The 45,641-nt window shown below is 49.6% G+C and carries 44 protein-coding genes; 13 read left to right on the top strand and 31 right to left on the bottom strand.

Features of this window, described 5'->3' with window-relative positions; all coding sequences use genetic code 11:
- Positions 1-243 precede the first annotated feature (243 nt).
- The 6 genes from KCG48_RS12490 (at position 244) to glmS (ending at position 6,717) form a co-directional block, all read left to right on the top strand.
- Entirely contained in the window at positions 244-939 is a 696-nt protein-coding gene (locus KCG48_RS12490; RefSeq protein ID WP_211802540.1) for a response regulator transcription factor, read from the top strand.
- Positions 940-1,006: 67 nt separating this feature from the next.
- A complete protein-coding gene (locus KCG48_RS12485) occupies positions 1,007-2,548 on the top strand; it encodes a sensor histidine kinase (RefSeq protein WP_211802539.1) in 1,542 nt (513 codons plus the stop codon).
- Positions 2,549-2,659: 111 nt separating this feature from the next.
- A complete protein-coding gene (locus KCG48_RS12480; protein WP_211802538.1) occupies positions 2,660-3,745 on the top strand; it encodes a hypothetical protein in 1,086 nt (361 codons plus the stop codon).
- Between the two features lie 39 nt (positions 3,746-3,784).
- The gene (locus KCG48_RS12475) at positions 3,785-4,057 is read left to right on the top strand and encodes an acylphosphatase (RefSeq protein ID WP_211802537.1); all 273 of its coding nucleotides are present in this window, start codon (positions 3,785-3,787) and stop codon (positions 4,055-4,057) included.
- A 233-nt stretch (positions 4,058-4,290) separates the two neighbouring features.
- The gene (locus KCG48_RS12470) at positions 4,291-4,533 is read left to right on the top strand and encodes a CDGSH iron-sulfur domain-containing protein (protein WP_211802536.1); all 243 of its coding nucleotides are present in this window, start codon (positions 4,291-4,293) and stop codon (positions 4,531-4,533) included.
- Positions 4,534-4,890: 357 nt separating this feature from the next.
- Positions 4,891-6,717 carry a glutamine--fructose-6-phosphate transaminase (isomerizing) gene (gene glmS / locus KCG48_RS12465; protein ID WP_211802535.1) on the top strand — a complete coding sequence of 609 codons (1,827 nt, stop codon included), beginning with the start codon at positions 4,891-4,893 and terminating at the stop codon, positions 6,715-6,717.
- A gap of 88 nt (positions 6,718-6,805) precedes the next feature.
- On the opposite strand, the gene KCG48_RS12460 is transcribed toward glmS, so the two are convergent.
- From KCG48_RS12460 to KCG48_RS12410, 11 genes are all read right to left on the bottom strand, one after another.
- Positions 6,806-8,233 carry an MATE family efflux transporter gene (locus tag KCG48_RS12460; protein ID WP_211802534.1) on the bottom strand — a complete coding sequence of 476 codons (1,428 nt, stop codon included), beginning with the start codon at positions 8,231-8,233 and terminating at the stop codon, positions 6,806-6,808.
- Positions 8,234-8,486: 253 nt separating this feature from the next.
- Positions 8,487-9,014 carry a DUF3867 family protein gene (locus KCG48_RS12455; protein WP_331000397.1) on the bottom strand — a complete coding sequence of 176 codons (528 nt, stop codon included), beginning with the start codon at positions 9,012-9,014 and terminating at the stop codon, positions 8,487-8,489.
- Between the two features lie 12 nt (positions 9,015-9,026).
- Entirely contained in the window at positions 9,027-10,490 is a 1,464-nt protein-coding gene (locus tag KCG48_RS12450) for an NAD(P)/FAD-dependent oxidoreductase (protein WP_211802532.1), read from the bottom strand.
- A gap of 143 nt (positions 10,491-10,633) precedes the next feature.
- Positions 10,634-10,984, bottom strand: a complete 351-nt coding sequence (locus KCG48_RS12445; RefSeq protein WP_211802531.1) for a DUF1667 domain-containing protein — start codon at positions 10,982-10,984, stop codon at positions 10,634-10,636.
- Complete coding sequence (locus tag KCG48_RS12440; RefSeq protein WP_211802530.1) at positions 10,985-12,253, bottom strand: NAD(P)/FAD-dependent oxidoreductase; 1,269 nt, start codon at positions 12,251-12,253, stop codon at positions 10,985-10,987.
- 11 nt (positions 12,254-12,264) lie between these two features.
- A complete protein-coding gene (locus KCG48_RS12435) occupies positions 12,265-13,704 on the bottom strand; it encodes an NAD(P)/FAD-dependent oxidoreductase (protein ID WP_211802529.1) in 1,440 nt (479 codons plus the stop codon).
- 142 nt (positions 13,705-13,846) lie between these two features.
- Positions 13,847-14,413 carry a glycerol-3-phosphate responsive antiterminator gene (locus KCG48_RS12430; RefSeq protein WP_211802528.1) on the bottom strand — a complete coding sequence of 189 codons (567 nt, stop codon included), beginning with the start codon at positions 14,411-14,413 and terminating at the stop codon, positions 13,847-13,849.
- A 222-nt stretch (positions 14,414-14,635) separates the two neighbouring features.
- Positions 14,636-15,481: a mechanosensitive ion channel family protein gene (locus KCG48_RS12425; RefSeq protein WP_211802527.1), complete on the bottom strand. Its 846-nt coding sequence runs from the start codon at positions 15,479-15,481 to the stop codon at positions 14,636-14,638.
- A 49-nt stretch (positions 15,482-15,530) separates the two neighbouring features.
- Entirely contained in the window at positions 15,531-16,658 is a 1,128-nt protein-coding gene (locus tag KCG48_RS12420) for a hypothetical protein (RefSeq protein ID WP_211802526.1), read from the bottom strand.
- 180 nt (positions 16,659-16,838) lie between these two features.
- Positions 16,839-17,171: a cytochrome b5 domain-containing protein gene (locus tag KCG48_RS12415; protein ID WP_211802525.1), complete on the bottom strand. Its 333-nt coding sequence runs from the start codon at positions 17,169-17,171 to the stop codon at positions 16,839-16,841.
- Positions 17,172-17,288: 117 nt separating this feature from the next.
- Positions 17,289-18,248, bottom strand: coding sequence for a Gfo/Idh/MocA family protein (locus KCG48_RS12410; RefSeq protein WP_211802524.1), 960 nt, complete (start codon positions 18,246-18,248; stop codon positions 17,289-17,291).
- An 88-nt stretch (positions 18,249-18,336) separates the two neighbouring features.
- Here KCG48_RS12410 and KCG48_RS12405 point away from each other — a divergent pair, with 88 nt between their 5' ends.
- Both KCG48_RS12405 and KCG48_RS12400 read left to right on the top strand, forming a co-directional pair.
- The gene (locus KCG48_RS12405) at positions 18,337-18,951 is read left to right on the top strand and encodes a nitroreductase family protein (RefSeq protein ID WP_211802523.1); all 615 of its coding nucleotides are present in this window, start codon (positions 18,337-18,339) and stop codon (positions 18,949-18,951) included.
- 218 nt (positions 18,952-19,169) lie between these two features.
- A complete protein-coding gene (locus KCG48_RS12400) occupies positions 19,170-19,331 on the top strand; it encodes a hypothetical protein (protein ID WP_211802522.1) in 162 nt (53 codons plus the stop codon).
- Positions 19,332-19,397: 66 nt separating this feature from the next.
- Here the strand turns inward: KCG48_RS12400 and proC are convergent, their stop codons facing one another.
- Both proC and smpB read right to left on the bottom strand, forming a co-directional pair.
- Positions 19,398-20,204, bottom strand: a complete 807-nt coding sequence (gene proC / locus KCG48_RS12395; protein ID WP_211802521.1) for a pyrroline-5-carboxylate reductase — start codon at positions 20,202-20,204, stop codon at positions 19,398-19,400.
- A 15-nt stretch (positions 20,205-20,219) separates the two neighbouring features.
- Complete coding sequence (gene smpB / locus KCG48_RS12390) at positions 20,220-20,690, bottom strand: SsrA-binding protein SmpB (RefSeq protein ID WP_211802520.1); 471 nt, start codon at positions 20,688-20,690, stop codon at positions 20,220-20,222.
- A 162-nt stretch (positions 20,691-20,852) separates the two neighbouring features.
- On the opposite strand from smpB, the gene KCG48_RS12385 reads away from it, so the two are divergent.
- Complete coding sequence (locus KCG48_RS12385; protein ID WP_211802519.1) at positions 20,853-21,743, top strand: DegV family protein; 891 nt, start codon at positions 20,853-20,855, stop codon at positions 21,741-21,743.
- A gap of 357 nt (positions 21,744-22,100) precedes the next feature.
- Here KCG48_RS12385 and KCG48_RS12380 read toward each other — a convergent pair whose 3' ends face one another.
- The 6 genes from KCG48_RS12380 to KCG48_RS12355 all read right to left on the bottom strand — a co-directional run bounded on the left by KCG48_RS12380 (position 22,101) and on the right by KCG48_RS12355 (position 29,828).
- Positions 22,101-22,343, bottom strand: a complete 243-nt coding sequence (locus tag KCG48_RS12380; RefSeq protein WP_211802518.1) for a hypothetical protein — start codon at positions 22,341-22,343, stop codon at positions 22,101-22,103.
- Between the two features lies 1 nt (position 22,344).
- Positions 22,345-23,367: an ABC transporter ATP-binding protein gene (locus KCG48_RS12375; RefSeq protein WP_211802517.1), complete on the bottom strand. Its 1,023-nt coding sequence runs from the start codon at positions 23,365-23,367 to the stop codon at positions 22,345-22,347.
- Positions 23,360-24,373, bottom strand: a complete 1,014-nt coding sequence (locus KCG48_RS12370) for an ABC transporter ATP-binding protein (protein ID WP_408004730.1) — start codon at positions 24,371-24,373, stop codon at positions 23,360-23,362. Before KCG48_RS12370 ends, KCG48_RS12375 begins: the two co-directional genes overlap by 8 nt.
- A 190-nt stretch (positions 24,374-24,563) precedes the next feature.
- Positions 24,564-26,351, bottom strand: coding sequence for an ABC transporter permease (locus KCG48_RS12365; RefSeq protein WP_211802515.1), 1,788 nt, complete (start codon positions 26,349-26,351; stop codon positions 24,564-24,566).
- A gap of 18 nt (positions 26,352-26,369) precedes the next feature.
- On the bottom strand, positions 26,370-27,356 hold the full coding sequence (locus KCG48_RS12360) for an ABC transporter permease (protein ID WP_211802514.1): 987 nt from the start codon (positions 27,354-27,356) through the stop codon (positions 26,370-26,372).
- Positions 27,357-27,494: 138 nt separating this feature from the next.
- The gene (locus tag KCG48_RS12355; protein WP_211802513.1) at positions 27,495-29,828 is read right to left on the bottom strand and encodes an ABC transporter substrate-binding protein; all 2,334 of its coding nucleotides are present in this window, start codon (positions 29,826-29,828) and stop codon (positions 27,495-27,497) included.
- Positions 29,829-30,632: 804 nt separating this feature from the next.
- Between KCG48_RS12355 and KCG48_RS12350 the strand changes: the two genes are divergently transcribed.
- Together KCG48_RS12350 and KCG48_RS12345 are read left to right on the top strand one after the other, a co-directional pair.
- Positions 30,633-32,117, top strand: coding sequence for a DUF1846 domain-containing protein (locus tag KCG48_RS12350; RefSeq protein WP_211802512.1), 1,485 nt, complete (start codon positions 30,633-30,635; stop codon positions 32,115-32,117).
- Between the two features lie 219 nt (positions 32,118-32,336).
- On the top strand, positions 32,337-34,076 hold the full coding sequence (locus tag KCG48_RS12345) for a methyl-accepting chemotaxis protein (RefSeq protein ID WP_211802511.1): 1,740 nt from the start codon (positions 32,337-32,339) through the stop codon (positions 34,074-34,076).
- A gap of 107 nt (positions 34,077-34,183) precedes the next feature.
- Here the strand turns inward: KCG48_RS12345 and KCG48_RS12340 are convergent, their stop codons facing one another.
- The 12 genes from KCG48_RS12340 to KCG48_RS12285 form a co-directional block, all read right to left on the bottom strand.
- Positions 34,184-34,582: a VOC family protein gene (locus KCG48_RS12340; RefSeq protein WP_211802510.1), complete on the bottom strand. Its 399-nt coding sequence runs from the start codon at positions 34,580-34,582 to the stop codon at positions 34,184-34,186.
- 282 nt (positions 34,583-34,864) lie between these two features.
- Positions 34,865-35,527, bottom strand: coding sequence for a P-II family nitrogen regulator (locus tag KCG48_RS12335; RefSeq protein ID WP_211802509.1), 663 nt, complete (start codon positions 35,525-35,527; stop codon positions 34,865-34,867).
- A complete protein-coding gene (locus tag KCG48_RS12330; RefSeq protein WP_211802508.1) occupies positions 35,517-37,010 on the bottom strand; it encodes a DUF1538 domain-containing protein in 1,494 nt (497 codons plus the stop codon). Before KCG48_RS12330 ends, KCG48_RS12335 begins: the two co-directional genes overlap by 11 nt.
- Positions 37,011-37,047: 37 nt before the next feature.
- A complete protein-coding gene (locus KCG48_RS12325) occupies positions 37,048-37,296 on the bottom strand; it encodes a single-stranded DNA-binding protein (protein ID WP_211802507.1) in 249 nt (82 codons plus the stop codon).
- A gap of 169 nt (positions 37,297-37,465) precedes the next feature.
- A complete protein-coding gene (locus KCG48_RS12320) occupies positions 37,466-37,948 on the bottom strand; it encodes a MarR family winged helix-turn-helix transcriptional regulator (protein ID WP_211802506.1) in 483 nt (160 codons plus the stop codon).
- A complete protein-coding gene (locus KCG48_RS12315) occupies positions 37,945-38,811 on the bottom strand; it encodes a DsbA family protein (RefSeq protein WP_211802505.1) in 867 nt (288 codons plus the stop codon). Before KCG48_RS12315 ends, KCG48_RS12320 begins: the two co-directional genes overlap by 4 nt.
- A gap of 18 nt (positions 38,812-38,829) precedes the next feature.
- Positions 38,830-39,387 carry a class I SAM-dependent methyltransferase gene (locus tag KCG48_RS12310; protein WP_211802504.1) on the bottom strand — a complete coding sequence of 186 codons (558 nt, stop codon included), beginning with the start codon at positions 39,385-39,387 and terminating at the stop codon, positions 38,830-38,832.
- Positions 39,388-39,668: 281 nt separating this feature from the next.
- Positions 39,669-39,914 (bottom strand): hypothetical protein, encoded by a 246-nt coding sequence (locus tag KCG48_RS12305; protein ID WP_211802503.1) that lies wholly within the window; start codon positions 39,912-39,914, stop codon positions 39,669-39,671.
- Positions 39,915-40,231: 317 nt separating this feature from the next.
- Positions 40,232-41,206 (bottom strand): sensor domain-containing diguanylate cyclase, encoded by a 975-nt coding sequence (locus KCG48_RS12300; protein ID WP_211802502.1) that lies wholly within the window; start codon positions 41,204-41,206, stop codon positions 40,232-40,234.
- A 278-nt stretch (positions 41,207-41,484) separates the two neighbouring features.
- Positions 41,485-42,744 (bottom strand): amidohydrolase family protein, encoded by a 1,260-nt coding sequence (locus KCG48_RS12295; protein ID WP_211802501.1) that lies wholly within the window; start codon positions 42,742-42,744, stop codon positions 41,485-41,487.
- A gap of 16 nt (positions 42,745-42,760) precedes the next feature.
- Positions 42,761-43,702 carry a DMT family transporter gene (locus KCG48_RS12290; RefSeq protein WP_211802500.1) on the bottom strand — a complete coding sequence of 314 codons (942 nt, stop codon included), beginning with the start codon at positions 43,700-43,702 and terminating at the stop codon, positions 42,761-42,763.
- A 491-nt stretch (positions 43,703-44,193) separates the two neighbouring features.
- Positions 44,194-44,403, bottom strand: a complete 210-nt coding sequence (locus KCG48_RS12285) for a hypothetical protein (protein ID WP_211802499.1) — start codon at positions 44,401-44,403, stop codon at positions 44,194-44,196.
- A 286-nt stretch (positions 44,404-44,689) separates the two neighbouring features.
- Between KCG48_RS12285 and KCG48_RS12280 the strand changes: the two genes are divergently transcribed.
- A complete protein-coding gene (locus tag KCG48_RS12280; RefSeq protein ID WP_211802498.1) occupies positions 44,690-45,193 on the top strand; it encodes a DUF6431 domain-containing protein in 504 nt (167 codons plus the stop codon).
- Positions 45,194-45,228: 35 nt separating this feature from the next.
- On the top strand, positions 45,229-45,641 hold a 413-nt coding region (locus KCG48_RS12275), incomplete at its 3' end, for a helix-turn-helix domain-containing protein (protein ID WP_211802497.1).

Raw genomic sequence — 45,641 nt, 5'->3', positions numbered from 1 at the left:
ACTGAACCTGAGCATAAAATTCCCCATGTCCCCTCTTTGTCCTCCCTTTCCGCAAAGGTCCCGGGATATAGTATAATGGAAGAGCGGATGAAAACTTTTGCCCCACCGGGGGATTCACCAACATTTAAGATTATTTCACCGCCATTTTAAAGTGTCTCATCTAGAATAAAGATAAAGTCACTCCGTTTCCTTAAAGGAACGGGATAAAACATTGAACCGTGCAAGCGCAGAGGGAGGAACACTATGGAAAAACAGACGATACTCATCGTGGATGATGAAAAAGAAATCCGGGATCTCATCGAAATCTATCTCACCAACGAGGGTTATGGAACCATTAAGGCCACCAACGGAGTGGAAGCCCTGGAAGTGGTGGAGAAACACCATGTGGATCTCATCATCCTGGATATTATGATGCCGAAAAAAGACGGGATTCAAGCCTGCATGGAGCTTCGAAAAACGAAAAACATGCCGATCATCATGCTGTCCGCCAAAACCCAGGACATGGACAAAATCCTGGGGCTCACCATGGGGGCGGACGATTATCTGACCAAACCCTTTAACCCCCTGGAGCTCATTGCCCGGGTGAAATCCCAGCTTCGCCGCTACTATACCTTGAACTCAGAGAAACCTCGCAACGAGAACATTCTGAATCTCGATGACATCACCATCAATGTGAACACCCGGGAAGTGAAAAAGGGCAATGACCTGATTAAGCTCACCAAGACCGAGTTTGACATGCTGGAGTACATGACTCGGAACATCGGCATTGTCCTCTCCGTGGAACGCATCTACGAGAATGTGTGGAAGGAAGAGTTCCTGGAGTCCGAAAACACCGTCATGGTCCATATTCGGAAACTGCGGGAAAAAATCGAGGATGATCCCCGAAATCCCAGATATATTAAAACCGTATGGGGAGTAGGATACAAAGTTGAAAAATAGGAAGAAACCCGTCCCAGGCCCGGCCCCTGCGCCGGAAAACAATCGAATAGACCGCTTTTTCAGAGCCTTGGACGACTTCATCCGTTCAAAAATCAGCAGCAATATCCAGCTGGAACTGATCTTTGCCGTGGCTTTTTGTCTTGTGCTGGCCCTAGTGGCCTACAACATTACCTTCAACTTGACTCGAAAGGTTACGGAGCACAAGTTCATCTCCTATGAGCAGGGAATCTATGACATTTCTTCTTCCGCCAATGACATTGCGGAGCGGATGCTCAATGACCTTCGCTACAAGGAAGAGTCGGAAATCACCGAAGAGATGCGCCTTAATGTGCGTTACCCTTCGGAGAACAATCCGGAGATGAAGCAGTTTGACCTGACCACGGCCATGAATAACCTCATTGAGGATTTCTCCCGGACCACCACCTTAAAGGTCATCGTCACGGACCTGGAAGGCAATATCCGGTACAAGACCGCCAATGTCAATGAGCGGGCCATCGATGTCTTCGACGTCATCAAGTCCGTCTATGACGTGGATTACTATAACTCCGGAAACACCAGCAATGAAGCGGTGACGGAGCGCACCTTCGTCTATCCCATGAATTTTCTGAAGGAGGACATCTATCTGATTATCCGGGATACTCCCGTGGCAGATATCCAGACCTCCTCCACTTACAGTTACAACAGTTCCCTGTCCATTTTTGTGGGTTTTCTCTTTTTTGTCATCGGCTTCATGGTCATTACCCGGAATAAAATGGACTACATCCAGGAGCTGTCCAATACCGTGCGGATCATATCCACCGGTAATCTCAAGTATACCGCCCCGGTGAAAGGAAATGATGAACTCACCGAGCTGGCCAAAAGCATCAACATCATGGCCCGGGATATTGATGAACGCATTGAAGAGGAGCGAAATCTGGAGCGGACGAAGCAGGAGCTCATCACCAATGTCTCCCACGACCTTCGCACCCCCTTAACCTCCATCATCGGTTATCTGGGACTGGCGAAAAGCAGCGGGATCACCGAAGCCCAGCGCAGCGACTATCTCCAGATCGCCTATGCCAAGGCAGAAAGCCTGAAGGACCTCATCAGCGAACTCTTCGAATATACAAAGCTCCAAAGCTCCGACAACAAACCATCCCTCACCACGGTGAATCTCCGGGATCTTTTGGATCAGCTGGTGGAGGAAATGATTCCCATGGCCGAAGAACAGAATCTCACCATCGAAAAGTCCTTCACCAATAAAGACACCCTCCTCTCCGTAGATGTCCCCCAGATTGTCCGTCTCTTTGAAAATCTTATCTCCAATGCCATCAAGTACTCCCACACAAAAACCCCCATTCTGGTCCGGGTGTTCAGTGCTGACCAACAAGGGTATCTCACGGTGACGGTGGAAAACAGCATTGACAGCATCAGCGATGAGGACATTGCCAAAATGTTCGAGCGGTTTTATCGCCTGGAAAAATCCCGTTCCAGCGAAACCGGCGGCAGCGGCTTAGGACTGGCCATCGCGGAAAGTATCGTCAACAATCATCACGGCAAGATCCAAGCCACGAAGAAAGACGAGCATACCCTGGTCATTTCGGTGAAACTTCCGGCGCTCATCATTTAGGAGCAAAAGTAGAGCCTGAAATTCTTGGGGATTTACTTGATTCATACTATAATAGAGAATAAGAAACGGACCTTCCCTCTTCACAAATCGTCGCACACGGAGGCACTTTTTATGGATGTTGTGAGAAAGATCTTCAATCGGAAATATCTTTTCCTGTATTGCTTTGGCCTTCTTCTGGCCGTTTATCTCTACTTTAGAAACAAGTACGGGTATGCCGAAATCACCTATTCCCTGCTCTATATTGGCATCGGATTCCTCATTGCGCTGTTTTACGTATTCAAGGATTATCTGTACAATCCCCTGAGTGCCAGCTACAAGCGCGTCATCATGGAAGATGCCCTGTTTAACCACAAGGGAATGATTTTGGAAGATTTTGAGTCGTATCCCCTTTATAAGGAATTTGTGACCTTCCATCTGAAGCGTACCGCAGAAGATCCCTACAGCGACACCGTCTCCGCCATCGAGGCCGTCCGCTATATCAATCATAAAATGATCGACGCCCTGTATATCCCCTTAGCGTCCAAGGATACGGTGGAAAAACACCATGTGATGCCCCTGAAAGAAGCTGTGGGAAAATTCATCCGCTATGCTGGTGATCAGCCCATCATCATCTATAATCAGCCGTTTACCCATACCTATCTCAACGTGAAGCTGGACAAGGAAGTCCATATCTCCTTCATCGATGCCATGAAGATGAGCAAGGACCTCTATGGCCTCACAGGAAAATCCGTGAAGGATCTGAGAAAATTTTTAGGCTTCTACAATCTGGGCGATGACGAAGTGGCGGATGCCAAAGTCATCGGCGCCATCTATCTGGACTATATTTACACCGTCTCTAAATACCGCAAAAAAGAATCCCATCGGCACAAACTGCAGGAGATGCTGCCGGAAAAACTTCGAAGCACCCCCTCTATGGATCCCCTCCTCGCGAAGGCCGCTGATGAAGCTTCTCTCACCGCCACGCTAAAAATGGAGCCACTCAAGGAGAATCCAGGAGATTCACCGGACCATCCCCAGGAAGCGGCTAACCTGCCAGCGGAGGCCCCAAAGGTGGAGCCCAAAAGCCGCCGCTCGAAACCCTCGGATCTCCCCAGTGTGGAAAATGGAGAAAAACCGGTCACCGATCTTAGCAAAATCGTCCTGGATGCCTGGCATAAGCTCCGAAAATCCTTGAAACACTGGTTTGACACCCATTAGTCCCAATTTACCCGTTTCCCCAGGAAAGGAAGGATTGCCATGAAACGCTATTTTATCCTCTTCTCCGGTAGGGTCCAAGGCGTGGGATTCCGTTATTTTTGTTACACCACAGCCTCCACCCTCGGTCTCACGGGCTCGGTCCGAAACCTTTCCAACGGCTGTGTGGAAGTGCTGGTGCAGGGTGAAGAAGATAAGCTCACGTCCCTGCTTCAAGTTCTCCTTCGAGGAAACGGTTATCTTCGCATTGACGACTATTCCCTGAAGGAAATCCCCCTGGTAACGGAAGAACGTAAATTCACTATCCTTGGCTAAAAAGCAGGAATCCCCTGCTTTTTTCTTTTGCCTCAACCTACAGAATTCCCCCAGGGGAGAAATCCATTGCCATGAAGATGAGAAATGAGGAAAATCCTCCGTGATTTTTTATTCTTTTTCCAATTATTCTGTTAAATCTCGTTCATAAAGGACTTTCACACTGGCGACGCGCTGGGCTCAACCCTATAATAGAGTCACGGGGAAAACCCAGAATAACAAAAAGGGGGGTTAATATGGAAAAACCAACCATCGCTGGAAAAGCGCCGATTTATGTGGATCTAAAAGCTGGAGAGACCTACTACTGGTGTGCCTGTGGAAGAAGCGGCAATCAGCCTTTCTGTGACGGCTCCCATGAGGGAACCTCCTTCCTGCCCTTGGCTTTCACCGCCGAAAAGGATGAGAAAGCTGCCCTTTGCACCTGCAAGCATACAAAGAATCCGCCCTATTGCGACGGATCCCATCTTTCCTTGGAGTAATTCCGAGTCAGAGTTCACTGAAAAGCCCGAAGGCCTGTCTTCGGGCTTTTGCTTTTCATCGTCAAATTGTCCCCCTATAAGGTGAAATTCATCAATCTCGAAATATATCTAGGATTTTAACAAAATAGCCGTTATAATAGATGGGTAAGGCTTAAAGGAATAATGAAAATTTCATTTGATGAAATAGCGCCAGAACCTGAGCCATCAGGTTGACGAGGACGAAGTTATCGAAAATTCGGCGGATGCTTCGCGGTATACACTACCGACAACGACAGGAGAAAACCAATGAGTAATTGTTGGGCCAATCCTGGCAGGTGTTTTAAGCCTTTCCAAAAATAAAAGGAAGGGTGTTTTTTTATGTGTGGTATTGTTGGTTACTTGGGTCATCGCAACGTCGTGGAGGTTCTGATCAGCGGATTGTCCCGCTTGGAGTACCGAGGTTATGATTCTGCGGGGATCTCCGTCATGCAAAATGATGAAATCGTCAGCGTCAAAGCCCAAGGCCGTTTGAAAAATCTGGAAGCAAAAGTGGAAGGCCGTCATTTGGATGCTCACCTGGGCATCGGCCATACCCGTTGGGCTACCCATGGTGCACCTTCGGATGTGAACTCCCACCCCCACAACAGCAACGACGGAAAAATCTCCGTGGTGCATAACGGAATTATTGAAAACTACATGGAACTGAAGGAAATGCTCCAGGAAAAGGGCTATACCTTCCTTTCCGACACCGACACGGAGGTTATTCCCAATCTCCTTCATCTGAACTACGAAGGAGACCTGCTGGAGGCCGTCATGAAGACCGTGAAGCAGCTGAAAGGCAGTTATGCCCTAGGGGTCATCTGCACCGAGGAACCCCAGAAAATTGTGGCTACCCGCAAGGACAGCCCTCTGGTTGTAGGCCTGGGTGAAGGCGAATACTTCATTGCCTCCGATGTTCCCGCGATCCTCAATTACACCCGCGAGATCATCTACCTGAATGACGGAGAATTTGCCGTCCTGGAAGGCCCGGCTCTTCAGCTGTTCAGTGCAGAAGGACTTTCCGTGGAACGTCCCACCACCACCATCACCTGGAATGCCGAATCCGCAGAAAAAGGCGGTTACGCCCATTTCACCCTGAAGGAAATCTACGAACAGCCCAAGGCGCTTCGGGATACCATGACCTCCCGCATCGTTCCGGGCCAGCCCATTAAGCTGGATGATATCCATATCACCCGAGAAATGCTCCTCCATTATTCCCGAATCTACATTGTGGCTTGCGGAACCGCCTATAATGCCGGTCTCATCGGAAAAGTCGCCATGGAAAACCTCTCCCGGATTCCCGTGGAAGTGGATGTGGCTTCTGAGTTCCGTTATCGGAATCCCCTCATCGACAACCGTACGCTGGTGATCACCATCAGCCAATCCGGGGAAACCGCCGATACCCTGGCCGTCCTTCGGGATGCCCAGACCAAGGGAGCCCGAGTCATTGCCATCACCAACGTGGTGGGCAGTTCCATTTCCCGGGAAGCCGATGACGTCTTCTATACCTGGGCAGGCCCGGAAATCGGTGTCGCCTCCACCAAGGCCTACCTCACGATGCTGGTTGCCCTCTATGCCATCGGTATTCACTTTGCGGAGCTTCTGGACACCAAGACGGCAGAAGAATTAGACGCCATCAAGAAAGAACTTCTGACGCTTCCCGAAAAAGTCGCCGAGATTCTTGCCCATGTGGAGAAGGTTAAGGACTTTGCCCAGCGGATCCATGGGGAGAAGGATGTGTTCTTCCTCGGCCGCGGCCTGGATTACCAGATCGCCGTGGAGGCTTCCCTGAAGCTGAAGGAACTCTCCTATATCCATAGCGAAGCCTATGCCGGCGGAGAACTGAAGCACGGCTCCATCGCCCTCATTGAGGACGGGATCAGTGTCATTGCCCCCATCACCCAGCGGGATCTCACGGAGAAGATGCAGAGCAATATTAAAGAAGTGGTCTCCCGAGGCGCCAAAGTCATGGCTGTCACCTATGCGGAAAACGAAGATGTGGCCAAGTATGCCGACGAGGTCATCTACATTCCCTCTACCTTGGATCTCATTGCACCGATTCTGGCTGTGGTTCCGCTCCAGCTTTTGGCTTACTATGTGGCCCTCTATAAAGGACTGGACGTGGATAAGCCAAGAAATCTGGCAAAATCCGTCACCGTAGAATAACAAGCACCCTGGATTTGAAAAAACTCAAATCCAGGGTTTTTTCATGAAAATCAGCCGTCCCATTAGGGACGGCTCATTCATTTTGATTCTATTTAATTTTCACATGCTTCCATTTGTTGGTGCGGAAACGGCCATAAACAAAGGTCCATCGGATGAACTGATCGGCAAATACGGCATACCAGGCTCCAATAAGTCCCAGCCCCATGATGTTCACAAAAACATGGGAGAGGATTACCCGGAAACCAAAGACGCCCACAAAGGTGGCCACCAGAGGCCATACGGTGTCTCCAGCGCCCCGAAGGGCTCCTGCGAGAATCAGCTGGGAGGACTGGAAGGGCTGGACCAGCGCAATGATTTTCAGTGCGCCCGATGCATTGGCAATGATGACGGGGTCACTGGTGTAGAGTCCCACCAGCTGGGGACCAAAGAAGAAGAAAATGACGGCCATGAGGGTAGAAATCAGGGAGCCGATCTTTCGGGTCTCTTTGGCATAGTCTTCCGCCAGCTGAAGATTCTTGGAACCCAAGGATCGCCCCACCATGGAAGATGCAGCAATACCAAAGGCCTGGCCGGGATTGAAGGAAAGGCCCAGGATGCTCAGAGCAATCTGGTGGGAGGCATAGACCACGGTGCCTAATCCTGCCACGATGCGAACAAAGAAGAGGATGCCGATCCGAAGGGCCAATGACTCCAGGGAAGCCGGAATCCCGATGCGGATGAGGTTCTGAATCACTGTTTTGTTATACCGGAACTTCTTCAGAAAGTTGACCTGCAGCGGACTGTCCTTCTTCTTCAGGTACCGGATCATAAGCACGCTGGCCACCACCTGAGACAAGGTGGTGGAGATTCCTGCGCCGGTGACCCCCAGTCTTGGAAAGAACAGAAGTCCGTAAATGAGGAGCGCATTGCCGATGACATTGAGGAAGTTCGCCCGGACGTTGATCATCATGGGGGCCTTGGTCTCGCCGATGCCCCGGAGGGCGGCCGTGATGGACATGTTGAAGGTCTGGAAGACAAAGCCCACAAAGACGATGCGGAAGTAGGTGCTCCCTGCCGCCACCGTGTCCGCTTGGGCGCCCATGAAGACCATGATTTGCTCCGCATACAGGATCCCGAAGAGCGACAGCGGAATGGCCAGGAGGATCAGATTGAGGAGAATCACGTGCTTCAGCACCGACTCCACCTTATGGGGCTGTTTGGCCCCCACATATCGAGCAATCATAGCGGTACCACCCACATTGAGGGCCTGGGCCAAGGAAAGGCCGATGAGCATGGGCTGATTGGTGATGCCCACTGCGGCCACGGAGGCTGCTGACAGGGCCTTGTCGGCGATCCACCCCAGCATCATCATATCCACCATGCCAAAAAGAGAACCCATCAAAAGCTCAATCAGCACTGGCCACGCCAGGGTCATGACATCACTTCGGACGGGATTTTTCCACTTCCATGCAAAACGAGAGCCGCTGGGAGACTCTTGGGTTAAATCTTCTTCCAACACATTATTTTTTTCAGTCATTCGTCTCATCCTTAATCCATTCATTCATATTTAATTAACATTATACCACAGAAAAAACCGATGCCCTTCGGCTCCAATACACTTGATGGATGAAAGCTACAGATTTAGCCCGAATAAATGAACTCTCCCTGGATCTCATTTTATCCGGAGACCGAAAAAACCGCAAAAAATATTGGCAGTTCCTCCAAAAAGGAACTGCCAAATTCGGATACATGGGGGAGGAACTTCATCCTTTGAGATCTAGCCCTTCGGACTAATACTCGTAGGTCGTTCCCGCTTCACTGATGGTAATATTGAGTTTCGCCTCATCCTGCAGCTTCTTGTAGGAGACTAGAAACTCATTGAGTTCATTGTCCGACAGATCCACTTTCTTCGTGGAGGTAATCAGCACATCCCTGCCGCTGAGATAGAGCTGAAGCTGGTTCCGCTCATTGCTGATGGGGTAGCGGTATCCCGTATACTCCTTCAGCTTGCTCTTGTATTTATCGGTGAAACCCAGGGATTTTCGGTACTTCTTATAGTCTTCGTTGTTGTCCAGATGAAACTGACTGTTCAGATCCTCCATGGACATGCCATACCGTTCCATGAGCTTCTTCTGGATTTCCATGAACTTTTCATTGGAGAGCTGATTCTCCTTCATATACTCCAGGATTGCCTTGTTAAAGGTCATGGGATTGGTGATTCCACCGCCCATATCCCCCACCAGCTTAAAAATGTAGGCCTCAAACTCATCGATGTCCTTATCCCGGACCTTATTTTTCAGTTCATTGAAATCAATCACGTCGCTCAACGCTTATTCCTCCTCGAGGGTTTTCAGATACTCCAACAGATCTGATTTCTGCACCCGGTTCACTCCGCTGTGCTCGATATCAAACAGAGGATCGATCTTCTCCCCGTATTCTCTCTCCATGATTTCAATGACCCGGGGTTTACAAAATTCCCCCTGACACCAGCCCATACCGGCTCGGGTACGACGCTTGACCCCATCGACAGTTTTCACCTTGATGCCTCGGTGGAGGGCATCCACGATCTCATCTTCCCGGACCTGCTCACAGCGGCAGACGATCCGTTCCGGAGTGCCCAAGGGCAGTTCCAGAAGAGGCGTGATTTCTTTTAGAGGCTTTAAGGGTTTCTTTGTCACAATGGGTTTGCGGTGGGGATTGAAATCTGGATTTGGCTCCCATTCTAGTCCCCCATCCTTAAGAATACCTATAACCATCTGGGCGATGGCCGGGGAAGAGGTGAGTCCCGGAGACTGAATACCCGCCACATTGATGAATCCCTTCACGGCTGTCTCCTCAATGATGAAGTCATCGGTGGAGCTTCGGGCCCGGACGCCGGTGAAGGAGCGGATAAACTGTTTCGCATTGATTTTCCCGTACAGGGCTTTGGTCTGTTCGTAGATTTTGGCAATACGCTCAATGTGAGTGGAGGTGTCGCCCTTCACCTCATCTTCATGGGCATCCGGCCCAATGAGGAGATTGCCATAATAGGTAGAGGCTACCAGAACGCCCTTGCCCAGCTTGGTGGGCAACTGGAAGATCACCGTATTGATGGGATCCCCCGTTCCCCGGGTAAAGAGAATATACTCTCCGCTGCGGGGTAAAATCTCAAAATTATCGACCCCCACCATTTTGGAGATCTCATCGGCATGGAGTCCTGCCGCATTGACCACATAGCGGCCTTCAAAGGCCCCCTGGTTCGTGGTGACGATAAAACGATCCTCTTTCTTTTCCAAAGCCGTCACTTCGTGTTCCAGCTTCAGCTCCGCCCCATTGGTGAGAGCATTTTCTGCCATGGCAATGGCCATCTCATAGGGAGAACAGAGCCCTGCCCCTTCGCAGTATAGCGCCCATTTGACATCATGGGTTAGTTCCGGTTCCAGCCGGCGAATCTCCTCGGGTCCGATGATCTTCAGATCCGTGAGCCCGTTGAGGATGCCATTTTCCATGAGCTTTTCCAGCGGCGCCTTGTCGTCTTCCATGGTGATGACTAAGCTTCCCGTTTCCCGGAATCCAAAATTCAGTTCCTCATTGAGTTCTTTGAAACGGATACGGCCAGGATAACAGAGCCGTCCTTTCAATGCGGTATGCTTCTCTGCGAATCCTCCATGAACGATGGCGCTGTTGGCTTTCGTCGCCCCCATGGAGACATCGGATCCTTTTTCCAGAATCAGCACTTTGTTTTTTGACCGGGTGAGCTCCCGGGCAATGGAAGTTCCGATGATACCTGCACCAATAATAATCACGTCATACATGGTTTTTCCTCCTTATCTCTATTACTCTCATTTTACCGGATCCCGAAATCGTTTACCGTTGACCTTTGCGAAATTCTTATAATGTTCACAGAAGTTCGTGATTTTTAAAACAAGAGTGTGGGGAAATCCCCACACTCTTTGAACTACATATTTCTTGTGGCCACAATATCTGCGCCGGTGCCCAGGATATTCGGCACAATGACGGTGCCCACCTTGACAGGGGCCTGGACTTCCACCTTCTCCAGTTCCTTCATCACCGCGAAATTCAGGTGTTTGGGAATATCAAAGGAGGTTTTCACCGGAAGACGCTTATGGATTCCTCCGGTGATCTTCACCGTGGAGGTTACCACGCGAGTGGGATTGGTCAGCTCTTTCTTCGCATAGGGAATGCCGCGGTTGCAGGAGTTTCCCGTCACCAGGATCTCGCCATCGGGACGCTCATCCACACTCAGTCTGCAGCCCTTGGGGCAGACGATACAAATCATCTCTCTCATTTATACCACCTCTTCCAGAGCTATGGTCAGTTTGCCGTTGGCTTTCTCCAGCTCTTCCTTCTTCAGCTTGATTTTTTCCATTTCACCGGGAGCCACGATGGGACGTCTCAATTTTTTGATGAGCTCCCCTTCATTGTTGCGAACGGTGATGTTGATATCCTTGAACACATTGGAAACACGGAACATAATTTCCTGGCCATCTAGGATGTTCTCCAGACGAACCTGCTGAGGAACGGTGTAGTTCACGCGGGAACCATTGACGATGCTGGTGACTTCCTGTCCTTCCTCGAGCTCATGCCGGATAAAGCGAGCCGCACTGCGTCCTGCCTTCTGTCCTTCTTCACTGACGAAGTCCACCAGGTCATGGACATGGACCACGTTGCCGCAGGCGAAAATGCCTTTGACGCTGGTTTCCATGGCTTCATTGACCTGTGGGCCAGAGGTTCGTGGATCCAGAGCGATGCCGGCATTACGGGTGATCTCATTTTCCGGGATCAGACCCACGGAGAGAAGCAGCGTATCGCATTCCAGGGTCTGCTCTGTGCCGGGGATGGGATTTTTCTGCTCATCCACTTCACTGATGACCACAGCTTCCAAACGGTGCTTTCCGATAATCTCGGTGACGGTATGGGAAAGAAGCAGCGGAATATTATAGTCATTAAGACACTGGACAATGTTTCGGTTCAAGCCATTGGAGTAAGGCATCAGTTCCACACAGGCCTTGACCTCTGCCCCTTCCAGGGTCATGCGGCGAGCCATGATGAGGCCGATGTCCCCCGAGCCGAGAATGACCACTTTCTTCCCCACCATATAGCCTTCCATGTTCACGTACCGCTGAGCCGTACCTGCGGTGAAAATACCCGAAGGACGTTCGCCGGGGATCTGGATGGCTCCGCGGGTTCTTTCCCGGCAGCCCATGGAGAGGATGATGGCACGGGCTTCCAGGATCAGGTAGCCCTCCTTGGTGTTGATGGCTTCCACGGTTTTGCTTTCCCCGCCATTGGCGATGGAGAGGACCATGGTGTCCAGCTTGTACTCCACTTTCGTGGAACTGAGCATCTCGATATAACGGGTGGCATACTCCGGTCCGGTGAGTTCCTCTTTGAAGGAATGAACGCCAAATCCGTTGTGGATGCACTGGTTGAGAATTCCGCCCAGCTCTTTGTCTCTTTCCAGAATCAGGATCTTTTCTACGCCTTCTTTATACGCTTCATACGCTGCAGCGAGGCCTGCGGGGCCTCCGCCGATTACAATCAGATCATATTTCATCTTCTTCACCCCTACTTCTTTGTTTCGCCGACGAGTACATAGGAACCATTGGTGTCCTGCATAATTTCCTCCAGGGGAACATGCAGTTCACGGGAGATAATCTCCAGCACTCTGGGTCCGCAGAATCCGCCCTGGCATCGTCCCATGCCTGGCCTTACGCGGCGCTTGACGCCGTCCAGCGTCATGGCTCCCACGGGTCGGTGGATGGCTTCGATGATTTCCCCTTCTGTGATGTTCTCACAGCGGCAGATAATTCGGCCGAAGGTGGGGTCTTCTTTTATCTTCTTCGCCTTCTCCTCCGGAGTCAGTTTCATGAAGTGGGTCTGTCTTCGGGTGGGATTGAAGTTCTCTTTGGGCTCCAAGGCTACGCCCAGGTTCTCCAGGATCTTTGCGGCATCTTCTGCAATGGCTGGGGCAGAAGTCAGGCCCGGAGACTTAATGCCGGCCAGGTTGATGAATCCCTTCACTGATTTGGCTTCTTCGATGATGAAGTCAGATCGGTCAGATTGAGCGCGAAGGCCAGCGAAGTTTCGAATGCTTTCGCGATAGTTGATCCCTTTGATGGAACGGTTGGCTTCATGCTGAATGAAGGCCAGCTGCTCTTTGGACGTGGAAGTGTCATCCCGCTCCACATTATCCTCCGCATCCGGTCCCACGATGAGGTTGCCGTGGACCGTGGGGGATACCAGAATTCCCTTGCCCAAAACCGACGGACACTGGAAGATCACATGATTGGCCAGGGGGCCCTGGCTCTTATCCAGAACAAAATACTGTCCCTTACGCGGCTTAATCTTGAACTCGCGCTCGCCCACCATCCCCATGATGGCATCGCTGTAGATTCCCGCAGCGTTGATGATGTATTTGGTCTTCAGGGTTTCCAGATCCGGGTTGGCCGTATAGATGGTGAACTCATCATTCTCTTTCTTGATATCCACCACTTCTGTATTCAGGAAGAGCTCTACTCCATTGACCACGGCATTTTCCGTCAGGGCAATGCAGAACTCCCAGGGTCCGACGATGCCTGCAGATGGAGAGAACAGGGCTCCCACAGCCTGATCGCCAATATGGGGTTCCATCTTCACCAGTTCCTCCCGGCGGATAATCCGCTGATTCGGAACACCGTTGGTGTTTCCCCGCTCATACAGTTCCTGAATGGTGGCCATTTCCTCTTCGGAGAACGCCACAACCAAGGAACCGATTTTCTTGTAGGGAACATCCAGCTCCTCTGCATACTTTTCCGTCAGCTCGCATCCCCGTACATTCAGACGTGCCATGAGCGTTCCCACTTCCGGATCGTATCCGGCGTGGACGATGGCACTGTTGGCCTTGGTGGCTCCTTCCGAAACATCATTCTGCTTTTCCAAAAGCGCGACCTTGAGTTTATACCGGGATAGTTCTCGCGCCACAGAGGCTCCCACAATACCCGCACCGATGATGACCACATCAAACATATTCTTTCCCTCCTAACAAAAAAAGAGCAATACAACGTCACCTGCTAAACAGGTTTTCATTGCTTACTCTTTTACTCTCAGCACACTATTCATTTCTTTTATTTTAGCACCTTAAAATCCTCTTGTAAACCTTGACATGACCCTAGAGTCTCCAAATTCCGGTGTCTGTTGAGGAAATAGCAGTGGCACCTGCCCCTAAAGCGGCAATAACGTCCTCCTTGTCTGAAATCAATCCCCCTGCAATGAGTGGAACTGTGGCGATGGCGGATAGCTTGGTGATGATCTTGTACATTCCACCGGGCAAAACCTCATAGGTATCTGCATGACCCGATTCGATATACTTAATGACATTCTTCAGGGACAAGGAATCGATCAGGAAAAACCGCTGGACAGTAATGAGCCCCAGGTCCTTGGCGGCACTGATGATGTTGGCCTTGGTGCTGATGATCCCATCGGCCTGGGTGTTGTACTTGATGAACTTTGCCGCAATTTCCTTGCTCCCCAGTCCTTCAATCAAATCCACATGGACGATGGCAATTTTGTTTTTCTGTTTGACTTTACGCACGATGTTGGCGATATCCGTGATGTTTCCAAAGAGAATGAAAACCACTTGGCTTTCCGTTTCCAAGGCCAGTTCCAGACCGTTGTAGTCTTTCACTGCGGTAACCACAGGATAGGCTTCCAGTGCTTGATAGAATTCTTCTTTCATGTCATCCCTCCTTTATAGTCTTCTTCAATTATACTGAATTCTGGACAACTGTAAACCAATTCAAATTAAATTTGATAACTTGAAAATTTCCCTTGACTTTCCATCAAATTATAATTAATATTAGATTATAACAATTATTAATTAGTGCTCACCGTGCTGATTAATCATTATCAATTACAATTACGGGAAAAGGGAGCCGACGGGCTCCCTTTTTCTGTCTTTTTAGCCCTTATTTCCAGGCGATGGGGATACATCGCTGACGCTCCCGCCCAGATTCACCTGAAGCTCCTGTTTGGGATAAGGGATTGCGATGCCATGGCGGGAAAATTCTCCCAAGACCATTTCATTGAGGGCATAACCCACGGCCAGATAATCTTCCCGCTTCACCCAGACCTTGTAGTCAAAATCCAGGGAGTAGGCATTCTGCCGGGATACCCCGACGATGACGCCCTTCTCATCCAGGACCCCTTCTGTCCGCACCGCCAGCCGCAGGAGGATTTCCTTGACCTGTTCCACATCGGAACCATAAGCCACCGAGTAGACTTTATCAATTCTACGGAAAGGTTCCACGCTGTAGTTGATAATATGGGACGTCACCAGACTGTTGTTGGGAACCATGACCCGCCGGTTATCCGGCGTGTTCAGGGACGTATGGAGAAGCTGAATGGTGAGCACTGTTCCCTGGATGGATCCGGCTTCAATGTAATCGCCCACACTAAAGGGACGAAATACCAGGAGAAGGATGCCCGCTGCAAAGTTCGACAGACTGTCCTTCAAGGCTAAACCAATGGCCAGCCCTGCGGCGCTGAGCATGGCAATGAAGGTGGTCACCGGCACCCCAATGAGGGTGGCTGCCGTGATGAGGACCATCAGCTTCAGGAAGAAGCTAGCCATGGATTTTAAAAATCCGTGGATGGATAAGTCAATTTTGCTTTTCTGCAGAGCTTTCTCCACCAGCCGGACTGCATAATTGGCCAACCACCAGCCCAGAATAAGCACCAGCAAAAAGGCGCCGATTTTCGTTCCGTAGGTGGTAATCTGCTCATTGTATTTTTCCCATAATGCCATAATCATACCTCTTGAGGAGCTTTATTCGGCTCCTGATTCTCTCGTCAATTTATTGATGTTTTAGGGACTTGATGTACACGCGGTAAGTCTTGTAGGGTTTATCGGCAAATCCCAGGGCATCATTCTGCATGGGGCGGTTATACTCCCAGATCGTGGAGCCTTCGGCGTAGATATACCCTTTTTCCATTCCCCGTTTTAGCCCTTCGAAATAGATGGCTGCGGTGACACCTTTACGCCGATACTCTGGGACCACAAAGAGGACAAAAATGCGAAGGCGGTTGATTTTTCTCTTGTAGTAGAGAAACTTGAACAGGCCAAAGGGAAGAAGCCTACCATTCATCTTTTTCAGCACCTGGTTATAATCGGGCAGGGCGATGTTAAATCCAATGGGATTTCGGTCCTTATCCCGGGCAATATAGATAAAGTCTGGGTCTGCAAAGGGAAGGAGCTGCTTGGCGATGAGCTTGATTTCCTCATCGGTGGGAGGCATGAAATCATCCCATTCCTCGGGCATGGCTTTCAGGATAACTTCCTTCACGTCGGCCATCTCCCGGTCCATATTCTTCAGATCCAGCTTTTCCACGGTAAATCCATACCGTTTCATGGCATAGGGTATGAGTTTCTCCATGCGCTCCCGCTGCTCGGTATCGAACATTCCTTTATAACCATAGCAGTCCAAGTACTTCTCCATCCCATAGGCCAGAAACTGGTCATTATAGTAGGGCTTATTGTAGGTATTCATGACCAGGGTGGGATCCTCAAAATTATCCACCAGGAATCCTCGGTAATCGTCTCCTGCAGGCAAGGACAAAGGACCTTTCATTTTCTCCATGCCATGCCTTTGGAGAAAACTCTCGGCATAGCCCAAAAGGGCTTTTGCCACCTCCAGATCGTCGATACATTCATACAGGGCGATATACCCTTCCTTGTAGCCCTTATAGTCATTCAACTCTGTGTTGATGCCCACCAGGAGTCTTCCACAGGGGGTGCCTTCCTTATAGGCCACAATCCGCTCATTAGGCCCACAGTTCAGTGCATTGTCCTTCCCCTGGATATACTTCTTAAAGTCCCCCTTCAGCGGAGGAACCCAAGGTTCCTCTTTTCCATACAGCGAAAAAGGAACATTCACGAAATCATTAAGCTCTTTCCGGCTTTCAACCACCTTGACAACAATCATACTCCGCATCTCCCGTTTATCAGTACTGCTTGAACCCTATCGTCCCACGCTCCCCTAATTATACCATTTTCTCATTCTCTTTCATATTTCGAAAATTCGAAAAAGAAAAGAAGTCTCCCCAAAAGCCACCACTTCGGTGAGCTTTGGGGAGACGATTCCAGACAAAGGAAGAAAAGCAGGTTAGCCGTCCACGAGAACGCCAATGGGTTTTAGCTCCTTGATGGGGGTTAGTCCATGGGGGGAAACAGACTTGATTTCCTCGGTTAAGTCCTTACCGGCAGTGTAGCCATTGTGCTCTCCACCCTTCCACTGCGCCACATTGGTGACGTCGTAGATTTTCCCCTCGATGGCGATATACGCTTTATTCCCATTTTTACCATCATACTGCGCCAGTTGCTCCAGGGTGAGCTTGACCTCTTCTGCAGGAGGTGTGGCTTCCTTAGATCCGCAACCCGCCAAGACCGTCAACAGGAGAAGTGCCAGCAGACTCAGGACAATTCCTTTTGTTTTCATGTAACTACCTCCTTGATCCTCAAATTTCTTGGGGTATACTCAAATTCTACGGTACTATTGAATTGTATGCAATTAACTTTAAAGAAATATCACAGGATGTTCTCGCCCTGTTCACGATCATTCCGGAGAAAAACTCGTGATGAGAGTTTCCACAATCTCGGCAATGCGCATGGATCTTTCCGGCGACATGACTTCACTCTTTGCTTTCCCCTGGCGTAGACAGGCATTCACGTGATTGACTTCATAGACCATCTCATGGTCCACCGGAAAGCTCAGCGTATCCGATTCTTTTCCTCTCAGCTGCACCTTTGCTTCCCTTGCCTTCCAAAAGTCCGGAATTTCCACCATTCCTTGGTCTCCGGTGATCCGCATGTAGCTGTTCCCTTCGGTGAGGGTGGTCATAAATCCTCGGATCAGCACACCGGATGCTGTTCGAAACTGCAGTGTGCACTGGAGATCCACCCCCGTGTCGCCCAGAGTTGCCAGGGCCTGCCCATCTTCCATTTCTTCCTCCAGCAGTTCCATGGCGTGGGAAAGAAGATAGGTCCCATTGCCCTGAAGCAGTCCTCCCCCGGCCTTTTTCTCATAAAACCACTGGAATCCCACATGGGGGATTGCTATATTGTATTCAAGGTGCCGAACCGTACCCAGGGTTCCCCGGCCTACCAGTTCTTTCACCGCTTGGGTCACGGGTAGAAACACACATTTCTGGGCTTCCATGAGAAATACACCCCGATGTTCCGCCAGGTGAAAGAGCTCCGCCGTTTCCCGGGCTGAAAGCGTCATGGGCTTCTCACAAAGGACCGCCTTGCCCTTTTCCAGCGCCATTTTCGCATGGCTGTAATGCATGGCATTGATGGAGGGCACATAAATCACATCCACCTCCGGGTCCTCCAGCAAAGCCTCATAAGATCCATAAACGCGGGAAATCCCCAGCTCTTTTGCTCTCTGAAGGGCCTTGCCCTCCTCTCGGGAGGCCAGCGCCACCACTTCCCCCCCTTCACTGTCCCGGACCGCCGACACAAAACGAGTCGCAATTTTGGCGGTTCCCATAATGCCATATCGGATGATTTGCATAGCTTCACTCCCCTTCACGGGTTTTTCTTTATTATACCAGAATCGGCAATCATCGCTTCGCTCTACGCATCCTAAGGAGGTCTATTTCATGAATTCCACAATTCATCTATTGAATCAACACAGAACCGTCCGTCGCTTTAAATCCTATCCTCTCAAGCAGGATACCTTGGAGGAACTGGTCTTGGCGGGTCAGCGAGCCGCCACCTCGAACTTTGCCCAAGCCTATACCCTGATCCAGGTGGAGGATCCGGAAAAACGAAAAATTCTTGCGGAGCTATCCGGAAACCAGCGCCATGTGGAGGAGGCCCCTTTATTCCTCGTCTTTGTGGCTGATCTGGAACGAATTTGGAAAGCATCCGCCCTTCAAAACACCATACCCGACACCTCTTACACGGAAGCCTTGATTCTGGCCACAGTGGATACATCTCTCATGGCCCAAAATATCATGATCGCCGCAGAGTCCCTGGGCTTAGGCGGAGTCTATGTGGGCGGTATCCGAAATCAACCCCAGGTGGTGACGTCCCTTCTTCATCTTCCCGCCCACACCTATCCGCTTTTTGGCATGTGTCTGGGGTTTCCGGATGAATGGAACGATCAAAAACCTCGGCTTCCCCTGCCCCTTGTCCTGAAAAAAGAAGTTTATGACCGGGAGAACGAGCTTCCGCTGCTCCAGGCTTATGATGCAGAAATCGCGGTATATTAGGAAAAGAGCCGACAAACTTCAAGGATGACCCGGACTCGGCAGATGGCCCGGATGTTTTCCAAACCCCTTCGTCCCCAGATGAAGGCTTTCTTAAGCGAACAGGAACTGGATCTGAAATAGAGCCCCCCAACTTGTCACCAAGGTTTAACCCTTTTGTTGCATATTTTCACTCCGAAAACGTTAAGCTCAACTTAAATCAAGGTTCGGAGGTGAAATCCGTGCAAAAATCACTATCCACACTGCTCTATATTGCGCTGCTTCTCGCCCTGATCATGGGCTGGACCTCCTTAGGTACCCTGGATCTTTCCCAGGATTTGTTTCGGATGGCTCCCTCCCTGACATTGCCCGAGACCCAGGAGATCCCTTCGGAACTTTACTAAACGCACTTTTGATAATGAGACACAAAATCCCTGTCACACCACACGTGACAGGGATTTTCAGGCTTATTACTGACTCATTTTTCGGGACTTCTCAATACAGACATCCACCGCACTAATTACCGCATGACGGAATCCCTCTTCTTCCAGCTTAGCCACCGCATCAATGGTGGTGCCCCCGGGAGAGGTCACCATATCTTTCAGAATCCCTGGATGGATTCCCGTTTCCAGGAGCATCTTCGCCGCGCCTAGTACAGCTTGAGCAGAGATGGCATAGGCTTCTTTTCGGGGCAGCCCGTTCTTCACTGCAGCATCGGCCATGGCTTCCAGGAAGAGGTACACATAGGCTGGGGAAGATCCGCTGATCCCCGTGATGACATCCATGTGCTTTTCTTCCAAGGGAAACACCGTACCCAGGCCCTGCAGGAGCGCCAACAGGTTTTCTTCATCCACCGCATCAATCCCCTGGCCCAGGGCCATGGCGATGACGCCAGCCTTTACTGCCACTGGCGTATTGGGCATGATCTTCACCAGTTTTCTATCCTTGCCCAGCTCATCTTCCATCTTCCCTATGGTTACCCCTGCTGCCATTCCTATAATCAGGGCATCCGCTTTCAGCTCATCCCGGATTTCCCGGAGAATTTGGGGGTATAAGTGGGGTTTAACCGTAAGGAAAACATAGTCTGACCGTTGAGCCACTTCCCGGTTGCTTCTCGTCGTTTCGACCTGAAACCGGTCCGAAATGTCCTTCAGGGTCTCCTGGGTGGAGGCGGAGACCAGTGTATGTTGGCGACGATCTGGATTGGCTTCCAGGATTCCTCCCAAAATCGCTTTTCCCATGTTCCCGCAGCCGATGAACCCGATGGTCTTATGCATGTTCTCTCCTCCTCTTTACCGATTTCGTTCTTTAAACTCCCGATCCATATCGCGCTTGTGGGCCTTCTCCAGCATGGAATCCCGCTTATCGTAATTTTTCTTTCCTTTTGCCACGGCAATGGCGATTTTCACTCGTCCGTTTTTCAGATAAAGGGACAGGGGGATCAGCGTATAGCCATCGGCGGCACTGAGCTGATCGAGCTTCAGGATCTCATTCTTGTGCATGAGCAGCTTGCGTCTTCGCAGGGGATCCCGATTGTAGATGTTGCCCATTTCATAGGGACTGATATGCATTCCGCTGATGAAAATTTCACCATTTTTAATTTCCGCGTAGCTTTCTTTCAGATTGGCTTTTCCCATCCGAATGGACTTGACTTCGGTACCGATCAGTTCAATTCCCGCTTCATAGACTTCTTCAATGAAGTAATCATGGCGTGCTTTCCGATTTTCCGCTAAAGTCCTGTTCTTTCGCTCTTTCTTGTCCATAGTTTTTCACCTCATTCTCTCTCCTTATTCTAACATAGCCCTGTGCCCTTTTCATTGTTTTCTCGGGGTTTGTGCGGTTTAAGATATATTTTGGGTAAACCCGGTAAGATGGAACAAGATGGAATTCTGCATTTTCATCAATACTGATCCAAGGAGCAGAACATGCGCAATTATAAAATTATTACAGATTCCACCTGCGACTTACCAGGACCCTTAGCCCGAGATTTGGGCATTCACATTATCCCCATGTCCTTCGTACTCGATGGAGAGTCTCACCTCCACGACCCTCTGAACCGCGAATTCTCCCCTTCATCCTTCTATGAGATCCTGGCCCAGGGAAAATCCTCCACGACTTCCATGATCAACATGGCGGTGTTTCGCGAGCATTTTACGCAATACCTGAACCAAGGCCTTGATCTCCTCTACTTATCCTTTTCTTCCCAGCTCAGCGGCTCCTGCAATGCCGCAAGACTCGCCATGGAAGAGCTGAAAGAGGAGTATCCGGACCGAAAGCTTATTCTCGTGGACACCCGCGCCGCTTCCATCGGTCAAGGTCTCCTGGTCAAGACTGCAGCAGAGAAGCAGCAGGAAGGTTTTTCCCTGGAGGACCTGACCGCCTGGGCTACGACTCACCGGGATAAGGTGTGCCACTGGTTCACCGTGGAGGATCTGCAGCATCTGAAGCGTGGCGGCCGCATCGGGGCGGTCACTGCCAATGTGGGGACTGCCCTGAACATTAAGCCCGTTCTTCGTGTGGACCATGCTGGAGCTCTCATCACCCACAGCCGGGTCATGGGCAGAAAAAAATCCCTTTTGGAACTCATCGAACGGATGAAAAAAGATGCAGAGAATCCCAAAGACCAAAAGATCATCATTGGTCACGGCAATGCCCTCAAGGACGCAGAGTTTGTGGCCAGCAAAGTTCGGGAGGAAATCGGTGTAGAAGATATCCTCATTACCCCCATCGGCCCGGTGATCGGCAGCCATACGGGGCCTGGAATCATCGGACTGGTCTTCATGGGTCTTAAGGATGAAACGGAGCGATCTTCATAACCTCATGGGACGTCGAAGAATTTTGGCGTCCCTTTTTTCTGGTGTTTTTCTCCGCCCAAAGACTCAAAAAGCGGCTTTCTCCTTAGGGAGAAGCCGCTTTTTTACATGGATTATGGTTGACTCATTAACGCGTGGCCAAGAAAACTAGAAGGGCTATGATCATACCAATGATCGTCAGTGTCCGCCTGATCTTTTTGATTTGCGCCGGGTCCATGGGGGAATAAGCTGTGGGTTTTATGGAAGCATGACAGAATGGACATTCAGTCATGTGGTCCAGCACGTCTTTTCCGCATTGGGGACAGGGGACAAGATGTCCCTTGAGCAGTGAATGCTTTGTCTTCGCCATGGTGATTCTCCCTACTTGAGCCAGATTTCCGTTGAGAACAGGATAAACGCTGCAAAGGCCGCAATAAAGATAGAGGCCACTGCCAAACCCGCAAACAGAGCATTCCGCATAATATAGCGGACTTCCTGCTTGGACAGCGCCTGGGCGTTGTCCCGCTGAGTCATTTTCTTCTTATCCACATACCAGGGAGTCCCCTCGATGTTCATATCCGCAATGACTCGTCCATCGTCCTCAAAGGATTTTGTGTTTTTCATTTTATTTCTCTCCTGTGTATAAATGACATGCCACCTTGTGTTCCGGTTCAATGAAGACCAGCGGAGGATTTACCTGGCTGCAGATCTCCATGGCATGACGGCATCTCGTATGGAACTTGCAACCGCTGGGCGGATTTGCAGGAGACGGAATGCTGCCTTCCAGAATAATGCGTTCCCGCTTGGCATCTGGATCCGGAATGGGAATGGCGCTGAACAGTGCCTGGGTATAGGGATGCAGAGGATTCTTGAAAATCTTCTCTTTGGGGGCATACTCCACCAAATTTCCCAGATACATGACACCGACGGTATCGGAAATATGTTCCACAACGGAAAGATCATGGGAGATGAAGAGATAGGTAAGCTTATACTTGTTCTGCAGATCCTTCAGAAGGTTAATGATCTGAGCCTGAATGGATACATCCAGGGCTGAAACCGGCTCATCGCAGACGATGAATTCCGGGTTCAGAGCCAGGGCTCGGGCTATACAGATTCTCTGACGCTGTCCGCCGGAGAACTCGTGGGGATAGCGATCTTTGTGGTAAACCTGAAGTCCGCAGTCCAGCATGATCTGGGTGATATAGTCATCAAATTCCTCTTTGGGTACCAGGTTCTTCTCACGTACGGCTTCACCGATGATTTCACCGACGGGCATACGGGGGGATAGACTGGAATAGGGGTCCTGGAAAATGATCTGTACTTTGGAACGGATATCTCGAAGGCTCTTCTTGTCCAGTTCATGGATCTCCGTGCCATTGAAAAGCACTGCCCCATCTGTTTTGTCGGTGAGTCGGAGGATGGTCTTTCCGATGGTGGTCTTTCCGCATCCGGACTCGCCCACCAGACCCATGGTTTCTCCGCGCTTGATATCGAAACTGACGTCATCCACTGCCTTCACAAAGGCCTTCGCCTTGGAAAACATTCCCTTCTGGATGGGGTAGTACTTCTTCAGGTTCTTTACCTGGAGAAGCACATCCTGATTTCCTTCGTTCTGGGGTGTGTTATTGGTGTTCACTGCTTCAGCCATTGCTTTCCTCCTCATTATCCATGTAGCGATAACATGCCACTGCATGTGTGTCTGACAGGAAAGTCAGTGGTGGATAGGGCCCTTCACAGGCCTTGATGGCTTTATTGCATCGATCCTTGAAATAGCAGTAATTGGGCATGTTTACAGGGTTAGGCACAGAACCGGGGATGCTGTAAAGACGTTCCACTTTCTTGTTGCTGGAAGGCTTGCTTTCCATGAGGCCCACCGTATAGGGGTGAGACGGATTATGGAATACTTCCTGGGCAGTGCCTTTTTCAATGACTCTTCCGGCATACATGACCACCACATAGTCGGCCATTTCGGCGATAACGCCCAGGTCGTGGGTGATCAGCATGATGCTGCTGTTGATTTTGTCCTTCAGATTGCGCAGAAGGTCCATGATCTGTGCCTGAATGGTAACATCCAAAGCCGTAGTAGGCTCATCGGCAATGATCAGTTTCGGGGTGCAAGCCAGGGCCATGGCGATCATGACACGCTGACGCATACCTCCGGAAAGTTCGTGGGGATAGTTGTCATAGACGCCTTCTGGGTTAGCGATGCCTACCAGCTTCAGCATCTCGATGGAACGCTCTTTCACGGCTTCTTTGCTCATCTGTGCATTATGCAGTTCGATGACTTCATTGATCTGGTCACCGATCTTAAAGACTGGATTTAAACTGGTCATGGGTTCCTGGAAAATCATGGAAATGTCATTTCCACGAATTTCCTGCATCTTTTCTGTGGGAGTTTTCGCGATGTCATAAACTTTATCCCCACCATCAAAGCGGATTTCCCCAGCCACGGTCTGGCCCTGGGGACGCTGAACCAGCTGCATGATGGAAAGACTCGTTACGGATTTTCCGCAGCCTGACTCTCCTACAACACCCACGGTTTTGCCCTTGGGAATATCGAAGGAAACGCCATCCACAGCCTTGACGACACCGATATCGGTGTAGAAATAGGTGTGCAGGTTATCCACTTCCAGAATATTGTTCGGATTCTTCATATAGGTGATATACTCGGATTCCGGAACATTCTTCCGCTCTCTTTTCTTTTCCAGAGCATCCGTGATTTTACGGTTTTCTCGGGAAATGCGACGGATTTCCTTACCGGAAATGTAGTTGACACTCTTGATCTTCTTCTTGCCGTCTTTATCAAATAGCTTCTCAAATAAACTCTTTTTTTCCATGATCTACCTACCGTTTCATCTTGGGGTCAAATGCGTCACGTAAACCGTCTCCGACGAAGTTGAATCCAAGTACTGTCAGAAGGATCAACATACCTGCCGGAATCCAGACAAACCAGAAATTCGTCATTTCATAAGCGGTGGAAACACCACTGATGATATTTCCCCATGAAGCATAGGGGAACTTTACGCCCAAGCCAAGGAAGCTCAGGGTGGATTCATAAAGAATCGTGCCGCCCAGTCCCATGGTGGCAAAGACGATCAGCTGGGGAATGACGTTGGGAACCAGATGCTTGAAAATACGACGGGATACGGACAATCCGGTAGCTTCTGCAGCCACCATGAACTCCTGCTCACGTAGAGAAAGAATCTGCCCACGAACCATACGGGCAATTCCCGGCCAGCTCATGATACCCAGAACGAGCATGAGATAGTAAATTCGAACCCGAGGATTGATTTCCATGGCATCCATGATGGAACCCAGGATGATAAGCAGTGGCATGAAGGGGATACAGTTGAACACGTCAACCACACGCATGATCAGCATGTCGACCCACTTGCCGAAATATCCGGCCAGACCGCCCATGATAACACCGATGATGGTTTCCAGGAATACGGCAATGAAGCCGATAACGAGGGAGATCTGTCCGCCGTACATCAGTCGGGTCAGGACGTCCATACCATGCATGTCCGTTCCCAGCCAGTGCTTGGAGGATGGAGCCTCATGGACAGAAATCAGATGAGTCTGCGCATCCGTCTTAACGGTGTACATATTATTGTTCCGCTGAACGGTGTATTCCGCTTCGACACCTTTTTCGTCGGTGTAGTTAAAGGAAGATTTCCCTTCATGGATCGCCGTTTCGATTTCCTTCTTGAATTCCAAGGTCAGGAAAACATCCGTGGAAATTGGCTGAATCGCCAAGTTGGAAAGAAGCGCATACTCTTCTCTTCCGGATGCGGTGACTTTGTAAATCACGGCAGAATCCTTATCTGCTTCCAGCTCAAACTGCTCGTTTCCGACAGTGAAGCTATTGACGCCTTCTGCACGGAATGCTTTTTCTGCAGCGTAGGTGAACTCAAAGCCAACATTATTGGCCTTGTTGGATGGATCGATGATGTACTTGGACTCAATGGCGGTGTCGCCTGTTTTGCCCAGAATAAAATCACGACCGCTCTTTTGGATGGTGTACTGAACACCATTGATGTCCAATTGTGTTTTGCCTTCCTGTACAGCAGCTTCTGTGGCAGCTTTCACATCATCAGGTATGACGTTGCCATCTTCCGGAGTGATGGTTACGACGCCTCTAAAGTTGGTAACTTTAGCAATGGGGCTGGTGCTGACGATCTTGTAGAATTCTTCGCCTTCCTGGAAGATGAAGTATTCGCTGTCGCCGCTGGTGAATGTCGTCTCCCCCTGGTTTCGCGCCAGGATAAACTTGCTGTGGGCAGCAGAGGTATACTCACGGCCTTCCAGCACGGTGAAACGATACTCCGTATTAAAGGTAACGCTGGCATATTCCTTGGACATGGTTCCCACATAACGGAAAACCTCAGACTCCCCGTAAGGGGTAAGGAAAGCGCCGAGGAACGAGAAGAGGAACATGAAGACAATGATGAGGAGACCGATGATCGCCAGACGGTTTCTCAGGAATCGCCGAGTAACCAGCATACCTGGGGACAATACCTTCACGCGCTGCTCATCGCCCAAGCTGTTGGACTCGCTCACATAATCATTCAGTGCGCTGTCTTTCTTCTCGAGTTCTTCTGGATTGGTTTTGATGTTCTTGTTATCTTGCATTACTTTACTCCACCTCCATTAGCTTACTCGTACGCGTGGGTCAACTACGGCATACAGAATATCCGCAATGAGTGTTCCCAGCAGTGTCAAGACAGCCATAAATACCATGTAGAACATCGTGAACGGAATATCGCCATTCACCATGGACTGATAGGATGTGTATCCAATACCTGGTATCTGGAACAGGGTTTCCGTAATCAATGCACCGGCAAACAATCCTGGGAGAGATCCTCCAAGAATGGTCACCACCGGAATCAGTGTATTTCTAAACGCATGATAGTTGATCACTCTTTTTTCAGAGACACCCTTTGCTCGAGCGGTACGAATAAAGTCGGAGTTCATAACTTCCAACATATTGGTACGGGTGTATCTCATCAAACTACCGATGCTGATAATCGTCAAAGTTGCAATCGGCAAGACAAAATGGTTCGCTACATCGAGGAACTTACCAAATGAATCCAGCTGATTGTAGAATCTTCCCACCTTTCCATAAAGGTCAAACCAGCCCAGCCAAGCGGAAAAGACCAGCTTCAGCAAGGTGGCAAAGAAGAATGTGGGGAGTGATATTCCTAAAAGAGCCACGATGGTTACGGTGTAATCCGTGCGGCTGTATTGCTTCTTTGCTGCCAAAATTCCCAAAGGAATGGCAATAAAGACCTGCAGAACAAAAGAAATAGAGCCTAAAGTGAAGGAATCCCAAATAACCTGGGAGAATTTTGCCGTAACAGGCATGTTCCAGAACCAGGAATCTCCAAAATCACCTTTAACTGCATTGCCTAACCAATAGAAGAATCCATCGATCATCCCTTTATCCATGCCGTATGACTTTGTCAGCTGTGCCAGCCACTCCTGATAGCTCTTCGCTCCTGGTGTCTGTGACAGCAGTCTGGCCTGCATTTCAACATACGAAGTTGGGATGTTTCTCATGATGACATAGATAATCAATGATACAAAAAATAAAAGTACCACAGATAATCCTATTCGCTTTAAAACATATTTTCGCATTAAGATACCCCTCTTTACTATATACCCGTATAAGAATCTCTTTTTCTGATTTTATTTCTATTGCACTTGTAAATAATACGTCACTTAAGAAGATATGAGCCCACTGTTCGTGGGCTCATAAAATCTAAGAGTGAAATGCTATTTCATTTCAAGAAGTTCAAGATCATTCATCCATGTCCAGTAGGTTGTAATGTCAGGCGTTACGGTGTCAATCTTGACACGTTCGGTGCTGAAGATTACAAGGTTCTGTCTCTGGTAGGTGGGAACTTCCACTGCCCAGTCCATGATGATGTCAAGAGCATCCTTGTAGGTAGCCTTTCTGAATGCCTGGTCAGCGCTGGTTCTAGCATCGATGATCAGCTTGTCCAGTTCGGGATCAGCAATAGCATAGTGATTGCTGTCGGTTCCGCCCAGTCCTACGGCATTCTTGCTGTAGTATACCTGGTACATATCTGGGTCAATGGTGGCGCCCCAAGCGGCTGCCCACAGTTCCTGCTGTCCTGCGTCGATGGTGTTCCAAAGAACGTTGGTGTCAGCGGGGTCATTGATCTTCAGGGTAATTCCGATTCCTTCCAGAGCCTTGGAAGCATCTGTAACGATGGCGAATGCAGGATGTTCTCCGTTTCCGCCGCCAGGAATGATCAGCTCATAGGAAAGCTTAGCGCCAGCAGGTGCTGCGGTGAACTTGCCAGTAGCTTCATCAAAGGTGAATCCAGCTGCCTTGAAGTATCCGATAGCGGCTTTCTTTGCAGCTTCATAACGGGCATCAGCAACCATTCCTTCAGTGTAGATGTCCTTGCCATCAACATCTGTGGAGAATGCTACCTTGTATCCAGGATCAGCCTTCTGAGGAGCTGCCCAGGAAGTGTTGGAGATGGGGTAGTTGATGATGGAAGCAGCGGATCCATAGTAGCTGTCGATGGCTACGTCTCTGTATACGGAGAGGATCGTTGCAAATCCCTTTCTCATGTTCTTGGAGGCTTCGCTTCCAGGCTGTCCGCCAACACTCATGTTGTTGGAGTTCATTCCGATGTAGCCATAACCCAGGTTATCCACGGAGAAGGAAGTGATCTTGTTTCCAGTAGCTTCCTTGTTGTCGTTGTAGCCCTTGAGCTCATTGAACTTAGCCAAGGATCCTGATGGGTTAGCAGCGTCGATAACGCCTGTTCCAACACCAGCGATCATTTCTCCATCAACAGTTTCCTTCAGCTGAAGGTACTTGGTCTTGGGAGCGCCCTTGTAGTAGTTCTGGTTTGCTTCGTAGTATACAACCTTGTCCTTGTACTCAACGAACTTGTAAGGACCTGCTCCCATAGGAGTAGTGGTCTTTGCTTCGATGAGGGCCAGATCTTCTCTGGGGAAGCCGAACTTGTTGTTTGCATAGTCGTACTGCTTCTCGTCGCCATAGTAGTGCATTGGAGCAACCTGGATTCCAGCGATGCTGTAAACAGCAGGAGCGCTGAAGCCCTTGGTCTTTACTTCAACTTCAGTCTGGCTGAGCTTCTTGATTCCTTCGATGGAAGGAACTTCCTTACCATTGGCGTTGGCCAGTTTGTCCTTCAGAACAAGCTTGGAAACTTCGCCTTCGATATCAGCCTGGAAATAGGTCTCAGATCCGCCGTAGTTGGATCCCAGAGTCTTCCAGTCTGCGCCGTACTGTGCGATAACATCCTTCAGTACGGTAGCTTCGTCTGCAACCTTTGTTGAATCGTAAGCTTCATCAATGCTGTAGAAGAATGCGAAGAGGTCCTTAGCTACAGGATGAGCATCGGTGTACTGCTTGTAGCTTTCGTTGCCATAGAGTCCCTTAACCCAATCCAGTTCAGAAGTCAGGGTATCGGTAACCAGTGTTACCATAACTGCCTTCATAGCGTCGGTGGGGTTCTCCAGAGCTGCTGCCAGTTCATCCGGCGTAACAGCCAGTTCTTCGGCAAGAGAGTTGTTCTCTCTGTAGTTGGTCATACCAAGAATGGGATAGGAGTAAAGTGTAGAGGATCCTGTGTAAGTAGGATCAGACAGTACATAGTAGGTGAAGATGATATCATCAGCATCCATGACGTGTCCATCGGAGAACTTGATGTCGTCTCTGATCTTCATGTTGTAGGTGGTGATATCTGCAGCCTTGTCGTAAGTTACCTTAACGTCTGCAATACCGGTGTACTCGTACTCTGTTCCTTCATAGGATACCTTCTCGCCCTTAATGGCGTTGTAGATGATACCGCCGTTACGGTCGGTGGTAAGAAGGGACAGCTGTGTCAGGCTCGACGCATCCTGGTCATATGCCGTGGTTGCGAAGAAGGGGCTGAACTTCTGGCTGAAGGCTGCATAACCTACAACCAGCGGGGTGTCGTTTCCAGGTTCACCTGGAGTTTCCGACGGTGTCTCAGAAGGAGTTGTTGGGGTCTTTGAACAACCAGCTGCAACTGAAACGAAGATGGACAGTGTCAACAATAGGCCCAGTAGTTTTTTCATTGGTTTCCTCCTTGAATATATTATTAATCTGAGAATTTGCAAAACGAATTAAAACCAATTATAAGAATAATTCATGAATTTGTCAAACTTCGACAACGGATCCGGGAAAGAATAAGCTAAAGCTCTGGAAATTTTCGCAAATAACTGAATGATTGAGAAAATACGAATTTTAAACTTATCACGCAAATTTATTAAGTTAACTTAGGTAAATTATATCATTCACTATGAGATTTTTAAAGGGTATTTGTAAAGAATGTTTAAATTATAATAACAAAATCAATACACTGTGAACAGCTTTAAACGTTTGCAGCTGTCGGTTTCAACAAATTCAGACATCCATGGAATTGTTGTTAATCTGTTAACAGCTCTTGCCATGGGATACTCTGCAGAGTTTTAGGCTCCAGATTCCCCCTCTGCGGTTGCGGAAGAAATTGAGCAAAATCTTAACCAATTATTCAACTTCCGGAATAAACATACGTTTTCAGAATCCCTAACTCCGTAAAATATCTTCACCTATTCCCTCACTATCGTATTTTCTTTTGACCGAATCGGCCTCGAGCCTAGAAATCTCCTTCCTGATCCTTCCAAAGGTATGGATCTTTCGAGAAAGCAAAGTTTCATTTGATTACGTCTTATGCATCAACTGCATAGTGTTTTGTCTTTCTTTTCTTTTTTTCCTGCTCCTTCACGGAGAAAGTTTAGAAGTTTTTGTACACATTCGGGACTGGTCATTCATTGCGCGGCTATTGAAATGAAAATCATCAGATGATATACTTGGGGACATGTTTAAAGAGGAGATGCGCCATGAAAATAGGATTTGATAACGACCTGTACCTAAAGACTCAATCGGAACACATCAAGAAGAGAATTTCCGACTTCAATAATAAGCTTTACCTGGAGTTTGGCGGAAAACTCTTTGATGACTATCATGCGTCCCGCGTTCTTCCGGGCTTTAGACCCGACAGCAAGCTGGAGATGCTCCTTCAATTGAAGGAACAAGCGGAGATCATCATTGTCATCAGCGCTGATGCCATTGAGAGCAGCAAGATTCGTGGGGACCTCGGCATCACCTATGATGATGATGTACTGCGACTCATTGACGCCTTCCGCAGCAAGGGCCTTTATGTAGGAAGTGTCGTCATCACCCAGTACTCCGGAGAAAATGCAGCGGATATTTTCCGACAGAAGCTCCATGATCTGGGGATTCAGTCCTATCTTCATTTTAAAATTGAAGGATATCCCAGCAACATCGATCACATCGTCAGCGATGAAGGCTACGGAAAAAATGAATATATTGAAACCACAAAGCCCCTGGTGGTGGTCACCGCACCGGGACCAGGCAGCGGAAAGATGGCTACCTGCCTCTCTCAGCTCTACCATGAGCACAAGCGAGGAATCCAGGCAGGTTATGCGAAGTTTGAAACCTTCCCCATCTGGAATCTTCCCCTGCGCCATCCGGTGAACATCGCCTATGAGGCGGCTACCGCTGACCTCAACGATGTCAATATGATCGATCCCTTCCATTTGGAAGCCTACGGTGTTCCCACCGTAAACTATAACCGGGATATTGAGATCTTCCCGGTCCTCAATGCCACATTTGAACTGATCATGGGGGAAAACCCCTATAAATCCCCCACCGACATGGGTGTAAATATGGCTGGCTACTGCATCACCGATGATGCCGTCTGCAATGACGCTTCTAGGCAGGAAATCATTCGCCGCTATTATCAGTGCCTTTGTGATCTGAAGAAAGGCATCGGATCCAAAGATGCCATGTATAAGCTGCAGCTTCTCATGAAGCAGGCGGGAATTTCTGAGTCCAACCGTTTGGTGATTCAGCCCACCCTTCTTCGGGAAGTGGAAACCACCCATCCTGTTGTTGGAATTGAGCTTCCGGATGGCTCCATCGTCACCGGTAAAACGTCGGATCTCCTTGGGGCCTCTGCTGCGGCTCTGCTGAACTCCATCAAGGTCCTGGGAAACATTCCCGATGAAGTGCATCTGGTGTCACCCGAAGCCATCGAACCGATTCAGACCCTGAAAACTTCCTATTTAGGCGGGAGCAATCCTCGCCTTCATACGGACGAAATACTCATTGCCTTATCCGTCACGGCCGCCCATAGCGAAACCGCCAAGTATGCCTTGGATCAGCTGCCCAAGCTCTGCGGATGCGAGCTCCATTCCTCCGTGATTCTGTCCTCCGTGGATGAGCATATCTTCAAAAAACTCGGACTGCACATCACCTGTGAACCGAAATTTGATTCCAATAAAATCTATCACAAGGCTTAAATAGCCGATCCCCGGGGTGAACAACCCCGGGGATTTCTTTTCGCAATTTTCCTAACCCTTACTTGGATCATCAAAACTTCAAACATCTGCTTAACTCATGTAAAGGGTGTCCGATATAGAAGCTATCGGTATCGGCGAGGATTTCCCGGGGTGAAGCCCTTCCCCTCTTTGCCGGATGATGATCCACTGCTTCACAATAAAGGAGACTAGGAGTAAACCATGAAATTGACCATCAAGAAAAAACTGATTCTCATTTCCAGCCTTCTGCTGATTATTCCCATACTGGTATTGGGTTCCATCAGCTATCTCAGCGCCAAATCCCAGCTAGATGACAAGGGGGAGACCATCCTGAAAAATGGTGTTCGCCAGGCCATGCAGCTCATTGATGCCAAGAAGATCGAAATCTCCCGGGGGGAGATCACCCTGGAAGAAGCTCAAGAAGAAGTCCGGGTCATCCTTCTCGGCGTAAAGGATGCAGAAGGAAAACGACCCATCAGCAAAAATATCGACTTAGGCGAACACGGGTACTTCATTGCCTATACCGGTGAAGGCATCGAAGCCATGCATCCCTCCCTGGAAGGACAGAATGTCTGGGAAGTGGAGGATAAATCCGGCAATGGATTCAAATTCGTCCAGGAACAGATCAAACTGGCAAAAAATGGCGGAGGTTTCCTCACTTACGGCTGGACGCTTCCAGGCTCCGAAAAAATTGGAACAAAAATCTCTTACCAGGAATATGATGCCGACTGGAACTGGGCTGTATCCGCCAGTGCATACAGCATTGACTTCAACCAGTCAGCCAACAGCATCCTCTACCTCATCCTGGGGGTGCTCATCGTGTCCTTGGCTGTGGGCTTTGTATCCATTCTTCTTTTCTCCAACCACATTGCCAAACCCATCAAGACCATTTCCACTTCCCTTCTGGATATGGCCAACAACAACCTCACGGTGGACAATGTCACCATCCGTAACCGCGACGAAATCGGTACTTTGGCGGAAGCGTACAATATGTTGCGCAATAACCTACACGAACTGATTCTCACGATGCAGGGATCCTCTAAAACGGTCACCGGTCTTTCCGCCTCCCTGGTGGATATTACGGACCAAACTACCCGTGCCATTAATGAAGTGACCCAAACCATTCAGGATGTGGCCAGTGCGGTACAGGAAGAAGCCCATATGACCGAATCCGCCGTTGTTAAGGTCAATGAACTGTCCAAGAGTATTGAGAGCGTGTCCCAAAGCGCCGTGGAACTGGAAACCCTGGCCCTGGACACGGAAAAAATCAGTAATGCCGGCCGTTCTGCTGTGGAGCATCTCGTAGAATCCACCACCCGGACCAATGCTTCCACCAGCCGCATCGGCGAAGTCATCGCCAAGGTCTCGGAGAGCACCGGAAAAATCCACGTTTTCACGGACACCATTACCCGTATTTCCGGACAAACTAACCTGCTGGCCCTCAACGCGTCCATTGAAGCTGCCCGTGCCGGCGATGCCGGCCGTGGATTCGCCGTGGTGGCCGATGAGATTCGCAAGCTGGCCGAGGAATCCGCCAATGCCGTACTCCAGATTCAAGCCATGATCAAGGAAATCGACGGTCATTCCTCCATTTCCGCATCCTCCATGGAGGAGCTGAAGGTTGTGGCCAAGGAGCAGACCGATTCCGTCCAGACGACCTACCATCAGTTTGAAACCATCATTCAAGGCGTTCAGCAGCTCACTGCGGTCATTGCTGGAATTCAAGGGCAAACCCGTATTATGAACGACATGAAGGAAGGCATAGTGGATGCCATGTCCGGTATCTCTGCTTCCACCGAAGAAACCTCAGCCAGCACGGAAGAAGTCTCTGCTTCGACGGAAGAACAGCTGGCAGGCATGATGGAAATCAACGAACAAACGGAGAAACTCAATATCCTGGCGAAAGAACTGGAAGCCATCATTCGGCGTTTTCAGCTCTAGCCTCTCCTAACCAATACAGCTAACTCCATGACTGGATAAAAGAAGAGGATGAGATTCCTGATTTTTCAGGGCCTCATCCTCTTCTTTCTTTTCCTCAACCGCTTCGCTTACGGCTCCGCCGAATCCTGTGCAAACCGTTTGCTCTCCGTTTGTACCAGTTCCTTGTATGGTTCCACCTCCGGCTCCCAGAGTTCAATGAGGTTTCCAAAGGGATCCGTAAATTGGGCAAACTTTCCATAAAAGACAGTTTCGATGGCCTTTGTCTCCAGCCCCAGCCCTTTCAGGTAGTCCATCATCTCTTCCAGATGATCCACCCGGAAATTGATAAGCGGCAGATTCTCCCCTTCTCTCTTAAAGGAGAGTACCATGAGCTGCTCTTCGGCAATAAACCCTGCGCCGTATGGTGACATGTCCATCCCCAAATGCTTATGGTACCAGCGGTGCAGCTCTTCTTTCGGTCCCTTGAACTCCAAAAAAACACCTCCAAGCCCCAACACTCTCGCCATCTTGACCCTCCTTTTCCTGCACATTCTGCAGACTCGTTGTTCCTTCAGCAGCAGTTCAAGACAAACCAGTAAGTAGCCTCTAAAAATACGGTACCAGAAGAAAACTTTGATGAACACTAATGCTGTCGTTTCCTCACCCCAAAGTTTGGTCCACAAAGTTCATTCTGAACCTCACATCCCTATACCCATCATACCGCCAAAAGTAAAAAAGAAGCAAGGAACTTCCCTCCCCCCACTCTCATGAGTCGGTGTTGGGGCTTCCTTGCTTTCTTTGGACTTGGGTTACCGCTGAACCCCATAGCTGCGGTGGACATCCTGGACAAAAATGATGCCGTTTCCGGGAGCATTGATGTTCAGCTTCTCGCCGATGGATTGGACAATGGCTTCTGTTTTTTCCGTTTCGGTGAGGATCAGCACAATCTCCTTTTCGAGCTCGATTTCCATGGCAAACACCTTACTGGTCTCATGGACACCGGCCCCGCGTCCGTTTAGGATGGTTCCACCCTTGGAACCGGCTTTCTCTGCGGCGCTGACCACATCCTCCGCTTTACCCTTATCGACAATAACCGTGATAATCTGCTGCATGGGCTGATTTCCTCCTTTTTTCAACTCCTCATCCTTGCAGGTGATGGTTTTAGTTCCGTATACGCTGCATATGGATGTGGTGAATACAATCCCGTGATTGGGCTTTTCAAAGTGAAACTCCTGATTCATGGCTTCCAAAGCATGGTAGGCTGTCTCGGTATCGGCGGCGAGATAGACGATCTCCTTTCGCACATCGGAAAGTCCGAGGAAGTCCAGCCACTTCCCCCGGGCTGTCCCCCTGCCTAATGTCACCGTACCACCCTTGAAACCATGGCATCGGGCAGACTTTAGCAATTTGCTCCCATACCCAAAGTTAACGATGGCACAGACCAGTTCTAAACTATTTTTCTTATGCTCCAATCTTCTCCACTCCTCCCTTCTTTGACTTCATTTTGAAGACGAGACCTAAAAGCTGCAGGGCAATCAAGGGCGTCATGGCCACCATGGCGATGATTCCAAAACCATCCACCAGGACTGCTGCCCCTTCTGTGGCTTCGGCAACCCCTTGGGCAAAGGCAAGAACAAACGTGGCGGTCATGGGTCCCGATGCCACTCCACCGGAGTCAAAGGCAATGCCGATGAAGAGTTTCGGCACCACAAACATGAGCCCCAGGGAAAGAAGGTATCCAGGAAGCAGGAAATGCCAAAGTTGCAGTCCCGGAACAAGAATCCGAACGACGGATAAGGCCACAGCGGAGGCCACCCCTATGGCCAGCGTAATCATGACCACTTTTCGCTGAACATAACCGCTGGTGACTTCTTCAATCTGATGGGTGAGGACATACACCGCAGGTTCTGCCAATATGGTCACGAGACCGAGGAGGAAAGCCACTCCGATGACGAGTCCCCGGCGATTGAGAAGAGCTAGCTCATAGCTGACGACACTGCCTACCTCCATAAACCCGGCATTAACACCAAGAAGAAAGAGGACAAGTCCAACGAAGGTGAACAGCATGCCAAAGAGGATTTTCCGAACGGCATTGACGGACATTCTGAACTTCACCTTCTGCAGGATGAGAAACAGAAGCAGGATCGGAAGAAGGGCCACAAAAACCTCCAGGGTGATCACCGGCAGTTTTGTCAGAAATGGTCCCAAGATACTTCCAGCATAGGCTTCCGCCACGGGAAGGGATCCTGTGAGCCGATCCCCTTTGGATAGGACACTCATGAGCATCACCGCGATGATGGCCCCTGCGGAAGCGATGGCCACCAGCCCGAAGCTGTCTTTTTCCGAGGATTTGCTGTCTTTCTTCAGTCGGGAGACTCCCATGGCCAAGGCCAAAATGAAGGGGACCGTCAATGCTCCAGTGGTGGCCCCAGAAGCATCAAAGGAGATGGCTAAAAACTCTGGCGACACAAACAGTGCCAACCCAAAGATGACCGTATAGACACCCAGAAGTAATTTATATAAGGGGAAATTGTAGACAATGCGGACCAAACCTACAGCGACCATCACTGCAATCCCCAATGAAACCACGATGACGAAAATATTTTTAGAGAGCAGGCCTGCGGTCACTGCACTGACCTGGCCAGCCAGAATGTGCAGATCCGGTTCTGCCACAGAAATCATGAAACCCAGGAGAAGTCCGGCGATCACCACAATCCACAGCTTATTGGATCGGGCGATGGACGACCCCATGGTATTCCCTATGGGAGTAATTCCGACATCTACACCCAAGAGAAAAATCGTCATGCCCACGATGATCAGCAAAGCCCCGAAAAGAAAACGCAAAAATACCGGCGTTTCCAGGGGCGTCACGGTGAAATGCAAAATTACCACAATCAGGGTAATGGGCAGAACCGAGGCCAAGACCTCTTTAAACTTTGAAAATAGTACACTCAAATATCATACCTCCTCTGGATCCTCAGATCCGATATCCTTAGGGCGAAGTTGTGGTCCGTTTCTGATAGCGCTGCTGATGGGATGAGGTTTTCTCAATGGCACAAACCCGGGACTCATCCTGATGGACATGATTCAAAAATAATATCCCCAATAGCAGCCGATCTCTTACCGGAATCCGGTTCCAGACATACCCCTTGAAGAGATCCTTCACGAGAAAGATTTCCCCTTCCAAAAGATTTTCTGTTTCCTGAATCGCCTGACTTAACAGTTCATTGATCAGATACATTGCACTTGCCTCCTCCACAAGGTTAACAACGTTGTTATACTTATTGTACGCAATTAATCCCCATTCCGCAACCCAAAATATGAAATGGTCCGAAGATCTTGGCTTGCCGCTCAAGAATCCGGACCATTTTTTCATTGGCTTTTCCCATCGAGCTCGATTCTTTCTTGTCTTACTTCACTTTTCGAAGGAGACTCCTTAAGATGTGTTTTTCCTCCGAAGTCAGCGCTGAAAAACTATCGTCCAGGTCCGTCAGATGCTCCGGGAAAATCCGTTCTACGATCTCGGTTCCCTTTGGGGTGATTTGAATCAGGGAGCAGCGCTGGTCCTGGGGATGAGGACCTCGCTCTACATACTCTTCCTTGACGAGATTCTGGATGACCACGGTGATATTTCCACCGGTGGACAGTACATTTTCGATGATCTCGTTCACCGTAAGGGGACCTTTGTGGTAGAGCGTTTCCAGCACAGAAAACTGGGATGTGGTCACACCGCCCTTTTTAAAGAGATCCGCGGATCGCCGATGCACAGTTTTCGTCGCCCGGGTGAGGCCGATGAGGAGCTTAAGGTTTTCGTCATTTTTCTCCCCATAGGATCTTTTGGCGTACTGGACTTTAGCCAAAGCCTCCGCTTTCACGGGTTTCTCTCGGCTCATGACCAGATCTCCGGAAGCATCCAAAGCTTTTCTCCGCTGACCGGTGTCATTCGAAGACTTCCCGCCTGAACTTTCCCTTCCCCTTCTTGGATCACCCTGTCCATGGATAGACCAAGAACTTCACTGAGTTCCTTCGTCGTCAATGGACCATGCTTCTTTACCAGCTCTTCCATGGTCGGCAGGGCTCTTTTTTCCACTTCAGGCAGCAGAAGCTTCAGGGCCTTTTCATAAGTTCCGAGAGAACGGAAGCCATTGATCAGATACGCCTTCCCCTGTTCCCCCTGGGCTTTGGGATCTTCCAGGACAAAGATCATGGTGGGGAATCCCGTGACGCCATAGGCCTGGCCTAAACGCAGATCCTCGTGGAAAGATTCGGTGGCATCAGCACCGTTGAGATCTTTCGCAAACCTTGCCAGATCCAGGCCCTCAATTTCCTTGGCGAGTTCCAGGAGGACTTCCGGACTTGCGACGACCAAACGCTCCGTCATGGTCGCTCTTCGAATTCGGCGAAGGTACTGATCCCCCAGGGTTTTCCCCTGAAGGTAGGCGGCCTTTGCCGCAATGTTGGCTGGCCAAGTGGAAAAATGCGGATCCGTGACCTTCTCCCATACCCGTTCATCAATGGGCTGCCTTGTCCGTTCCTCCACCATCCGCCAATGGGGCATCACAGCCTGGGGATTGCTGATCCCGTTGGCGGCATCGTTGAAATCGGAAAAGTCCCGAATCATGCCCCCCATGACCGTTTGTACTTCGACTTGATCCCCGTATTGTTCCATCAGCGCCAAGAGTGTGGGCTCAGATGCCCAGCACCAGGAGCAGAAGGGGTCGGTAAAATATAAAATACGTACTCTTTTTTGATTCATTTTATCCCTCTTTCTTGATTAACTGCATTGTCCTGTTTCCAAATCACACATGAGCCCTTCTCCATCATCCCAGGAAATTACTCCCAAGGGGAGTACTGGGGAAGGCTTAGGGGTGTTCAGCACTTCTGCCGCATTCACCACCAGGACTTCTCGCTCCTGTTCCAAATTTTCATTCATCCGAATCACCTCCCCATGGTTCATGTCCTGAAGCCAAGTTTCGATCATCTGGGCTTCCATTTTTTCCGGTGTGGTTAAAATTACTCTCCCGTATCCCTTTAGCCAGTGTTGGCTTCTGATGAGAATCTGTTTCCAGCGCTGCGGATGAAGGGCGATGTCCGGTCGTCGGATGAGCACCACATCAAAACGCTGATTTTCGGGGACTTCAAACTGCGATGCATCCCGGCAGTGAAAAACCGCCTGAGGCATTCGATGTCTGGCCTTGGCCAGGGAAACCTCATCCAGATCGATCCCCGTGAGCTCCGCCCCCTTTTCCAGAAGATACTCGCCTTCCCGGCAAAGTCCACAGCCCACGCTGAGGATCCGCAAAGGACGCTGCTCGGGGAGATATTTTCCCAACCAGGAAAATGAAGCATTTCCCGGTAAAGATGGGGAAGACGGATCATCCTGCCACAAGTTTCTTTCCTCCAAATCGTACTCTTTATTATAACTAATTAGTGATATCTAAAGCTAAACATGGGCGCTGCAGGCCAAAGAGTGCACTGAGCAACGCCGTAAAATTATTTTATCACTAATTAGTATTAATTTCAAGGCTTTCTCGCTGTTCTTTGCCCCAGGATTCTCCACAGGAAAAGCCCCTGGTTTTGACCTCACCAGGGGCTTTCCCATCAAGTATCCATTTACTTTTCCATGACTTCCCTGCGCTTCGCTCTGCCGTACCCCAGGAGTGCCCCCAGGATCAGACCTGCACCACCGCCAAGATATGCCCCCAGGACGCCCATGGCTTCGTAGCCCTGTTGACCCCCAAAGCGGAAACTGGTGAAAAAGTTTCCCCCAAGGAGAGCGCCCAGGATCAGCCCAAAGACAAAGCCAACAATAAGAAAGAGAACTCCTCCAAGAACTGCGTACATTATTTTTCGGATCATGCGCCTTTGCCTCCTTCCATTTCTCCCGTGGGTATGCGGTATGGGATTTCATGAGTACTCCTTAACGAATCTTCTTATGCTCATGCTACGCCCCTGAATCCTATATTTCAAGCCTTCTGCTCTTTGGACCACTGTTCATCCATGGGAGGGTTTGGCTGTCCTCCGAGAGGACAGGAAAGTAACCAAGAAAAACAAGCTTTTGATTCAGGTGGAGAATGAGCCCAGGGATTCGTCTTATTCAGCCTTCCACTCCCCTTCTAGGCTTTGCTCATCGCGGAAACCGGAAGCATCTCCAAGGCTTTTCTTCTTCGCGCCGCCTACTCCACCCGATTTTTCCCATTTCGCTTTGCTTCATAAAGCTGCTGGTCTGCCGCATGGATCAGCTCTGTGATGCTTTCTGTTTTGTATTCCCAGACCCCACCACTGAGACTGACCCGCATTCCGCTGATAAAGTCGTGCTCGGCGACGGTTTTTCGAATTCGTTCCGCGATTTTTTTCCCATCCGCCAATGTGGTATGGGGGAAGATGGCCATGAACTCTTCGCCGCCGTATCGCCCCACCAGATCCCTTTTGCGCATGGACTTTTGGAGAAGCTGTGCCACTTCCCGAAGGACCTGATCCCCGTAAATATGACCTTTCTCGTCATTGATACGCTTAAAATCATCCACATCAAACATGACAATGGTCAAGGGCGTCTTCTTCCGAAGTGCCAGAGCCATCTCGCTCTTTAAATGCTCCATGAGGGTTCGATGATTGCCAATCTTTGTCAGACTATCCACGGAAGACATTTCCGCCAGGATCAGATTTTGTGCTTCCAGTTCCATCAGCATTTCCTTTTGCTCCGTAATGTCAAAGACAATTCCAGCCAGAAACAGAGGCTTCCCCGCTTCATCCACCTGGGTGATCTTTCCGCGGTCATAATACCACTTATAATCTCCCTCTTTCGTGCGGATTCGGTACTCCACCTCATAGACCTCCGCTTCACCCTGGAGATGTTTCATCATGGCCTCCATGGTACTTTGATAATCCTCCGGATGCAGCTTATCCGTAAAAAACTGATAGGTGACAGTTTCCGGAATTTCGGTGAGGTCATACCCCAAAGCGGTTACCTTTTGGGAATCAAAAGTCACGGTATTGGTGCGAATATCCCAATACCAATGGCCCAGATTGCCCGACCAGGCAAACTCCAAGCGAGTTTCCTGTTCCTGTTCCTTCCGAAGCTCCTTGGTGAGTCGCTCCAGACTGTAAATACGCTCTATTAGCTGTTCCCTTGAAAAACCTTGATAATCCATGTTTTCTCCTTCAGCCCAAGTCTATTTTCACTTCAGCTTAGCATCATTGCCTATGCCTTTCCAATTTCCACACCCCTAAAAGTAGAACTTCCCCTTCAATCTTCTGTCTGATCCCTCCATCGGTACCGGCGTTTAATCCGAACTACCCAATCTTTGCAGTTTCAGAACATATTTCCTCCCATGGAATATGGCCCTTAAGACAGCTTCGTTAGCGATCTAAAGGGCCAATATGTTCAATTATTTTTGGGATGCCTGGAGCAGCACTTATTCCGTCTGGCTTACTCGAAAGCTAAGCCGAAATCCAGTTCCACCTCATAGGCTTTTGGTTTTTGCTTAAAGAGATATTCTCCCTTTCGGATCGATGCCAGTACCCCTGCCCGGTTTCGGATAACGTCGAAGGGACTGTCTCCGTCGAGAACGATGAAGTTGGCGTCCTTGCCGACTTCCACACCGTAACGGTCTTGGATGTTTAAGCAGCGGGCTCCATTGGTGGTGATGAGATCCAGATTGGTGCTGATTTCTGCTGGAGACATGATCTGCGCCAAGTGGATTCCATTATCCAGGATGTTCATCATATTTCCGTTTCCCATGGGATACCAGGGATCATTGATGGAATCCTGGGCAAAGGCTACATTAATCCCGGAAGCGATGAACTCTTTGACCCGGGTCAGCCCTCGACGCTTGGGATAGGTATCCTGCCGCCCCTGGAGATAGGCATTCTCCGTGGGTGGGGCGATGAAGTTCATCCTGCTCTTCTTGAAGAGGTCCAGCATGCGATACGCATAGGAGTTATCCGCGGAGCCGAAGGAGCAGGTGTGGCTCGCGGTGGTTCTCGTGCCGTAATCCTCCATGAGGACCAGGGCGTTGAGGAGCTCCACGAACCGGGCCTGGGAATCATCGGTTTCGTCACAGTGCACATCGATGAGCTTATCGTACTTCATGGCCAAGCTGACAATGTCATGGACAGATTTTTCCCCAAACTCCCGCGCCGGCTCATAGTGGGGAATCCCCCCGACCACGTCAGCGCCCATCTTCAGGGCTTCTTCCACCAGCTCGCGGCCGCCTCGGTAGGTGTACATGCCCTGCTGCGGAAAGGCCACGATTTGGATGTCCACGATATGTTTTAGTTCTTCCCGCATTTCCAGCATGGCCTTCAGTGCGGTAAACTTTGGATCGGTGACGTCGATGTGTGTTCGGATATGTTGGACGCCCTGGGAGACCTCATCGCGGATGCCCTTAAGGGCTAGTCGCTTGACGCTCTCCACGGTCAAATTCTTCTTGAACTTGGGCCACATCTCGATGGCTTCAAAGAGGGTTCCTGAACCAGCCCCTTCTTGGCCCATCTCTGAAAGGGTATAGACATAATCCAAGTGCAGATGGGGATCCACATAGGGAGCGGTCACCAGTTTTCCGCCCAGCTCAATCACTTCTTCGGCGGGCCCCAGATTATTCCCGATGCTCTTGATCACGCCATTTTCCACCAAAATTTCCCGGGCATCCTGATGCCCATAAATCACAGCATTAATAAATTTCTTCATGTTTACCTCCATTTGATTAAAGCAGATTCTCAGCGACCCTTGGGGTCTCTTCACGTTCTTTTGTTCCAAAAGGGTTCTGGACATTCATCAGCACAATGGACAAGAGCATCAAGGCGATGCCCAAGAATCCTACGCCATTGATGGTTTCGTGGAGTAAGAATACTCCGGAGAGCGTGGCGATGACCACTTCCGCCGAGGTGATGATCGTCGCTTTGGACGCATCCACATTAAGGGATAGCCCCTTGAGATAGAAGAGATTGGCCATGAGCCCCGTGGTCATGGCATTCAGCACCGCCCAGAACATAAATGTACGGTTGGACAATAGTTCCAGATGCAACCAAGGCTTGGCAAAGATCCCCATGGTCATGGTGCTGAACAGCAGCATGTAGAACGTCATGGTTTCCGGATCATCCCCGCCGGTGGCAACTTTCCCAATAATTGTGGTCAGGGCATACAAAAAGCCCGATAAAACCCCCAAGGACAATCCTAATCCGGATATGTTCAGCTCGGAAAAGTTCCCCCCGGTGACCATGAGCACACAGCCCACAAGATTGAGAACCAGGGCAAACTGCTGATGCCCCCGAAGCTTCTCTTTGAAAAAGAGCATGGCCATGACAGCGGCAAAAACAGGAGCCAGATACATGAGGATCGATGCTGTGGCGACGCCGATGAGCGTTACCGCCGTATCGTTGGCCAGCTTGAAAATTCCTTTCGTCAGGGCGCCGAGTACAATACTGTAGAGCAGTCCTTTCCGCGAAATTCTCAATCCCTTTTTCCCCTTTTTGACCAAAAGGTAAAGCAGTAAGGGCAGCAGTGCTAAAAAGTGACCTGGAAATGCGGTCATCAGGGAAGACACCCCGATCTGGCTCATTTGCGTGACGAAATAGCCGCCAAGCCCCCACAAAACGCCAGACAGAAACACCAGAAAATATCCCTTCAGGGAACTTCTCTTTTCCAAACCCAACAACCTCCTTATTTTGACGTACAGCTATAACCATAACACAAATAAAATAATTGTCAAAAAATGATACACAATTCTGTTATTATATTTTATTTCAGCAAATACTTTGATTTTCACTAGAGTATCTGAATTCTTCCTTGATTCTCATAGCGTTTCGAACGAGATCATTCGGCCTCTTGTTACCTTGAAAGTTGCTCGTTCTGTGCCTGATAAAACATTATTCCCATCCTAGAGGTTAAAGTCCAGAGCTTCCCTCATTTCCTCCCTGAAATTCTATGTTGAAGAAGGTGAATCCAAATTACCCGCGAAAAAAAGAGAGCTAACTGGACAAGCGTTTCCACTTGGTGTTCGCTCTTCTTAATTTCAAACCCAACATACTTCGCTTGTAATGAAGGGTTACATCAAACTTCCTTCCCTTGCTTACTTCATTTTGGATCTCCAAATACTGCATTCGTCCAAAAACAGCAGAAAAAGCGGTTTTTGTCTGTTTAGTTATTTGTCGCATCTTTAAGTTCCTTAATCTTTTCGAGACAATCACTGCATTTCAAACATAATCTCAATGGATAAGATTCTGATAAATTATGTTCTTTGGCAAGTGCCCATGTTGCCGGTTCCCAGTATTCATTAAGTACTCTAGGGAGTAAATTTCCAAGTTTCTTCATTTCGGAATAATTTGCGATAAAGTTCAGCTTATCCATTCTTGGAAAGGTCTCTATAGTAAAATACCCCAATGGAATAATATATTCCTCCGATAAGTCTTCAATGTTAAAGATGTCTTTTAAAGCCCAAAACCTGCCAAGCTTGCTTGTCCGTAAATAGACGGATATAATGACCATAACAACATGGGAGGACGGAAAGAGGCCCTCCCTGACTCATTTTGGACGAGTGATCAGGAAGGACCTCTTACTAAATTGATTAGCATGGTTATTGTATCAAAGTTTGAACTGGAATGGAATAGCTGTAAAGGCGTTTTTTGTCCGGAGTATGGAGAAGAGCTGCTGCCCCTTGTGCCAGGAAGCCTGTAAGGTGATCGGCAGCCGAAAACGGCAGGGGATCCGGGAAAATGGAGAACCCCTCACCCTCGTGGTGAGGCGACTTCGCTGCCAGAATCCCCAATGCCGGAAGATTCACCATGAGCTGCCGGATTTTCTTATGCCCTTCAAGCGCCACATAACCGAGACCCTCGAGAAAGTCCTCCAAGAGACCACGGAGGATGTGCCGATGGAGGACACTACCATCCGGCGAATCCGGCAGTGGTTTGCCCGGAGAGCTGACGCTCTGGTGGGCGGGTTACTCAGTGCGTATGTGGCAGCGACCGAAGACTTTGGGGTAGACTTATCCACCCTCCCCCAAGCCATACTCCCCCGGATATTTTTCTTTGTGGGTTCGTCAGCCGGATGGCTGAAAAAAGTTGTCCAAATTCTCGTCCAGACGAATCGATGGCCACAGACCCAGTTGGCCTCGGTGTCCACGATCCCTTTCCGGTAAACTCAGGGAAGAACCTGAAAAAATGGAGGGATACCATGAAAAACAAAGAAAAAGCACAAGCCATTGCCACCCAGCGGGCGCTGCTCCTAGCCCCGCTTCTTTCTGACGATCTGGACAAAGGAGAACACAAACTGCGCAAGGAAAGGATCTGTCGTGAGACAGGACTGTCCGAGCGGACGATTCGCCGCTACCTCAACGAGTACCGGACCAAGGGATTTGACGGCCTGATTCCCAAACCCCGCGTACATGGCCCTTCGGGCGTTCTTCCCCCAGAGATTGTGGAAGAGGCGATCCGGCTTCGCCGGGAAGTGCCCAGCCGAAGCGTGGCGGAGATTATCCGGATCCTGGAGTGGGAGAAGTTCATCCTCCCAGGGACGGTGAAGCGGAGCACACTGCAGGAGAAACTGCAGGAAAGAGGCTTCAGCGGAAAGCATATGGCGCTCTACGC

It is taken from the genome of Proteiniclasticum sediminis, from assembly GCF_018128025.1.
Classification (GTDB): Bacteria; Bacillota; Clostridia; order Clostridiales; family Clostridiaceae; genus Proteiniclasticum; species Proteiniclasticum sediminis.
This window is presented reverse-complemented; position numbering and strand designations above follow the sequence as displayed.

Excerpts from the sequence above, each read along its gene's own strand:
- KCG48_RS12360 (WP_211802514.1), bottom strand. The coding sequence starts at position 27,356 with ATGCGAAAATATGTTTTAAAGCGAATAGGATTATCTGTGGTACTTTTA.
- KCG48_RS12305 (WP_211802503.1), bottom strand. The coding sequence starts at position 39,914 with ATGATCCGAAAAATAATGTACGCAGTTCTTGGAGGAGTTCTCTTTCTT.
- KCG48_RS12300 (WP_211802502.1), bottom strand. The coding sequence starts at position 41,206 with ATGGATTATCAAGGTTTTTCAAGGGAACAGCTAATAGAGCGTATTTAC.
- KCG48_RS12380 (WP_211802518.1), bottom strand. The coding sequence starts at position 22,343 with ATGAAAAACACAAAATCCTTTGAGGACGATGGACGAGTCATTGCGGAT.
- KCG48_RS12285 (WP_211802499.1), bottom strand. The coding sequence starts at position 44,403 with ATGGATAAGCTGAACTTTATCGCAAATTATTCCGAAATGAAGAAACTT.
- KCG48_RS12435 (WP_211802529.1), bottom strand. The coding sequence starts at position 13,704 with ATGTTTGATGTGGTCATCATCGGTGCGGGTATTGTGGGAGCCTCTGTG.
- KCG48_RS12470 (WP_211802536.1), top strand. The coding sequence starts at position 4,291 with ATGGAAAAACCAACCATCGCTGGAAAAGCGCCGATTTATGTGGATCTA.
- KCG48_RS12345 (WP_211802511.1), top strand. The coding sequence starts at position 32,337 with ATGAAATTGACCATCAAGAAAAAACTGATTCTCATTTCCAGCCTTCTG.
- proC (WP_211802521.1), bottom strand. The coding sequence starts at position 20,204 with ATGCATAAGACCATCGGGTTCATCGGCTGCGGGAACATGGGAAAAGCG.
- KCG48_RS12340 (WP_211802510.1), bottom strand. The coding sequence starts at position 34,582 with ATGGCGAGAGTGTTGGGGCTTGGAGGTGTTTTTTTGGAGTTCAAGGGA.
- KCG48_RS12350 (WP_211802512.1), top strand. The coding sequence starts at position 30,633 with ATGAAAATAGGATTTGATAACGACCTGTACCTAAAGACTCAATCGGAA.
- KCG48_RS12325 (WP_211802507.1), bottom strand. The coding sequence starts at position 37,296 with ATGTATCTGATCAATGAACTGTTAAGTCAGGCGATTCAGGAAACAGAA.
- KCG48_RS12430 (WP_211802528.1), bottom strand. The coding sequence starts at position 14,413 with ATGAAAGAAGAATTCTATCAAGCACTGGAAGCCTATCCTGTGGTTACC.
- KCG48_RS12425 (WP_211802527.1), bottom strand. The coding sequence starts at position 15,481 with ATGGCATTATGGGAAAAATACAATGAGCAGATTACCACCTACGGAACG.
- KCG48_RS12355 (WP_211802513.1), bottom strand. The coding sequence starts at position 29,828 with ATGAAAAAACTACTGGGCCTATTGTTGACACTGTCCATCTTCGTTTCA.
- KCG48_RS12365 (WP_211802515.1), bottom strand. The coding sequence starts at position 26,351 with ATGCAAGATAACAAGAACATCAAAACCAATCCAGAAGAACTCGAGAAG.
- KCG48_RS12280 (WP_211802498.1), top strand. The coding sequence starts at position 44,690 with ATGGAGAAGAGCTGCTGCCCCTTGTGCCAGGAAGCCTGTAAGGTGATC.
- KCG48_RS12295 (WP_211802501.1), bottom strand. The coding sequence starts at position 42,744 with ATGAAGAAATTTATTAATGCTGTGATTTATGGGCATCAGGATGCCCGG.
- smpB (WP_211802520.1), bottom strand. The coding sequence starts at position 20,690 with ATGGACAAGAAAGAGCGAAAGAACAGGACTTTAGCGGAAAATCGGAAA.
- KCG48_RS12370 (WP_408004730.1), bottom strand. The coding sequence starts at position 24,373 with ATGAAGAATCCGAACAATATTCTGGAAGTGGATAACCTGCACACCTAT.
- KCG48_RS12405 (WP_211802523.1), top strand. The coding sequence starts at position 18,337 with ATGAATTCCACAATTCATCTATTGAATCAACACAGAACCGTCCGTCGC.
- KCG48_RS12450 (WP_211802532.1), bottom strand. The coding sequence starts at position 10,490 with ATGTATGACGTGATTATTATTGGTGCAGGTATCATCGGAACTTCCATT.
- KCG48_RS12320 (WP_211802506.1), bottom strand. The coding sequence starts at position 37,948 with ATGAGCCGAGAGAAACCCGTGAAAGCGGAGGCTTTGGCTAAAGTCCAG.
- KCG48_RS12415 (WP_211802525.1), bottom strand. The coding sequence starts at position 17,171 with ATGAAAACAAAAGGAATTGTCCTGAGTCTGCTGGCACTTCTCCTGTTG.
- KCG48_RS12460 (WP_211802534.1), bottom strand. The coding sequence starts at position 8,233 with ATGACTGAAAAAAATAATGTGTTGGAAGAAGATTTAACCCAAGAGTCT.
- KCG48_RS12440 (WP_211802530.1), bottom strand. The coding sequence starts at position 12,253 with ATGAAATATGATCTGATTGTAATCGGCGGAGGCCCCGCAGGCCTCGCT.
- glmS (WP_211802535.1), top strand. The coding sequence starts at position 4,891 with ATGTGTGGTATTGTTGGTTACTTGGGTCATCGCAACGTCGTGGAGGTT.
- KCG48_RS12410 (WP_211802524.1), bottom strand. The coding sequence starts at position 18,248 with ATGCAAATCATCCGATATGGCATTATGGGAACCGCCAAAATTGCGACT.
- KCG48_RS12385 (WP_211802519.1), top strand. The coding sequence starts at position 20,853 with ATGCGCAATTATAAAATTATTACAGATTCCACCTGCGACTTACCAGGA.
- KCG48_RS12375 (WP_211802517.1), bottom strand. The coding sequence starts at position 23,367 with ATGGCTGAAGCAGTGAACACCAATAACACACCCCAGAACGAAGGAAAT.
- KCG48_RS12445 (WP_211802531.1), bottom strand. The coding sequence starts at position 10,984 with ATGAGAGAGATGATTTGTATCGTCTGCCCCAAGGGCTGCAGACTGAGT.
- KCG48_RS12420 (WP_211802526.1), bottom strand. The coding sequence starts at position 16,658 with ATGATTGTTGTCAAGGTGGTTGAAAGCCGGAAAGAGCTTAATGATTTC.
- KCG48_RS12480 (WP_211802538.1), top strand. The coding sequence starts at position 2,660 with ATGGATGTTGTGAGAAAGATCTTCAATCGGAAATATCTTTTCCTGTAT.
- KCG48_RS12490 (WP_211802540.1), top strand. The coding sequence starts at position 244 with ATGGAAAAACAGACGATACTCATCGTGGATGATGAAAAAGAAATCCGG.
- KCG48_RS12315 (WP_211802505.1), bottom strand. The coding sequence starts at position 38,811 with ATGAATCAAAAAAGAGTACGTATTTTATATTTTACCGACCCCTTCTGC.
- KCG48_RS12475 (WP_211802537.1), top strand. The coding sequence starts at position 3,785 with ATGAAACGCTATTTTATCCTCTTCTCCGGTAGGGTCCAAGGCGTGGGA.